This window comes from Vicingus serpentipes, assembly GCF_007993035.1.
In the GTDB taxonomy this organism is placed as follows: Bacteria; Bacteroidota; Bacteroidia; order Flavobacteriales_E; family Vicingaceae; genus Vicingus; species Vicingus serpentipes.
Genome location: NZ_VOOS01000001.1, coordinates 57,672 through 115,342, shown reverse-complemented (window position 1 = coordinate 115,342; position 57,671 = coordinate 57,672). Strand labels below are relative to the sequence as shown.

Here is a 57,671-nt window from a genome sequence, read left to right as displayed (position 1 = left end):
AACAGTAGAAAAGCTGGGCCAATTTTGAATACACAGACTGTATCAAACTCAGTAACTTTAAATGAAGAAAGAGCTCAAGAAATGATTAATTCTGCTGAAAGAACAGCTGATGGAAAAATCAGATGTTTTTCAACTGAATATAATCAATTATTAAAAGAAGCATATCCAGGTATTGCATCTACAGAAGAATTTGAAGCATGGATAGCTCCAAAGGTTGCTGAGTATCAGGCTCAAAAAGCTAACGGAACAGCTAAAAAGGCAGTAATAACAGTGCCTATAATTATGCATATTATTCATAATTCAACAGAAAGTGTTGGACAAGGGAGAAATATTTCCCAAGCTCAAGCTACATCTCAAATAACAATATTAAATGATGATTTTAGAAGATTAAATGCAGATGCTTCTAACACTCCTGCAGCTTTCTTGCCTGTTGCTGCAGATTTAGAAATCAATTTTGTACCTGCATTACGCTACGCTTCAAATCACCCATTGGCTGGACAAACTTTAGCAGAACCAGGTATTAATAGAGTTTCAACTGCAGATATAGCAGGAATTAACAACACTACTAATGGTTATGGAACAGCAACTATTGATGCGACTATTAAACCTGCAACTTATTGGGATAGAACTGAAGTTATGAATGTTTGGGTTTGTCAAATCCAAGGTGGTATATTAGGTTATGCTCAATTCCCTTCTTCTTCCGGATTAGGTGGTTTAAATACTAATGGTGGTAATGCTAATACAGATGGATTAGTTTTAGGGTACACTTATACTGGAACAGGAGGTGTAACTCAAGCTCCATTTAATAAAGGAAGAACTGCAACTCATGAATTAGGTCACTGGGCTGGATTACGTCATATTTGGGGAGATGGAGCATGTGGAACTGATGATTTTGTAGCTGATACTCCAGAGTCTGATGCAGCAAACTATGGTTGTACTTCAACACATTCTTCTTGTGGTTCTACAGATATGGTTCAAAATTATATGGATTATTCGGATGATGGTTGTATGAACTTATTTACAGAAGGACAAAAAGCTAGAGTTGTTCAGGTTTTTGCAAATTCTCCAGGTAGAGCAGAATTACCAACATCGACTTTAGGTGGTTCTTTAGTTGCTACGGCTAACTTTACTGGGGCTCCACTTGTAATTAACGAAGGTGCTTCGGTTACTTTTACTGATGCTTCAACAAGTCCTGATAATTTAAATTCTTGGACATGGTCATTTCCTGGTGGAACTCCTAGTTCATTTGTTGGACAAACTCCACCAGCAATTACATATGCTACTCAAGGTTTATATAGTGTAACATTAACTATAGGTGATGATAATGGTGGTGCTGATTCTGAAACTAAAACAGATTATATAACAGTTAATCCAGCAGGAACAGCAATATGCGATTCTACAGTTGCGGGTTGGGATTGGAATACTGAAAATTTTGGTGGGTCTTACTGGACTCAAGATGCAGCAGCATGTAATTTACCGTTAGAAGGTTATGTTGCAGGTAATAACTGTTATGATGATAATGGTTGGGCTTCTAAAATGTCTTCTCCTGGTGCTGGTAAGGAACTAGTTGAAGTTAGATATGTATTTATTCAATCTACAGGTACTGGAACAGGTAATTTAAAAATATGGGATGCTGATGGTGCCGGAGGTTCTCCAAATACAGTATTAGCTTCTGCTCCTATAACAACTGGTCAATTCTCTGCAAATTTAAATCAATTCATATCCTTACCAATTACGCCAGCTATCGATTTAGATTTAACTTCTCCTAGTTTCTTTATAGGTTACGATCATGATGTTACACCGCTTGATGGTGATACAATTGTAATGGGGCTTGCTGCAGGAACTACAGGTAACAATGTTTGGGCAAATGAAGTAGGAGGATGGTTAGATCTAGCTACTTATGGTACAGATAGTAAAGGTACTGTTGTTGCTATTGTTTGTGATAAAACAACTGGTGTTGAATCACACACTTCTGAATTAAGTTCAATTGTAGCTTATCCAAATCCAACAACAGGAATTGTTGAGGTTATGTTACCAGCTAACAATGCAAATGTTGCTGTTTTCAATATGATTGGCGAAGAAGTAGCAAATTCTTCTACAACATCTAATATGTTGAAAATAGATTTAAGTGCTCAACCAAATGGTGTTTACTTTATTAAAGTAACTTCTAATGGTGAGGTAACAACTAAAAAAATACTTTTATCTAAATAAGATAAATAGTTAATAAATAGTTTAAAGAGCCCTACAAAATGTAGGGCTCTTTTTTTATGGAATATCTTATCTTTACAAAAAAAAGTTTCAATGAAATTAGAAAGTATAAATGCATTAATCGAATCATCCATAAAAGATGTTAAGTTAGTTAAAATCTCTAAAAAAGTTTTAAGCAAACAAAGAATTAGTTCTGAAGAAGCGTTATATCTTTATAACAATGGGGAGCTTGGTTTTTTGGGAGTCTTAGCAAATACTATTAGGGAAGATAGGCATGGGGATAAAACTTACTTTAATAAAAATTTTCATGTAGAACCAACCAATATATGTGTATACGATTGTAAGTTTTGTTCTTACTCTAAAATGCTAAGAGAAAAGGATGATTATGAAGCATGGGAGTTATCCGAAGAAGATATATATAAGGCAGTTAAAGCATATAACGATTCAGATATAACAGAAGTTCATATTGTTGGAGGTGTGCATCCAAAAATGGGGTTAGAATATTTTAGAAACTTAATATCTAATATAAAAGCTATTCGTCCAAATTTACATGTAAAGGCTTTTACTGCTGTTGAACTGGAATATATGGCGAGAAAGGCTAAGGTAAGTTACAAGGAATGTCTGCAAATTTTAAAAGATGCTGGTCAAGGTTCTTTACCTGGAGGTGGAGCTGAAATTTTTGATGAAACAATAAGAGAGCAAATTTGTAAAGATAAATGCACATCTTCTCAATGGTTAGAGATGCATGAAGCTGCTCATAGTGTTGGAATGCCTTCAAATGCTACAATGCTCTATGGTCATATTGAAAGTTATGAGCATTTAATTGATCATATGAATAGATTGAGAGATTTACAAGATAGAACAGGAGGATTTAATGCATTTATTCCATTGAAATTCAGGAATAAAAACAATCAGATGTCAGATATTGAAGAAGTTAGTGTTATTGAGGATTTAAAGGTTTTTGCAATGGCTCGTATATTTTTAGATAACTTTAATCATATTAAAGCTTACTGGCCAATGATTGGAAGAAAAACGGCTCAATTACTTTTATCATTTGGTGTAAATGATATTGACGGTACAGTTGATGATTCAACAAAAATTTATTCTATGGCAGGAGCAGAAGAGCAAAAGCCTGTAATGACTTCAGAACAAATGATTAAATTAATTAAAGATGTAAATAGACAGCCTATTGAGCGAGATAGTATTTACAATGAATTAAATGATTATTCTAAAGTTGAATTAACTTAATAATGGGTAAACTTACTATAACTGGTCATAGAGGGGCTGGAGGCTTAGCTCCAGAAAACACTTTAGCTTCAATACAATTAGCTTTAGATTTAGGAGTAGATAGAATTGAAATAGATGTTCAGCAAACTAAAGACAATGTTATAATTGTTTTACATGATCGAACATTAAGAAGAACTACTAATGGGTTTGGTTTTGTAAAACTAATGGACTATAGCGAATTACAGAAGTTAAGTGCAGGGGTTAAGTTTAATCGTGTTTATATAGATGAAAAAATACCAACTTTAGCTGAAGTTATAGAATTAATAGATGGTAAAGCAGAATTAATTATAGAGACAAAATATAGTTATTTATACTACCCTAATATTGAGCGTCATATATTAAATGTAATAAAAAGTAAAAACGCTATCGATTGGTGCAAAATAATTTCATTTAATGATAGAGCTCTATTCAGAATTCATAAGTTAAATGAAAACATAAGAACAGGTAAATTGTTTGTTGGTAAACACGCAAGTTTACCCTTGTCTTTTGATAAAGGGATTAATTTCAAACCATTAAGAAGGTATCACTTTGTTGATGAAATAATTGTTCAGCATAAATATGCTACGCAAGCAATTATTGATAAAGTACATGAGTTTGGACAAGAATTACATGTATGGACAGTAAATGACCCTGAAACTATCGAATTATTAATTAAAAGAGGGGTTGATGGAATTATATCAGATTATCCAAACTTACTTTTAAAGTATAGGTAAATAAAAAAGCTTCCCAATTTGAGAAGCTTTTTTATTTAAATGGGGTGGAAGATGGGACTCGAACCCACGACCCCCGGCACCACAAACCAGTGCTCTAACCAGCTGAGCTACATCCACCATTTAAGTTTGGCAAATGTAATATCTTTTTTTTAAAAAAAAATTATTCTATACTTTTTTTAATAATGTTTTTTATGAAATTACTCAAGACTGAGCCCTCATTAATCGTAACTTTATGAAAATGAATAAAACAAAAAATATTACACTAAATGTTGAGGGGATGACCTGTTCTAATTGTGCTTTAGGAATAAAGAAGCAATTAGAGAAAAAAGGTTTAGATAATGTAAGTGTTAATTTTTCTACAGGAGAAGTTTCTTATAATAATACAATTGAATTAAACTTAAAAGAAGTTGCCGATAGTATTAATAGTTTGGGTTTTAAAGTTGTTGATGAAGGAGAAGTAACTAAAAATCAAGAAGGAATATCGACTATTGAAAAACAATTTTATTTCACTTTGTTTTTTACAATTCCACTTTTTCTTCATATGTTTTTTCCTCATGATTTCTTTTTGAATAATGTATGGGTTCAGTTAGGTTTATGTTTACCAGTTTTTTCAGTAGGAGTATGGCATTTTGGTAAAAGTGCAATAGGTTCTTTAAAAACTGGGGTTCCTAATATGGATGTTTTAATTATTGTTGGAATAACTTCGGCTTTTGGTTATAGTTTATATGGATCTTTAGCTTATTATGGTTTGCCCGAAGCACATAATTATCTCTTTTTTGAAACTGCAGCAACGATAACAACTCTGGTTTTGTTAGGTAATGTCTTGGAGTATCGTTCCGTTAAACAAACTACAACTGCAATCAAGGAATTAAATCAACTTCAAAAAACAGAAGCTAAACGAGTTTTGTCTGATGGAAAAATTGAGTTAGTTGAATATGATGATATTAAGGTCAATGATATTCTTCAATTTAACACTGGAGATAAAGTGGCTGTTGATGGTGAAGTGATTTGGGGTGATGCTATTATTAATGAGGCTATGATTTCAGGAGAGAGTGTTCCTTTATCCAAAGGGATTGGTTCAAAAGTAATAGGAGGAACAATTGTAGAAGGAGGAACAATAAAAATAAAAGCAGAGCAGGTTGGTGATAAAACAGTTTTGGCTAAAATTATTGAGTTAGTAAAAAATGCACAACAAGATGAACCTCAGATACAGCGTCTGGGAGATAAGGTTAGTGCTATTTTTGTTCCGGTAGTTATTGGACTTTCTTTAATAACATTTTCTTTAGCTTTTTTTGTATTTAATATTAGCCTTCAACAATCCGTTATGCAAGCTATAGCGGTATTAGTTATTTCTTGTCCATGTGCAATGGGGCTAGCTACACCAACTGCTGTAATGGTTGGGATTGGTAGGGCTGCTAAGAAAGGAATTTTAATAAAAGGAGGAAGTACATTCGAGCAATTTGCTAATGCAAAAAATATTGTATTTGATAAAACAGGTACGCTTACGACTGGAAATTTTGTTATTAAAAAAACAAAGCTTTATACTCAAATTGAAGAGCAAGAATTAAAAAATATTTTATTTAGCTTAGAACAAAACTCATCTCACCCTATAGCAAAATCTATAGCTAATTTTTTAATGGATGATGCAGTAATTCTAAACTTAGTTGACATAAAAGAAATAAAAGGATTTGGAATTGAAGCAAAAGATATTGAGGGTAATATTTACCAATTAGGTTCGTCTCGATTTCTTAATAAAGGAGTAGAATCGGAAACACATTCAATTTATTTAGTAAAGAATAATGAGTTAATAGCTGGTGTTGATATTGAAGATGAGTTAAAAGAGAATGTTGCTGAAACTATAGCGCTATTAAATAAACAAGGATTAAATACAATTTTATTAAGTGGAGATAGGAGAGAAGTGTGTGATGAGCTTGCAGCTAAAATTGGTATAAAAACTGTTTTTAGTCAACAATTACCCGAACAAAAATTAGCTAAAATAGATGAGCTTCAAAAAACAAATACTACAGTTATGGTTGGGGATGGTATTAATGATGCTCCTGCTCTAGCTAAAGCTAGTGTTAGTATTAGTATAAGTAATGCAACTCAAGTTGCTGTACAAACAGCTAAAATAGTGTTGCTAAATGATAAAGATTTAAGTCAGGTTTATGAGGCATTCTTAATAAGTAAGCATACGCTTAAAACGATTAAGCAGAATTTGTTTTGGGCATTCTTTTACAATGTAGTTGCAATACCAATTGCTGCTTTCGGTTTTTTAAATCCGATGGTTGCAGCTTTAACGATGGCTTTTTCTGATGTTATTGTAATTGGAAATTCAATTCGTTTAAAATCAAAAAAACTAAAATAAGTAGCAGTTTATTTTTTAGTGTTAAACAATCATTTAAAACTTGTTAATAACTGATTACTGAAAAATTAGAATACTAATACACAGCTTTATATATTTACAACCTTTAGATTATTAGATTTAAATGAACAAAACAAAAGCTCCTTCATTATTTCAGTCAATATTACCAATATTGGTATTGGTTGCTTTATTAGCAATCAATGTTTTATTGGTATATGGAGATAATGCTTTATCAGGAGCAAATCAATTTGCATTATTAATTTCAGGTGCTGTTGCAGCATTTGTAGCCCTATACAATGGATACAAATGGGAGGAAATTTTAGAGGGAATTACTAAAAGTATTAGTTCTGCTCTACCTGCAATTATTATTTTATTACTTATAGGTTCACTTGCAGGAACTTGGTTGTTGAGTGGGGTTGTTCCTGCTATGATTTATTATGGGTTAGATATTTTAAACCCTACTATATTTTTATTCGCATCATGTGTTATTAGCTCAATAGTTTCTTTAGCAACTGGTAGTTCATGGTCAACAGTAGCAACAGTTGGTATAGCATTGTTGGGTATAGGAAAAGCTTTAGGAATTGATGATGGAATTATTGCCGGAGCAATTATTTCGGGGGCTTATTTTGGGGATAAAATGTCTCCTCTTTCAGATACAACAAATTTAGCACCAGCAATGGCAGGAACAGATTTAATAACTCATATTAAATACATGACTTATACTACTATTCCATCTGTTAGTATTACTTTAATAATATTTTTAATTATAGGATTTTTTTATGATGCAGGAGAACAAGTTAGTCAAGTAGATTCTTTGCAAGTAGCAATATCATCTAAGTTTAATATAACACCTTGGCTTTTTTTAGTTCCTATAGCTGTAATTGTTTTAATTGTAAAAAAAATACCTGCAATACCAGCTTTACTTTTTGGTAGTGTTTTAGGTGGTGTTTTTGCTGTTATTTTTCAACCTGATATAATTGTTTCAATTGGAGGGGCTGATAGTCTAATTTTAAACTCTTATAAGGCAATTATTGATGCAATGACTACAGATGTAGCATTTGAGACAGAAAATGAATTGGTTAATGAATTGCTATCTTCGGGAGGTATGAGTGGAATGTTAAATACAATATGGTTAATTCTGTGTGCTATGATATTTGGAGGAGTAATGGATAGAACAGGAATGTTAAAAAGATTGACTCAAAGTATTATTGGGCTAGCTAAAACAGATGGTTCTTTAATTGCAACAACAGCAACCTCTTGTATGGTTTTTAATGTTACAGCTTCAGATCAATATTTGGCAATAGTTGTTCCTGGCAAAATGTTTGCAGAAGAATATAAAGAACGTGGGTTACACCCAAAAGTATTAAGCAGAACATTAGAAGATTCCGGAACAGTTACTTCAGCATTAATACCATGGAATACATGTGGGGCATATCATTCAGGAGTTCTAGGGATTGCAACAGGTGATTATTTTATGTACTGTTTTTTTAATTTAATTAGCCCGTTAATGACTGTTCTTTTTGGGTTTATGAATATTAAAATTGCAAGAATAAAAGATAAAAAAGAAAAGAATAATTAAATTTATCAATTATGAGATTTATATTTTTATTAACACTATTACTTTCATTTTCTGTATTGTTTGCTCAGAACGATTTAACAGATGTTAGTTTGTATCACAATACATATGAACCTTCAGAAGTAATTGATCCTACATATGGTATAAAAATGTATGAGCCCTTAAATATGATGTTGGGTAATGATTCTACCAGAAACGATAATAATGGGTACGCAGCTAATGGTTTTCTTGAAGATTATTATAAATCAGGAGAGTTATTGCATAAAGGCTTTTATGTTGAAGGACAATTAAAAATTTACAAAAATTACTATCCTAGCGGAAATATTGAACGTAATTTCAGAATGACTGACCTTAAGAAAAGTAAAATGACATTATATTACGATAAAGAAGATCTTATTAAGTCGGATGCTGTATATATTGAAAATGAAGCTTTAAAGTGGACTGATTATTATCAAAACGGAAATGTGGAATTTGAAGAAGAGTATCATAAATCTTTTCAATATTATATTAAAAAGGCAAACTATTATGAAAATGGCAAACCTGAAAATGTTCTTGAATTAATAGATAAGAAAAAATTAGTTTATACTCAGTCTTATTATTATGATAATGGAAACATGAAAGAACAAGGTTCTGTCAAATATAATAAAGCAATGTTTGACTATGAAAGAATAGGAGTTTGGAAACTTTTTGATAAAGATGGTAACCCTACCAAACAACAGAAATACATTAATGGTGTTGCTCAATAAATAAAAGTTCACTTTTTAATTTTATTTTATGAATATTCAATCTACAAAAACATTAGCAGATGTTTATTATTTTCAGTTAAATAACCATCCAAGAAAAGATGCTTTTACACAAAAAGAAAATAATAAATGGGTTTCTCTTTCATCGAAAGAATTTATAGAAAAATCAGTTAAATTAAGTCTTGGTTTAATAGATTTAGGAATTGTTAAAGGTGATAGAATTGCTGTTGTTTCTAATAACAGAATAGAATGGCATTTAACGGATTTAGCTATACAACAAATAGGAGCAGTTAATGTTCCAATTTATTCCAATATAAATCCTGAAGATTATACTTATATTTTAAATGATTGTGGTGCTCGAGTAATTTTTATATCTGACGAAGAAATCCTTAAAAAAATATTATCAGTTAAAAGTTCGTTAACTTCAGTAGAATACATTTTTACTTATAATCAAATTGAAGGGGCTAAAAATTACTCTGAATTATTGTCTAACAATGAGGATACAAGCGAGATTGAAGAGTTAAGAAAAACTGTGAGTGAAGATGATTTAGCAACTTTAATTTATACCTCCGGAACAACTGGTAATCCAAAAGGAGTAATGTTAACTCATAAAAATTTAATATCTAATGTTATTGCATCATCACATAGATTACCAATGGGAGATGATTTAAAAGCATTAAGCTTTTTACCACTTTGTCATGTTTTTGAGCGAATGCTTGATTACTTATATATATTAAAAAGTGTTTCTATTTATTATGCTGAGTCTATAGATACTATTGGAGATGATTTAAAAGATGTTAAGCCTCATTTTTTTGCTACAGTACCAAGGTTGTTAGAAAAAGTTTATGATAAAATTGTAGCTAAAGGAACAGATTTAACTGGTGTAAAAAAGAAACTATTTTTTTGGGCATTAGAATTAGGGTTGCAATTTGACCCAAATATTGATAAAGGTTTTTGGTATAATTTTCAATTAAATTTAGCGAATAAGATTATTTTTTCTAAATGGAGAGAAGCACTTGGTGGTAATATTATTGCCGTTGTTTCTGGTGGTGCTGCTCTTCAACCTCGTCTAGCAAGAGTTTTTTCATCTGCTAATATACCAGTTTTAGAAGGATATGGATTAACTGAAACTTCTCCTGTAATAGGTGTGAATAGTCTAAAACCAGGAGGAAGAATGATTGGTACAATTGGGAAACCATTAGAAAATTTAGATGTTAAAATTGCTGAAGATGGTGAAATTATAGTGAAAGGACCGAGTATAATGAAAGGATACTATAATTTACCAGACATAACTTTAGAAGCTATTGACAGTGAAGGTTATTTCCATACAGGAGATATTGGTGAGTTTGTTGGAGATGGTTTTTTAAAAATTACCGATCGTAAAAAAGAAATTTTTAAAACTTCTGGCGGAAAGTATATTGCTCCACAAGTAATGGAAAATCGCTTTAAAGAGTCTCGCTTTATAGAACAAATAATGGTAATTGGCGAAGGAGAAAAGCATGCAGCGGCTATAATTCAACCTGATTTTGTTTTTCTTGAGTCATGGTGTAATAGAAAACAAATACCTTTTGAAAATTCTGAAAAAATAATAGAAAATCAGACTGTTATTAATCGTATTCAAAGAGAAGTTGATGAATTAAATTCAAATTTTTCTAATTACGAACAAATCAAGAAATTTGAATTAGTACCTTTTCAATGGGCTGTGGATACAGGTGAATTAACCCCTACATTAAAATTGAAACGTAAATTTATCAAAACAAAATTTCAACAGTTATTTGATAAAATTTACAGAAATAGCTAAAAATCATTATTGGCTATTGAATTAGTTTGTTCGAATTACAACCTTTAAATCATTTAGTAATTAAGATAACTAATGCAAGATGATTATATTTGCTGAAAATTATTAATCAAATTTAAGATGAAAAAAATTGTATTATTTGTATCGGTATTAACATTTTTAATGTCTTGTGGAGGAAACGAAGGAGAAGGTAATCAAACTGAAATTACAACAGATTTAATTAATAATCCTAATACTGCATCAGGAAGTGAAGTTGACAAAGATGAGCAACCATTTTTTGAGTTTGTTGAGGAGGTAATTGATTTTGGAACGATAACACAAGGAGAAATAGTTTCTAAAACCTTTAAATTTAGAAATGTTGGAAAAACAAATTTGATAATTTCTTCGGCTCAAGGTAGTTGTGGTTGTACAGTGCCTGAATGGCCAAAAGAGCCAATTAAACCTGGGGAGGATGGTACAATTGAAGTTACTTTTAACTCAAATGGCAAACAAGGCCTACAAAATAAAACGATTACGTTAGTTGCGAACACTGTACCTAATACTAAAGTTTTAGCAATAAAAGGAGAAGTTTTAGTGCCAGAAGGAGCCGAAAATAATTTGCCCACAGAATAATTGAATATATAAATATATTAGAAAAATGAATAATTTAGGAATATTGTTAATGTCACCTGCTGAAGGAGCAGGAGATGGAGGAGGAATTCAAACATTGTTAATGTTTGGATTAATTTTTATTGTGTTTTATTTCTTTATGATAAGACCACAAGTGAAAAAACAAAAAGAACAAAAGAAGTTTAGAGAGGCATTAGGTAAAGGAGATAGAATTGTTACTATTGGTGGAATACATGGTAAAATAGCTGAACTTAAAGAAGATACTGTTGTTATTGAGGTTGAAGGTGGTAATCGTTTAAAAATTGAAAAATCAGCAATTGCTCAAGAATTTTCAAGTGAAGAAATGCCTCAGAAATAAATTATAGAATTGAAAAATAGCTTAAATAATTTTAAGACTCTAATTCGTAAAGCTTCTAATAAAAGGAAGCTTTACGTGTTTTTAAGCTGTTTGTGTTTAACAATTTTTTTTTGGTTGTTAAATGCATTAGGAAATAAATATACTACGACAATAAAATTAAATGTAGAGTATAAGAACAACCCTAAAGATTTTGTTATTATAAACGATTTACCAAATGTGCTTTTTGCTAAAGTGAAAGGTCTCGGGTTTGATTTGTTAGGGTATAAGTTGAAATTTGATAAAAGTCCTTTAATAATAGATTTACTAGAAGTGAGAGGGATAAATAATTTGAACAATAAATTTAATTCAATTGTTGATTTTAGTGTTTATAAATCCTTTATTTCAAATGAACTTGGAAATCAAATTGAAGTTGATCAACTTTCGCCTGAAAAAGTTGATGTATTGTTAGATAAGCAATCAACAAAACTTATTAAAATAGAACCTGTATTAACTATTAATTTTGAAAACCAATATCAATTAGATGGTGAAATTAAAATTAAACCTGCAGTTGTAAGTGTTACTGGTCCTAAATCTGTTTTAGATACGTTACAAAATGTTTATACTGAAGATGTTTCATTTAATGGCTTGGAGGAGAATACAACTTTGGAAGTATCTTTAAATGAAAACTATAGATCTCAGCGGTTAAGTTTTGATTTAAATAAAGTAATTGTATTTATTCCTGTCGAAAAATTTACAGAGTCAACAATCAATATACCTATAAATTATATTAATGTTCCAGATTCAATAGAGTTGAAAGCAATACCAAATGAAGTACAGTTAAAATTTATGACTCCTTTAAGCAAACTTTCCAACCTTACACAATCAAAATTTAACGTAAATGTTGATTATTCTAATGCTAATGAAAAGTATGGTAAATTAAAAGTAAGCTTAACCAAATATCCAGATTATTTGAAGTCAATTATAATTAAACCATCTAAAGTTGAATACATTCTTAAAAAGAAATAGTCCTTTACTTGTAGGTTTGACAGGGGGAATAGGAAGTGGTAAAACAACTGTTTCTAAAATTTTTAATGTATTTGGAGTTAAAGTGTTCAATTCAGATAATGTTGCTAAAAATTTATTGAATACAAACAATGAAATAAGAAAAGAAGTAATAGAATTGTTTGGAGATGTTTATGAAAATAATTTAATAAATGCTAAGAAATTAGCTTCAATAGTATTCAATAACTCAGAACTAATTAATAAGCTTAACCAAGTTATTCACCCAAGAGTAAATCTTGAATTTATTGAATGGGTTAAAAACAACAATCAAGAAAAGTTACTTTTAAAAGAATCTGCGATATTAATTGAGAGTGGAGGTCATAATAACTTAGACCAAGTTATTTTAGTTGTTTCAGATGAATGTAATCGAATATCAAGGGTTGTTAAAAGAGATAACTCAACTAAAAGTGCAGTTTTAGAAAGAATAAATAAGCAATTAACTGATGAAGAGAAAATAAAATTTAGTAATTATATTATCTATAATAATGATAAGGATTTATTAATCCCTCAAATAGAAGATTTCTTAAATAAGTTTAATTATTCATCATCATCTTCTTCGTCTTCGTCATCATCAGAATAGAATTTTCTCATCACTTTGTTTTCTTCTTTAGCTTTTTCTTTACGTGCAGCCATTTTTTGTTTATCTAACTCGTCTGGATCATACTTTTTAAATACATCAACTAATTTTTTAGCTTTATTAGCTTCTGTAGTTTTTCCTATTTGTGTTAAATATTCTTCGACAATAAGCATTCCATGAGCAAGAACTCCTGCAGTTACTTCTGAAGGTTCAAAATTTTCATCAATTTTTTCAAGAGCCTCTAAAATATTTTTATCTCCCTCAACTGAATTTTTAGATTTCACTTCACTTATGCCTTCCCAAAGTTGTAAAATGGGATCGTTAGTCACAGCTCGATAGGCATATTTATAGTTGCTAGCAGCTTTACGATAATCCTCATTTAAATAATAATGCTGACTTAATTTATTAGATGTGTCTGCTAACAAATCATAATATTCTTTATAATCATCGTAATACTGATTTTCTTTTTTATCTTTTTTTAAAAAAGTATAACAATATTTTTGAGCATATTTTAGTGGTTTTTGATATTCTTCTCCTTTTGCTATTTCAAATTTATCAGGTCTTCTGGACATTTGATAATACCCCATTGAAGCATATATGTATGGTAGTGGGTGTCTTTTATATTTATCGTTTTGACTAAGAGATAAAGCTTTATCAACTACTTTATCATATTTTTCATCTACATATAAAAAAACTAATTCATCAATTTTTTTATCATCAGATTGAGCTTGAAGTTTTATTCCATAAGCTAAAATTGATAGTATTAAGAGAAGTCTTGTTGTCATAGCTGTAATTTTTTATTAAAAATAATTATTTCAATGAATAGAAACAAAGATAATGCCTAATTAATCAAAGTATTCTAAATTTGTTGAATATTAAAATAAATAGATAATGAGAGATAGGATAAGTTATACAGAAACTAATGATGAACTAAAAATAAAAATTAAGGCTTTATTAGATGAGAAGAAACAACAATTACTTTTAATATGGATTGTTTTATTTTCTATTTGTGGAATATTATTATTCTCGCAAATTTTTGGAGATTATGAAAAAACTACACTCTTATTTTTTTGTGTTTATATGGCTTTTTGGTTGTTTTTCGAATTTAAAGTTATTTATGCATATCGTTGGAGAAAGTATGGAGTTGAGGAAATTATTTTAAATAAAGATCAGTTAATTTTGATTAAAGAGATAGGAAAGAGGGGGGTAACTCAACAATTTGAAATAGATAAAATAAAAAAAGTGGAGAAATTTGATGGTGGAGAAAACGCTTTTTTTAAATCAATGAATACTTCTTATTGGAATATTAATAAATATAGCTTGTCATTTAAAATAGAGGGTAATTTGATACCTTTTGCTATTGATTTAAATGATGAGGAATCTAAAAAAATATCAAAAAAAATACATCAGTTTTTGAAGAACAAGCCTAACTAATTTTAAAAATTACAGTTTTTACTCTTCTCGTTTTTATTCCATCAATTTCCTCTTCTAATATTAAGTCTTTAGAAGCATCATTTTCAAAAACTTCTTTCATATTATTTAAAGCTCCAACAGGTATATTTATTTCAATAAATTGTTCCATAAGTTCGGCTCTATTAAAGTTCTTAAAATAGGGTGTTAAATCATTATCAAGTTGGTTTCTATTTTTAACTCTTAGTTGATTTGATTTGTATAGCGGGTTTTCAATTAACTTTTTAGCTCCTATTATTTCTAATAATTTAATAAATTGATTATCGCTTCCGATAGCTAGAACAATTGTTTTGTTATCTTTTGTTGTAAATGTTTCTCCGTAAGGTGCAATATTGGGATGTAAAGATCCAATTGGTCTTGGTATATGTTTATTCATTAACCAATTGGTAGCTTGATTTTTTAATGATGCTAAAGCAGAATCGTATAATGAAACTTCGACTTTTGAACCTTTTCCAGTTTTTTCTTTTTGTAATAAGGCTAATAATAAGCCCTCTTTAAGTTGGTGTGCGGCTAATACGTCGATTAGAGCAATAGGCATCTTGATAGGACCGCTTTCTGGAGTACCATTCATCGACATAAAACCAGTTTCTGCTTGCAAAACAACATCATAAGCAGCTCTTTTGTTAGATTCTCCATAACCGTTTATTTCTCCAAATATTATTTTAGGGTTATAGGATTTTAACTTTTCATAGTTCATTCCTAATTTTTTGTCATCACCAGGTTTAAAATTTGCAATAACAATATCAGCTGTTTTCACAAGTTCATAAACTTGTTCTTGATCTTCTTTTAGAGAGAGGTTTAAAAATAGATATTCTTTATTCCAATTTACAGATGAGAAATAAGCAGAAACATTATTTTCGGTTGGCTCACTAGAAAGCTTCCAGTTTCGAGTAACATCACCTCCTGTTAGTTTATTTTCTATTTTAATAACTTTTGCTCCAAGTTCAGAAAAAAACATTCCAACATCTGGACCAGCTAAAACACTGGCTAATTCAATTACGATTAAATTTGATAGCATATTTTGTTAATTAAGGAATTCTACCTGCTGTAAAATAATATTTTTGATAATATTTTTCATTTAAGTTACTGATAGTAACTCCTTTGTGAACAGAAGAGTGGACAAAATAACCATCTTTTAGAAAAATACCAATGTGAGATATTTGCTTTTTATTTATTTTAAAGAAAAGCAAGTCACCTTCCTTTAGTTGATTTTGATCAGTTATTTCTTTTGTTTGAGCATATATATAGCTTGAACTTCCGTTTAGTTTTAGGTTGTAAATTTTGCTGTAAATATTTTTTATTAAACTAGAGCAATCTATTCCTTTTTTAGTATTTCCAGCATATTTATAAGGAGTATTCATCCAATTATAGGCCTCGTCATATAATAAGTGATAATTGCATGAATCAATCTCAATACCATTTTCACAATAAAAATTCTCTGGATCTTCTTCTAAAATGTAAGTTACTTGAGCTAACAGGTTAAAAAATGTTAAGCAAGTTAAGCTAATAGTAAGAGAATATTTAAATAGTTGTAACACTTATTTTTTTGACAGATTAATAAAAAGTTCTTTATCCATTCGAGGAGAAATTGAATTGTATGCAATATCCATTATATTTATATCAAAATATGGCGAAAAATATTTTAAATATTCATCTTTATTCCCTCCAAAAGGAGGTTTGTCGTCATTAAGTTTATCATTAAATAAAAGACCTACTAATTTGCCATTTTCATTTAGTAATTCAAACATATGCTTGGCATATTTACTTCTTAAATTTGGAGTAATTGCACAAAAAAATGTTTGTTCAATAATTAAATCATATTTGCTTATATGGTTGAAGAAATCGTCACAAATTAAATGGTCACTAGAAATTGAGGGTATTCTTTTTTTTAGATTATCTAAAGCAATATGAGAGAAGTCAATAACAGATAGATTATTAAACCCACTATTATAAAGATATTCAGCTTCATAAGCGTTACCACAACCAGGTATTAGAATTTTTAAGTTTTTGTTTTGAAGTTGATCAATATATTCTTTAAGAGGTGGCGAAATATATCCAATATCCCATCCTTGATCTTTTTTTTTGTATTTATTATTCCAATAATTTGCATTAAGATTTACCATTATTTTTTCTGTATTTTTTTATTTGAATTACAATCACCTTTAGAGTCTCCATGAGCTTGATGAGCAGGCCAAGCAGATTGAGGTATTTGAATAGTTTGAGGATTGTCAGGATTTCCAGGTGGAATGTGGCATATTGTTATTTTGTTAATTTCTTCCTCTTCAACTTCTTCACAATCACCTAATACATCTCCATGAGCTTGATGAGCAGGCCAAGCAGATTGAGGTATTTGAATAGCTTGAGGATTGTCAGGATTTCCAGGTGGAATGTGGCATATTGTTATTTTGTTACTTTCTTCCTCTTCAATTTCTAAACAATCACCTAATACATCTCCATGAGCTTGATGAGCAGGCCAAGCAGATTGAGATATTTGAATAGTTTGAGGATTGTCAGGGTTTCCAGGTGGAATGTGGCATATCGTTATTTTGTTACTTTCTTCCTCTTCAATTTCTTCACAATCACCTAATACATCACCGTGAGCTTGATGAGTAGGCCATTCAGGTTTAGGAATTGATAAATTTGATTTAAGACCAGTTTGAGGGTCTTTATGACAAATATCTATGTATTTAATTTCTCTTGGGCAAAGACCTTTTGTATCACCATGAGAGTAATGAGAAAGCCAGTCAGATTCGTTGATAAGAATGTTTGTTTTTAGACCTGAATCAGGATCTTTATGACAAATTTGAATTTGTTTATCATTAATAATAATAGGGCAATCACCTAATACATCACCGTGAGCTTGATGAGTAGGCCATTCAGGTTTAGGAATTGATAAATTTGATTTAAGACCAGTTTGAGGGTCTTTATGACAAATATCTATGTATTTAATTTCTCTTGGGCAAAGACCTTTTGTATCACCATGAGAGTAATGAGAAAGCCAGTCAGATTCGTTGATAAGAATGTTTGTTTTTAGACCTGAATCAGGATCTTTATGACAAATTTGAATTTGTTTATCATTAATAATAATAGGGCAATCACCTAATACATCACCGTGAGCTTGATGAGTAGGCCATTCAGGTTTAGGAATTGATAAATTTGATTTAAGACCAGTTTGAGGGTCTTTATGACAAATATCTATGTATTTAATTTCTCTTGGGCAAAGACCTTTTGTATCACCATGAGAGTAATGAGAAAGCCAGTCAGATTCGTTGATAAGAATGTTTGTTTTTAGACCTGAATCAGGATCTTTATGACAAATTTGAATTTGTTTATCATTAATAATAATAGGGCAATCACCTAATACATCACCGTGAGCTTGATGAGTAGGCCATTCAGGTTTAGGAATTGATAAATTTGATTTAAGACCAGTTTGAGGGTCTTTATGACAAATATCTATGTATTTAATTTCTCTTGGGCAAAGACCTTTTGTATCACCATGAGAGTAATGAGAAAGCCAGTCAGATTCGTTGATAAGAATGTTTGTTTTTAGACCTGAATCAGGATCTTTATGACAAATTTGAATTTGTTTATCATTAATAATAATAGGGCAATCACCTAATACATCACCGTGAGCTTGATGAGTAGGCCATTCAGGTTTAGGAATTGATAAATTTGATTTAAGACCAGTTTGAGGGTCTTTATGACAAATATTTATGTATTTAATTTCTCTTGGGCAAAGACCTTTGGTGTCACCATGAGAGTAATGAGAAAGCCAGTCAGATTCGTTGATAAGAATGTTTGTTTTTAGACCTGAATCAGGATCTTTATGACAAATTTGAATTTGTTTATCATTAATAATAATAGGACAATCACCTAATACATCACCATGAGCTTGATGAGTAGGCCATTCAGATTCTTTAATTTTAATGGAATTAGATGTGCCATCATTGCTTTTATGGCAAATAGAAATTTCTTTTTCGTTATTACAAGATAGTTGAATAAATTCTGTATCGCTTAAACCATCATTAATAGCTGTTATTTTAAAATTATTAATGCCTGGGTTTAAATTTAAAGTAGCATTTAGAGTATTGTTACTTGCTTGATAATAATATAAATATGATGGAACTTTTTGTTCGTTTTGTAAAAATTCGATATTATTTTCATTTAAGATGTTATCAATCATTACTTCAAACTGAACAGAACAATTTCCTATGAATGTTGTTTGTGTTGGATTGATAATATTTATTACAGGAGATTTTGGTATAGAGGGAGTTGGATTTTCAGTAGGGGCTTCTGTAATTGGTGTTGTAGGATATGGGGTAGTATATGTCGGAGGTGGAATGTAAGTTTCCGTTTCATAATGATTTCTTTTTATCAAATTAAAAATGAACCCAATAGAAGTATAATGATATATGTCTTTGATAAAAGCAGGATCTCTTGAAGGTTGATATACTTGGCCATCAAAATAATCTGTTTGCGGTAATGAAATTTTATGTTCGAATGCAATTGTAAAAAAAGGAGCAACTCTAACACCAATACCTAATCCAATTGTTGGTGTGAAAGCAAATGATTTTGAGTTTGGGTTACTAAAGTTTGACTCATAAGTGCCATCTCTTAAATTAGTAAGTTGATTTTTTATATCAGATTTAGTAGTTAATTCAATGGTAGAATAATCATAAAGGTTTCCAGTCTGATTAAGCTGATCTGTTTCAGTAATATAATCAGAAACTCCACCACCTAAAAATAAATAAAATAAAATTCCATGTTGGGAATAGAGTTTATTAAATTTAAGTATTGCTTCAAAAGCAAGTTCGTTAAAGGTTGTTCGATTGTTTAGGAATAAAGGTAAGTTTGAATAATCACTACTTATATTATTTATGCCATTTATAGTATTGTTTGAAATTGAACCACTATGAATTTGATATTCATCACCATATGTCCTGCCTCTTAAAAATTGCCCCCTCATCGAGACCCCAAAAAAGCTATATGAATTTTCAATTACAGCATATTCTATTGTTGCACCATATCCTAAGCCAAAAAGGTTTGTTGAAATATCTGTAGATTGAAAAGTTGTACCAATATTTAATCCAAATTTTACTCTCCCAGTTTCGTAGGTATTTTGTTGTGCGTAAAATATATTTATACAAAAAAGAAATATAAATGCAGTAATTAATTTTTTCATAGAAGTTTACTTATAATTCTCTAGCTAGAGCCCAATTAAAATTTAATAATGAATTTTAAATATATAAAAAAAAACACCTTGATTAATCAAGGTGTTCGTATCTATTTATTAAATTTTTTTTATAAATATGTTTGAAGATTATTTGTTCTTGACAATCTTCTCATTCTTCTAAGACCACGCTCTTTTATTTGTCTAATACGTTCTCTTGTTAATCCAAAATGATTTCCAATTTCCTCTAAAGTCATTTCTTTTCGTCCACTTAAGCCATAGAATAATCTTATAACTTCAGCTTCCATCCCTTTTAAATAAGATAAAGTACGCTCAATGTCAGTAGAAAGAGACTCATGAATTAAAGAATCATTAGGAGCAGGTGTTCCATCGCTTTCAATAACGCTAATTAAACTATTGTTATCGTCATCATTTGCCATAGGAGCATCTAAGGAAGCTTGTTTTTTAGACATTTTTCTAGAGTTTTGAACTTTCTCTAAATCCATATCTAATAATTCAGATAATTCCTCATCAGTAGGTTCACGTTCCATTGTTTGTTCAAATTCACTAGATGCTTTATTAATCTTTTGAATTTCACCTAAACGGTTATGAGGTAAACGAATTGTTCTAGAATTATCAGCAGCAGCTTTTAAGATACTTTGTCTAATCCACCATACAGCATAAGAAATAAATTTAAACCCCTTGGTATGATCATATCTTTTTGCAGCTTCAATTAAGCCTAAGTTACCTTCGTTAATTAAATCTTCTAAAGTAAGTCCCGTATTTTGGTATTGCTTAGCAACACTGATAACGAAACGTAAGTTAGCTCTAACCAATTTGTTTAAAGCATAATCGTCACCATCTTTAATTTTTTGTGCTAATTCTACCTCCTCATCAGCAGTAATCATCCCTTCTCTTGAAACCTCTTGAAGATATTTCTCCAAAGATTTACTCTCTCTCTTGGTGATTTGCTGTGTAATTTTTAGTTGTCTCATGTTTGTTGTTGTCTATAAAGTTTTGATACCTTTTAATTATCAAAAACCATGCAAAACTTTTTTTATTTGTAATTATTCTAAATTAGTTTCTTTATTAACGTAGATCTTTTAATAATGTTGCCTTTTTAACTCTTTTTTAATGTTAATTTTTTGTTAATGATTAAATTAATTCATCACTAAACTTAAAAAGGTTAGCTTATTTTTTTTATGACCGTTTTATCATCGGTAAATATTGTTTTCCAATTTTTGTCAAAAACTTTCGAGATATACCGTGAATAAAGCTTAAGACGCACATTTTTGTTTTTACTTTTTTCTTTTTCGCTTTGTTCACCGGTAAATTCAAATGAATTTACATTAGGGTGTTCGCTTTTATATAAACGAACAATTTCAACAATGGTTGCCATAACCTGGTAAACTTCACCTTTATTAGTAATGCTATATTCTTCACCCTCGTATTCTTCATTAGTAACACCAAAAACAATTGTTGCATTTAGTATATTGTCTTGTTTTCGTCCAAAACGAACTTCGTAGTTCACTTCATTGTCGGTTGTAAACGAATAGATAGTGCCGCTTTTTATTGTTGGGGGAATTATTTTGAATGTTTTGATAGCTGACATAATTGCAGCCGCGAAGATTTAAAATTTTTATTAATTAAAAAAATAAAATTTACATGAAATCAGTTTTATTACATTTGAGGTAAAAATCTTATTTAAATGGCAAAGTTTGGAAAATGGATAGGTAGTGGTTTAGGTTGGGCTTTTGGCGGCCCTATAGGAGCATTGGTTGGATTTGCGGTTGGTTCAGCAATAGATACTGCATTTATAAATGGAGATGAGCCGACAACTGCATATCAAAGGCATAAAAGAACGAAACCTGGAGATTTTGGAGTTAGTCTTTTAGTATTGATAGCTGCGGTAATGAAAGCTGATGGAAAGGTTGTAAAGTCTGAGCTTGATTATGTGAAAAAATACTTTCTTAAACAGTTTGGATCTGAACAAACTCAAGAACATTTATTGGCATTACGTGAAATTTTAAAGAAAGATATACCATTACAAGATGTCTGCCTACAAATAAAAGCTTACACAATGTATCCTGCTAGGCTTCAGTTATTACATCTTTTGTTTGGAGTAGCTTCTGTAGATGGAGAAATACATTCTACTGAGTTGAATATAATTAATCAAATTGCAAGTTATTTAGGTATAAGAGCAAATGATTATGTATCTATAAAAGCAATGTTCTTTAAAGAAGTTGATAGTGATTATAAAATTTTAGAAATAGATAAAAATTCTACTGATGAAGATGTTAAAAAGGCTTATCGAAGAATGGCAGTTAAATATCATCCTGATAAAGTAAGCCATTTAGGAGAAGAGTTTCAGAAAGGGGCAAAAGAAAAATTTCAAAAAGTTCAAGAAGCTTTTACAAATATTAAAAAGCAAAGAGGAATGAAGTAAAAAGATTAGTTAATTAATCTTTTTTTCTATTGTTAGGTAATGCAGAACTTTTAATACTTGTAGAATCAGTATTTGCAGTTTTTGTAGCATTTATTGAAAACATTTTAAATAAGTTATAGTCGTATTTTGTTTTTGTAATTTTTTTATCTTGAGTAGACTCATTTTCTCCATTAGCAGAAAAACCTTGTATAGTTAGTAAACTAAATAATAGGGTGATTAAAAAAGCTTGAGTCTTCATAAACAATTTAATTTTTTCAAAAATATAAAACTTTTCGTCTAAAATTATAATTGTTAATATAATTTAACATAATTATAACTGACATAATAACAATGGTATAGAAATAGCATATCTATAATTGATTTGAATAAACAAGAAAAAAATAAAATTTTAAACGCAATTTTTTTTCCATCACTTTTTGTCTTGGTTATTAGTGTTGTCCATGCATTGCAGTATTTTTTAAATTATAATTGGTTTCATTATGGCATATACCCTTTAAGGGTTGAAAATTTATCAGGTATCATTTTGTCAGTTTTTATTCATGGTGATTTTAACCATTTATTTAATAATGCTATCCCTTTATTAATATTAGGTACATCATTATTTTATTTTTATAAAGAAGTAGCTTTAAAAGTTATTGTGTGGATTATTTTAATGGGAGGAGTGTGGACTTGGATTTCCGCTCGAGAAGCCTATCATACAGGAGCAAGTGGATTGATTTATGGGTTATTTGCTTTTTTAATGATTAGCGGATTTATTAGAAGGAATACTCAATTAATATCTTTATCATTTTTTGTTGTGTTAGTATATGGAAGTATGGTTTGGGGAATTTTTCCAATAAAACTTAACATTTCTTTTGAGGCACATTTTTGGGGTTTTATTTCTGGAATTGTCCTAGCAGTTTATTATAGAAAGCAAGGGCCTCAAAAAGTAGTTTATGAATGGCCAGAAGAGGAAGGGGAGAACGAGGAAAACGCTTATTGGAAAATAAATCAACCACCAAAACAATCTAAAAGAGAAATAAACTACATTTTTAAGCCTAAAGAAGATGTTGAAGAGAAAAGTTAGATACTAATACACTCTTTGTTTAGCCAAGATTTTAAAAGTAATATCATTTCTCTTTGCAAGGTTTGACCTTTGTCTTTCGTGTACCAAATTTGAAATTGTTCTTTTAATTCACTCATTTCCATTGTGGGGTTAGCTTTTTCTTTGTGTAACCAATCTTGAAGAAATTTAGGGCGTGGTCCCCAAGTGCCTAGTTCGTTTAACTTTTCATCTAGGCAAATTAGTTTAGGAATTGATTTTCCTCCATTCGTTAAATATTGGTCCATTAATTCAGGATTTTCATCGCGTAAAACAATTTTTAATGAAATATTAGGGTTGGTTTCTGCAATTTTTGCTAATACTGGTAGATTTTGAGCAGCATCACCACACCAACTTTCAGATAAAACAATCCATGTTAATTTGTCGTTTAGACAATCAACTGTATTTAATACTTCAGAAGAAGGAATTGTTGTCTTAAAAACTCTCTTCATCCTGCTGTAATTCAATTTAGTGTAATCAATAAAAGCTTTACTTTTGTCATTACCAGTTGTTCCTCCTTCTTGTACCAATTTTTCAATCAGGTTAAAATATTCTTCGTAGGAAATACTTTTGTCTAAATCTGTTTGCGTAACCATAATCAATTATTTTTGTGTAAAATTATTTAATACTAATAACAATAGACATTATTATAGTAAAATCCTTACATGAAAATTGAGATTAAATTAACTGATGATAATTCGCATACACTATTTGTTCCAGATCTAAATGAAACTTATCATTCTAAGCATGGGGCAATTCAAGAATCAATGCATGTATTTGTAAATGCAGGATTAGGTTATTTTAATCAAGATAAATTAACTGTCTTGGAGGTCGGTTTTGGAACGGGGTTAAATGCTATATTGTCAAGCGTTTTTGCTTTGGAGAATGCTGTTTTAGTCGATTATACGGGTGTAGAAGCTTATCCAATAAATAATGAGATTACGCAACAATTAAACTATGCTAACTTAATAGAAGGTGTATCAGAAGAGCAGTTTTTAAACCTTCATTATTTAAGGTGGAATGAAAAAACTAAGATTTCAAATTATTTTAGCTTAACAAAGCTGAATAAATCTATTAAAGATTTCGAACTAGATAATAACTTTGATGTTGTTTTTTTTGATGCTTTTGGTCCAAATGTTCAACCTGAGATGTGGGATAAATCAATATTTGAAAATCTTTTCAATTCATTAAAAGAAAACGGCGTATTGGTAACCTATTGTGCAAAAGGAAGTGTGAAGAGAACTTTAAAGGAAGTTGGCTTTACGATAGAAAATTTACCTGGTCCTCCAGGTAAAAGAGAAATGACAAGAGCTATAAAATATTGATTTTATGAAAGAAGAATTAAGATCTAAATTAGAGAAAGGAGAGAGGAATAAAGCTGAAAATCAATTGGTATCTAAAAAGCTTAAGAAAAGTAAACCCAAAAGTTTAGATATTATCACCCATAATGCGCATGATGAAGTATTTGAAAAAATAAATTGTTTGGATTGTGCCAACTGCTGTAAAACTACAAGTCCAACATTTTATGAAAGAGATATTGATCGTTTAGCCAAGCATTTAAAAATAAAACCTTCCGCATTTATTGCTCAATACTTATTAAAAGATGATGTAGGAGATTATGTTTTGAAAGAAGCACCATGTCCTTTTTTAGATTATGAAAATTATTGTATGGTTTATGAGAGTAGGCCTACTGCATGTAGAGAGTACCCACATACAAACAGAAAAAGATTTTACCAAATACTAGATTTGTCGATAAAAAATACACAGATATGTCCAGCGGTTGTTGAAGTTTTTGAGAAAATAAAAGAGAATTATAAATAAGTATTATACTTATTCATCTTCTGTTAAAATATTTTTCACACGACCAACTGTGCCATCATCTAATTGAACCTTTATGCCATGTGGATGGTTGGGTGATTTAGTTAAAATTCGTTTAACAAAGCCAAAGGTTAATTCACCTGTTCGCTGATGGTGTTTTTGTACAACTTCAACTTCGATGCCTATTGATATATTTTTTCTACAAGTCCCTTCCATACTTTAGAATACACTTGGTATGTTTCTACGAGTAAGTTTTAAATCTTGTAAGATAGATGATTTCACTTTTATGGTAAAAGTATAGCTTTGTCTAAAACCAATCGGGACCCATTGCATACTCATTTCCCAACAATGTAAATCTCTGTAAATATTAATTGTTGTGTAAGTGTATTTATGATTTTGAAAATCATATCCAGAAGAGAAACCTACTTTCCATTTCTTAGTTAAACTAACATCTCCAGAGAAATTTAATGTTTGTATAACTCTTTTTGAATCCTCAAATTGAGGTTTACTGTAATTTACATTATAGCCGATATTTAATGTCCAGGGAATATCAAAATCGATATAATCATCTAAGTTTGAATTGATATAAGCTAATTCTTCTTCTGTAGCAAATTTGCTTTCCTTTTCTTTTTTATGACTTGTTTTACTTCTTAAAGAAAAACTAGCAGCAAGGTTTGCGTTAGTTAATCTACCCAAGCCACCTTCTTGACTGTAATGTGATTTATTTACTCTCGTTCCGTTTGTGTCTAAAGCGTAAGGATCTATTGTACTATTAAAGTTTAAGTTTATCTTTTTAAAGATAGAAGTTCTTGCTGTTAAAGAAATATTACTCCAATTAAATGAGTCGGCAAGCATGTTGTAGTTGGTTGTTAAGCCAAGATTGTCAATTAGAGTTATTTTGCTAATTGGGTTTATGGTATCTTTTCTGTTTCTAACTTTCATTTCAAAGTTTTGTAATAAACCAAAGTTTAATAATCCAGCTTCTACTGTATTAGAAGTACCATAAATACCATCTTGAAAAATAGAATAATCATAAGTTGTATTTGAAGAATCAGTATAGCTTCTTAGTCCACTATTGTTTTCTGGAACATAGCTTAATCCAACACTGGGAGTAATTACATGACGTAAAGCTTTTATGTTTTTACTTTTAAACGAGTACATACCAAATACCTTAGTAGTCAAGTTGGCAGACATATTATAGGAATTTCCTCTAGCAAACCCATTAATTGTATCAGTGTAAACACTATTACTTGTGTCGCTCCAGTTTTTATTTATTGTTTTTAAGTACCATATTTCAGAATAATTAAATGAAGGTGTTAAACTGAAATATTTAAAAACTTTTAATGAAGTGTTAATGGGAATATTGTGTCTCATTCCATTTTTGAATTTCTCAGTAAGGTATTGAGGCTCATTGATATTAAATAGAGAATCTAACGCAGTAACTTCATTTCTTGCGCTCATTGCATAACCAAATCCAATTTTCTCGTAAAATCGTTGGCTACCAACTGTGTTTTTTCGTTTAAGCGGATAGATACGTGCCATATTTAAAGCTATGTCTGGCAAACGAACTGTAATTAACTTTGTTAAATTGTTTTGACTATGTGAGGCATTTAAATTTAAAGTAAATGGGCTGTTACCAAATCGTTTAGTGTAAGAAATACTTGAATTTGCTGTTGATGATAAATAATCATTAGAAGTAGAGTTAAAGTTGTTTGTAAAGTTAGTTGTTGTACCAAAATTTACGTTTGCAGAGAATACACTGTTTGGTCTTGCTTTAGGATCTTGATTGTGTCTCCATCTAAAAAAGAAATCTTTACGTTCACTAAAGTCAGGAAATTCTTTTTCACTGTTTTTAAATACAGAATAGGATAAATTTACATTTCCATTAAAATGATATCTGTCTTTGTAATTGGAATTAAATTTAGCACCCCAGCTACCTTTGGAATAAAAGTCTCCAGTTAATTGAGCATCAAGATGTTCGTTTACATAAAGGTAATAACCACCATTTAACATGAAAAATCCATATTGTGCACTTTCTCCTGGTTCTGGAATTACAATTCCAGAACGTTGTTTGTTACTATTTGGAAAAAAGCCAAAAGGGATAGCAAAAGGAGTAGGGGCATTTTCAATAAATAAATCAGCTGGTCCTGTTATAATTTTATCGTTGGGAATTACTTTTAGTTTTGTTGCTCCAAAATGGTAGTGAGGCTCAGCAAGGTTACAGGTCGTGTATTTTCCATTTTTAATATATAAAATGTTGTCAGGATTTTTATAGATTTTATTTCCATGTATATAGCCACCACCTTCTTGGGTTTTTACATCGGTAATCAATCCTTTTTTAGTATTGAAATTGTATTTTATTTCGTGCGCATTAAATTCTTTTGTAGCTTGTTTAAAAATAGGTTCTCCAAAATATTTTCCGGTAGAATCTTGTTTTCCTCTTGCAGTAACAACATTTGAATCTAAATCAGACTCAATTTCTTCAGCTTTTAATTCGATGTCTTCATAATAGATCTCCGATTCGCCAAACAAGAAAACTTGTTGACTTTTCATATCAAATCTTATTGAATCTGTGGCTTTGTACTTTACTTTCGATTCTAATGCATCTTTTGAAATAAATGAATCAATAGTTAACACAACTAAACTGTCAGTTCGTGTAGTATCTGTTTGAGCTACCCCCAAAGAAGGTAGTACTATAAATAATAGTATAACTACTTTGAAAAACGTTTTTAAATTATTGGTATAAATGTTGTTTTTCATCTACGGCTAAATTCTTATCAATTAAGCAAATGCTTTGTATTAAGCGATAAGAATTATTAACATTAAAGTTGTGATAAAATAGTTTTATCAGTTAAAGGGCTCAAAATTAAAAAAATAAATTTGACGATATGTTGTTACCATACTTAAACATGAATAGTTTTCAAATAATGAAACGGTTTATTTTAGTTTTTCTTGTTTTCATTAGCTTTAAAAGCTTTTCTTATAACTTTAAATTAAAAAACGAAGATTTTTTTGGAGTTAAAACAGTAGTTATAGATGCTGGACATGGAGGTCATGATGGAGGTTGTCAAGGTGCACATTCTAGCGAAAAAAATGTTGCTCTTTCTATCGCATTAAAATTAGGAGCTTATATAGAACAAAATTTTCAAGACGTAAAAGTTATCTATACTAGAAAAACTGATGTTTTTTTAGAATTGACAGAAAGAGCTCGTATTGCAAATAAAGCCAATGCAGATTTGTTTATTTGTGTTCATGCTAATGCAAATGATAATAAAGGTGCATTTGGAACTGAAACTTTTGTTATGGGGTTGCATAAATCAGAAGCTAACTTAAAAGTTGCCCAACGAGAAAACTCTTCTATACTTTTAGAGGATGATTATAAATCGAAATATGAAAATTTCGATCCTAATTCACCAGAATCATATATTACAATGACATTGATGCAGAGTGCATATTTAGAGCAGAGTTTGTTGTTAGCCTCTAAAATTCAAACTCAATTTACAGAGCGTGTTGGAAGAAAAAACAGAGGAGTAAAGCAAGCAGGTTTTTTGGTTCTACATCAAACTTCAATGCCAAGTGTATTAATAGAAACAGGATTTTTAACAAATGTTGAAGAAGAAAAGTTTTTAAATTCTGAAATCGGTCAAGATTATATGGCTTCAGCTATATTTAGAGCTTTTAAGGATTATAAAAATGAATTAGAGATAAAAATAAAGCAACCTGAAGAAGAAAAGAAGGAAGAAGTAAAAGTTGAAGAACCTATCGTGAAAGAAGAAATTAAAAAAGATAAGAAAGACAAAAAGAAAGATGATGTTGAAGAAGGCGTTGTTTTTAAAGTTCAAATAGCAACATCATCAGTGAAAACTGAATTGAAACCAGAAAATTTTAAAGGTATAGAGGGGGTAGGATTGTATGAGGCAGGAGGTTTGTATCGATATACAGTTGGGAAAGAGAAAAATTTAAATCAAGCAAATGTTTTGCAATTACAATTAAGAGGTAAAGGTTTTGAAGATGCTTTCATTGTTGCTTTTAAAGATGGTAAAAGAATTCCAATTAGTGAAGCAATTAAATTACAAGAAAATTAACTTTTAATACAAAGCCATTTTTTTGTCAAATGAATTCGTTTACCGATATTTGCAAAAGTCTCGAAATTATATAAATGAAAATTTCTAAAGAAGTAAAAGTTGGGTTTGTAGCTATGTTATCTATAGCTCTACTTGTGTGGGGTTATAATTATTTAAAAGGAACGAATTTACTATTCAAAACTAAAACTGTATATACAGTTTATCCTTCTGTTGCAGGTTTAGCAAAATCATCACCAATACTTATAAATGGATTTCAAATAGGAGTAGTTGAATCTATTTATTTTCACCCAAATCAATCAGGCAGTGTTGTGGTAGAACTTTTAATCACAGAAAATGATTATATAATTCCAAATAATTCTTTTGCAAGTCTTATTAGTATGGATTTTCTAGGTTCTAAGGCAATTGCATTAAAAGTAGGCAACAGTAAGACAGAATTGTTAGATGGAGATACTTTACAAGCGGATATTGAAATGTCGATGTTAGATGATGTAAGTGAGCAAATTTTACCAATAAAACAAAAGGCTGAAAATTTAATGGACTCTCTTAATATAGCTGTTTCTGGTTTGTCTAAAACATTAAATAATCTAAATGAAGTTTTAAATGTTAAAAACAAAAGAAACTTAGAATTAGCTTTAGTGAAATTAAATACAACTGTAGAGAGTTACAATGTGCTAGCTTTAGAGTTAAACAACACTATTAAAACTGTTGTAAAACCGACCTTAAAAACTTATAAAAACTTAGGAGATTCTCTAGCATCTCTTGACTTAAAATCTACTATGGAATCAGCTCAAAAAACCTTTGAGAACATGACCGATATAATGACTAAAATTAATAATGGAGAAGGGACAATGGGACAGTTGATGAATAATGATAGTTTATACAATCATTTAGATTCTGTTTCTGTAAATCTAGATAGACTTTTAATTGATTTTAAAGAACATCCAAAAAGGTATGTTCATTTCTCTGTTTTTGGAAGAAAGGATAAAGACTAATAATTTAATTTTATGATATCATCAATTGTTTTTGTTGTTTTACTATTAGGAGCATCATTCTTGTTTGCTAAAAATGTTAAAACGATAATAAGAAACATTAAACTAGGAAAAGACCTAGATAGATCGGATAAAAAAAGCGAACGTTTTTCTTTAATGGCAAGAGTGGCACTTGGTCAATCTAAAATGGTTGTTCGTCCAGTTTCAGGTTTACTTCATATAGTGGTTTATGCTGGATTTTTAATAATCAATATTGAGGTTTTAGAAATTGTATTGGATGGTATTACTGGTAACCATAGGTTGTTTGCACCACTAGGTTCTCTTTATACTGGATTGATTTCAATATTTGAATTTTTAGCTTTAGCTGTTTTACTTGCGTGTGTTGTTTTCTTAATTAGAAGAAACGTGCTAAGAATTAAACGTTTTCACCTAAAAGAAATGACGTCATGGCCTAAGTCAGATGCGAACTTAATTTTGATTACTGAAATTTTATTGATGGGTGCATTTTTGTTGATGAATGCAGCAGATACTCAATTGCAAAATTTAGATGCTGATCATTATACACAGGTTGGAACTTTTCCAGTAAGTGGAGTATTTGTTAAAATGTTTAGTGCTGCATCTATAGAAAGTCTAGTGATGATAGAAAGAGGTTTATGGTGGTTTCACATCATTGGTATTTTTGCATTCTTAAACTATTTACCTTATTCTAAACATTTCCATATTTTATTAGCATTTCCAAATGTGTTTTATTCTAAACTAACACCTAAAGGTGAATTAGATAATATGGCAGCAGTAAAAAAAGAAGTAGAGTTAATGTTTGACCCAAATGCTGATCCATACGCTGCACCTGCTGAGCCTGTTGGAGAACCACAAAGATTTGGAGCAAAAGATGTTAAAGATTTAACTTGGAAGCAGCTAATGGATAGCTACACATGTACTGAGTGTGGTAGATGTAGTGATGTATGTCCAGCAAATACTACTGGTAAAGCATTGTCTCCTCGTAAAATAATGATGGATACAAGAGATCGTTTAACAGAGGTAGGAAAAGGTATTGATAAAAATGGAGCTGATTATGATGATGGAAAATCATTATTGAGAGATTACATTACAGAAGAAGAATTATTGGCTTGTACAAGTTGTAATGCTTGTACAGAAGCTTGTCCGGTAAACAACGACCCGCTTTCTGTTATCGTTGATTTACGTAGATATTTAATCATGGAAGAATCAAAAGCTCCAAGCGAATGGACTGGAGTATTTACAAATATTGAAAATAATGGTGCTCCTTGGCAATTTGCTCAAGCAGACCGATTGAATTGGAAAAATGAAGAATAAAAGTTTAGAAGACAAAATTGTTGATGGACAAAAGATTAGTCCTGTTTTACCAGAAGATGTAAAAAACTATTTAATTGATATAGATGGAACTATTTGTGATGATATTCCAAATGAAGAACCAGAGCGAATGGCAACTGCTAAAATTTACGAAGGTGCTTTAGAAACAATTAATAAATGGTATGAAGAAGGTCATATCATCACTTTTTTCACTTCTAGATTAGAAGATCATAGACAAGTAACAACAGAATGGTTGGATAGACATGGATTTAAATATCATGGAATGATGATGGGTAAACCTAGAGGAGGTAACTACCATTGGATAGATAATCATATTGTTAGAGCAACACGATACGAAGGTAAGTTTACAGATTTAGAGGTGAGAGATGCCAAAGTAGAAGTTTTTAAAAAATAAATTATGAGTGAATTAAAAGTGCCAACAATGGCAGAGTTGATGGCTTCTGGTCAGCAACCAGATGTTTTGTTTTGGGTAGGGTGTGCTGGAAGTTTTGATGATAGAGCAAAGAAAATTACTCGAGCATTTGTTAAAATTTTAAATCATGTAGGTGTTAATTTTGCGGTACTTGGTACTGAAGAAAGTTGTACAGGTGACCCTGCTAAACGTGCCGGAAATGAGTTTTTGTTTCAGATGCAAGCCATGGGGAATATTCAGGTGTTAAATGCTTATGAAATAAAAAAGATAGTTACCACTTGTCCGCATTGTTTTAATACACTTAAAAATGAATATCCTGAGTTAGGAGGAAACTATGAAGTTTTACACCACTCTGAATTTATTCAACAATTAATAAATGATGGAAAGCTTACCATTGAAGGAGGTTCGTTTAAAGGTAAAAAAATCACCTTTCATGACCCATGTTATTTAGGTAGAGCCAATGATGTGTATGAAGCACCAAGACAGTTGATTGAAAAATTAGATGCTGAATTGGTTGAAATGAAAAGATGCAAATCGAAAGGCTTTTGTTGCGGAGCTGGAGGAGCACAAATGTTTAAAGAAGCAGAGAAGGGAGATAAGGAAGTAAACATTGAGCGTACAGAAGAAGCATTAGGTATTAAGCCAGATATTATTGCGACGGGTTGTCCATTTTGTATGACAATGATGACTGATGGGGTGAAGTTAAAAGAAAAAGAACACGAAGTAAAAGTGTTTGATTTAGCTGAATTAATTGCAAAAGCAAACGATTTATAGAATGAACGAAGAATATAAAACATATCCTGATAATGCGAAAGTTTGGATTTACCAAGCAGCAACACATTTAGATAATGATGATATCGCATTTTTAAAAGTTGAGATTGATGACTTTATTAATTCTTGGGAGTCTCATGGAAGTATGTTGAAAGCTGATTTCGATATTTTGTACAATTTGTTTGTAGTGTTCTTTGTTGATGAAGAAGGAGCAACCATGTGTGGTAGAGCTCAAGATGCTTCTGTTAATTTAATGAAGAAGATGGAAGAGCAGTTAGAAACTGAATTCTTAAATCGTATGAATTTAGCTTACTTAAATAACGATAAAGCTATTCCAGTTAAAATGGAAGACTTTGGTAAGCTAATTGAAGAAGGGACAATTGCTGATAATACCTTAGTGTTTAATAATACCATTACCACAAAAAGAGAATTTGATACAATTTTTAAAGCTCCACTAAAAGATAGTTGGCAAGCTCGGTTGAAAGTTTAGACTTCAGGAAAAATTATAGTTAAACTAACGACTAAAAAGCTTAATTTATTTTAATGCTCGACCTTTTGGTCCATCGCCTTCTCGAAGTACTCTTTTAGAGTGTAAGAGTTTTACTGCTTCAGCTGAAGCTTTTACCTTTGAAGCACTACGAGATAACATCTCTGATTCGAATTCTGTTAATATACTTTTTCTTATTCCAGATTCTCTCCATTGAGATGAATGACTACATTTATTTGTGATTTCTCTTGCTAATGAAAGTGCATCTAGAAGAGCTTGATTTGCTCCCTGCCCTTTAAATGGACTCATAGGGTGAGCTGCATCGCCAATCAAGGTTATTGGACCTGCATTCTCTAATAATGATTTATCGAGTAATTCCCTGTCATATGCTGGATATCCAGTGATTTCAGTTGCCGGGCTCTTTTCTATAATTTGAGGAATAGGACTATGCCATTGCATCATTCTACTATAGGCTTCATTTTTAAGAGCTTTAGCTCCTTGCTCACTTAATGTCTTAGCTTTTTGTTCTGATATTGGAAAACTAAATTGCCACATAATCGAGTCAGAAGAAAAAGGCATTATATAAATTCGATCTGAACCATTAACTGTTTGAAATACAGTAGCAGAATCTAGCAAAGGGCTATTAAGATCTTTGAGATTATTTAAAGGGCAAATGCCTAAAATTACCATACAGCCTAAATAACGTAAGGGAGTGTTTTCTTCATCAATCAGTAACTTACGAACAGAACTACGAATACCATCGGCACCAACTACTAGGTCTGCTTTGGTTTTTTTTGTCTTTCCGTTTACTTGGAAAGTTAGTTCAACACTTTTATCTTCACATTCTTTAAAGTCTATTAACTGATGCCCCCAATGAACAGTATCTTGTACTACTAGTTGTTCGAGTAAAGCTAATCGTAATGACTGACGGGGAATATGAATATTTACTCGCTTCTGGGATGTTATTTTACCATTAGGGTTACTTATTCTTTTTCCCCACTCAACAAGTTCTTTTCCTTCGGTATTATGAACTACATGTCGTGTAGAAATAAGGCCTCCTTTTAACGAGAAAAGACCAAATCCTTTAATTGCTTTACTAGCTTGTTGTAAAGTAAGACCATAACCTTGAGATCGAGCATCGAAGCTATTATCACGCTCAAAAATTGTAAAAGGAATTTTGCGATGTAAGCAAGCCACAGCTAAAGCTACACCGCCAATTCCACCACCAATTATAGCAACTTGTGGATATGTTTCTTTATCAGCAATCGGGAAGCTATCAGAAGGATTTAATCCAGAGCCTGAACAGGTTGAACATGTAATTAGATGTTTATTAAGAGGGGGGCGGGTGTTTTTATTGTTATTTGTTTCTAATTCATTTGAAATGTTTTGTTTGTGAAGTTTCGAATTCTTTCGAAATCTTCTTGTTTTTGTCCCGTGTCCTTTACACTCTTCACATTCAGTCCAACTAACCTCTTTATTTTTCATTTCTTTTTTATGTTAAAAGAATAAATGGAGTTTTTATTTTAAAATATTAGTTAATTCACTTTTATATTCATTCCAATTCCCAACACCGTGGTGAGTTTTACCTTCAACTATAATTAAGGTGTCGTTAGCTGGTTTTAAAATGGCTTGTAATTTATAAGCATTTTCAACGGGGATAATCTTATCATCAGTACCATGGAAAATAGTAATAGGTGCTTTTACTTCTTTTACATATTCGTTAGTTCTTAATTTGTATTTCACCATAAAACCGGGAACAAAAGAGTAGTAGTGATGAACTAAATCTAGCATACTGTAATATGGTGCTTTTAAAACTAAATGTTTTGGGTTGTTTTTTGCCGCAACATAAGCTGCAGGGCATGTGCCAATAGAATAACCAATTACAATAATATTTTCTTCAAGATAATCAGTTTTTAAGCTGTCGTAAACTAATTGTACATCATTTAAAAATTGGCCTTCGTTTTCAATTCTTCCTTCACTTTTACCAAATCCACGATAATCTAAAATAAAAACATCATAATTATTTTGGGTGTAGAAGTCAGCAATTTCGCCCCAAGTATCAAGTGCCCCAGCATTGCCGTGTAAGTAAAAAACCAATCCTTTAGGCTGTTCAGCTTTAAATAACAATCCGTTTAAAGTTATTTTGTCTTCTACCGGTATTTTATACTCAATAAAGTTATTGCTAAATTTAAACTCGTAATCAGCAGTCAGTGAAGTAGGGTGGAAAAACATTTTTTCTTGGCGGCAATTAGCTAAGCCTATTGCGATAAACAACAAAATAATACCTGCTATTTTTGTTTTTAGGTTTTTCATTTAATGAGTTTCATTCGCATTTTTATAAGCTTTTATTGAAGCTTCTAAAATCTCATCAGCTCTTTCTTTTTCTGCAACTGTTTGAATTTCCATTTTGCCTGGGCCTTTGTAATTTGAAAACCAAGTAGTAACTATATCTAAAGCACCATTAAAACTTTGCTTCAACTCATCTATAGAGTTAACCAAATAGAAAGGGGTATCTTTCATAACGGCAATTAACTTGTCGTCTTGTTCGCCTCTATCTAATAATTCTATAACACCAATAATTTTACATTCTATAATACTTCCTCTTTTTACGGCAGGACCTAAAACAATTACATCTAAAGGGTCGCCATCTCCACCTAAATCTTTAGGTAAATAAGTTTTGGGTATCATTCCATAATTACCAGGGTAACCCAAGTAGTTAACTTTACGGGGACCATCTTCTAGTATTTGCCATTTCAAACTACCATCAGTTTTGTCCACTTCCCATTTGTCCACACTGCCGGTAGGTATTTCTACAACAACATTTATATTGCCTTCTGCTGTTTTTGCTTCATAACCATTTAGGAAATGGTGTTCGCCAATAATGGTGTATGGATCTATTATAATTTCTTTAATAGAATCGGGTTGATTTGATGTAATTAATTCCTTTTGTTCATTTTTACAGCTGAACAAAGATATTAATAGGATGAGTGGAAAGCTTAGATTTAATGTATTCATTCTATTCAGAATAACTCTCTATCAATATTTCTACAATTTCTATCGCTGCTTTACTTATTTTAGTTCCAGGTCCAAAAACACCAACCGCACCAGCATTAAAAAGGTATTCATAATCTTGTTGAGGAATAACTCCACCAACAATAACCATAATATCTTCTCTATCTAATTTTTTTAATTCTTCAATAACTTGAGGAACTAATGTTTTGTGCCCAGCAGCTAAAGATGATACACCTAATATGTGAACATCATTTTCTACTGCTTGTTTTGCTGCTTCTTCTGGAGTTTGGAATAAAGGGCCTATATCAACATCAAAACCGATGTCAGCAAAAGAAGTAGAAATTACTTTTGCGCCTCTATCATGACCATCTTGTCCCATTTTAGCAACCATAATTCTAGGTCTTCTACCTTCTAATTCAGCAAACTTATTGGTTAATTCACGTGCTTTAATAAAATCTTTATCCTCCATAGCTTCTGAACTATAAACACCACTAACCGAACGAATTTGAGCTTGGTATCTCCCGTAAACTTCTTCCAAAGCGTCAGAAATTTCACCAAGCGTAGCTCTTTCTTTAGCTGCTTCAACAGCAGCTTCTAGTAAGTTGCCATTTTTTGTTTTTGCAACTTCGGTTAAATGTTGTAGTGTCTGTTTAACTTTTTCGTTATTTCTAGTGGCTTTAATTTTTTCTAATCTTTCAATTTGTCCTTTTCTTACTAAGTTGTTATCAACATCTAAAATTTCTAATTCTTCTTCTTTCTCAATTTTATATTCATTGACGCCAACAATAATTTCTTTTCCAGAATCAATTTTAGCTTGCTTTCGAGCAGCTGCTTCTTCAATTCTTAGTTTGGGTACACCTTTTTCAATTGCCTTAGCCATACCACCTAATTCTTCTACTTCTTCAATTAGTTTCCATGCTTTTTCAGCAATTTCGTTGGTCAGCCATTCTACATAATAAGAACCTCCCCAAGGGTCAACTGTTCTACAAATTTCAGTTTCTTTTTGAATGTATATTTGAGTGTTTCTTGCAATTCTTGCAGAGAAATCAGTAGGCAAAGCAATTGCTTCATCTAGTGCATTTGTGTGTAATGATTGTGTGCCTCCTAAAGCTGCCGCCATAGCTTCTATGCATGTTCGAGCTACATTATTAAAAGGATCTTGTTCAGTTAAACTCCAACCACTAGTTTGACAATGCGTTCTTAGTGCTAATGATTTATCATTTTTAGGATTAAACTGTTTTACAATTTTTGCCCATAACATACGAGCAGCTCGCATTTTAGCAATTTCCATAAAATGATTCATGCCAATTGCCCAAAAGAAAGAAAGACGAGGAGCAAAAGTATCGATGTCCATTCCTGAGTTTACTCCAGTTCTTAAATACTCTAAACCATCGGCTAAAGTATATGCTAACTCAATATCAGCAGTAGCACCAGCTTCTTGCATATGGTACCCCGATATGCTTATTGAGTTAAATTTTGGCATATTTTGAGAAGTGTATTTAAAAATATCAGCAATAATTTGCATTGATGGAAGAGGTGGGTAGATGTATGTATTTCTAACCATAAACTCTTTTAAAATGTCGTTTTGAATTGTACCTGCTAATAGTTTTTTGTCTACACCTTGCTCTTGAGCTGCAACAATGTAGAATGCTAATATCGGTAATACAGCACCATTCATGGTCATAGATACAGACATTTCATCCAATGGAATCTGATCAAACAACACTTTCATGTCTTCAACCGAATCAATTGCAACACCAGCTTTTCCTACATCTCCAACAACTCGGGGATGATCTGAATCATAACCTCGATGTGTAGCTAAATCGAAAGCAACAGAAAGTCCTTTTTGACCAGCAGCTAGGTTTCTGCGGTAAAATGCATTTGATTCTTCTGCAGTACTAAAACCAGCATATTGGCGAATAGTCCAAGGCCGCATTACATACATTGTAGAGTATGGGCCTCTTAAATTTGGAGCAATACCTGCAGCATAATTTAAATGTGTTAAATTCTTAATGTCTTCTTTAGTGAAGCTTTGTTTTATGTCGATTTGCTCTGATGTTAACCAAGATTCTCCATTTAATTGAGTTGGTTTTGAATCAATTTTTGGAGCTGTATAAGTTAATTTTGAAAAATCAGGTTTCATATTTTTAGTGTTTATTCTATGATTTTAGCCAATTAATAGCTTCTTGCTTTGTTTTAAACATTTTTACCGGAATAGATGGCCTAGATAATTGCATGAAAGTATGCGTTATAAACCTTGTTATTGCAGAATTCTCTGTCATAGCAAATTTGCTAGCAAACCGGTGAATATGTTTTGTGATATACAATCTTTCTTCTGTATCTATGCTTTTTAAATTTGTATTGTTTGAAAAGTATGGTTTTGGAGTACCGTTAGATAAATCAAGTAAAATATCGAGCATTAACTCTAATTGAGGCATTGTAAATGAGGTAACTCCTTCTTTTGGTTCGTAAGTTATTACTTCATCACTTCTTAACTCAATGGTGCCGTATTCAAAAGGAACTGATTTTATAATTTTTATTTCGTTAGGCATGAGAAGTTCCTTGTTGAGCAATTAGTTGTGGAATATTTATTTGTTTAAGGTGTTTAATGCTACCGTTACTATTATGATCTTGATTTATAATAGCTTTAGGTGAGTTTTCCATATTATTTATATGAATATTAACGCCAAGTAAAGATTGAGTTCCATCTTTATATTCAGTTTCCTTTTTTAAGTTAACTTCCTCAATACTATTTTGAATTGTATCGTTTTTTATATTAGCTAAAAAGCCACCATTATTTTCAACTTCTTTAAATAAGTCTAATGATTTAGTAACTAATTCATCAGTTAAATTTTCAATGTAATAAGCTCCTTTAGAAGCATCTTTTACTTTGTTTAAATAAGCTTCTTCTTTTAATATAATTTGAATATTACGAGCAACTCTTAAAGTAAAATCACTTGGCGCTTCATAAGAAGAGTTGAATGGAGTAATACTTAAGCTATTACATCCACCTAAAACGGCTGACATACCCTCTGTGGTCGTTCGTAAAATATTTGTTTGAGCATCTTGAGCTGCTATGTTGTAATTTGATGTCTGAGCGTGAATATTTGCTTCAACACCTTCAATACCATAAGTTTTGGTAATTAATTGCCACAAAATTTTAAAAGCTCTAATTTTTGCAATTTCAAAAAAATAATTTGAATTGATTCCAAGGTTGAAAGAGATATTATTAATAGCTCTTTCGGCAGATATTCCTCTTTCTGTTAATTGGTCAATGTATTCAATAGTTTGATTTAATGTGTATGCTATTTCTTGAGTAATTGTAGCTCCTGCATTAGCATAATAATCTCCTCGAATAGTTATTGTTTTTAATGAGGTTTTGTTTTGAATATTAAACAAGTCGTTGAAATCCGTTTTTTCATCTTTGCTCCAATTTCCTGAAATTAACAATTCTCCTAAATAATCATAAGTGATAGAGCCTTTTAAAAGCGCTTTATCAATATTATTATTTTCAATAAAAGTATTAAAGAAGTTAAGGGTTTGGTCAGGGGTTGAAGTGTAAAAGTGAATATGAATGATATCAAGCATTATATCTGCTAATAATTCATTCATTTCATTCTGATTTTCAATATTGCCATTAAATTGAATGCTGTTGGCACCACCTTTTAATGCATTTAAAGCAAGTTGGTTCGCTTCTTTAATTGTTTTAATTTCAACTTGTTCCCTTATTTCCCAATCATTATTGCAATTGGTTAAATCGAAATTTTGAGAAACATTGTCATTTAATGTTTCAGCATCGTAAAAGGGTTGAACATTAATTCCTTCATCTGTTTTCCAGATTAAAGTTTCTGAAAAATCTTTTCCTTTTAAGTCTTGCGTTATTTTCTCTAACCAATCTTGGTGAGATATTGATTTGAAATCGTTAAATAAGCTCATGTAAAATACTTTGTAAACACAACAAAGATAGTTAAAACAATGAAACTGATAGAACTGAAAAGTAAGGCTTTATTCTTTTTCAAGCTCAAAGACAAAAATCTCTTCATTGTCTTTTTTCATCAGGTATTTTTCGCGAGCAAATTTCTCGAGAGTAACAGGATTGGTGGTTAATTCTTCGAGTTCAATTTTTGTTTTTTTTATTTCTTCTAAATAAAATCTTTTATCCTGATTAAGGCTTCTCAGTTCTTTTTTAAAATCGTACTGAACAAGAAAATTATTTTGATCAAAAAAAGATAACCAAACAATGAATATTACTATTGTAATAGCATATTTGTTTTTTAACCAATTTGGAATTTTTGACCACATAAAGCAAAATTAAAGAACAAACGTAGAATTGATGTGTGTTAGATTTTATTTAATAAACAATTAATTGTTTAAATAGCATCACTATCTTTACAAAAAAAAATATATTATGATACAGAGAATTCAATCATTGTTGTTAGTTATTGTTGTTTTATTGAGTATAGTGTTTTCTTATATACCGCTATTTGAGTTTACAGGAGGAGATGCTACTTATCTTATGAGTGCATATAAAACTTTTTTAAGTGAAAACGCAGATGAAGTAATTGCTAAAAATATGGGAGTGGGTGTTTTACAAGGTTTAATAATGTTAGTTTCTATTATTGTTATATTTCTTTATAAGAAACGTCAGCTACAGATTAAGTTATTAAAGCTAAATATTTTATTAATTACATTACAAGTTGTAGCTATTGTTATGTATTCGGATGTTGCTAAATCAATCATAAGTTTAAACCCTAGTGATGTAATGGTTGGATTGAAGTTTGGAGCCGCTATACCAGTTTTATGTTTAATACTTGTGTATGTTTCTCTTAGATTTATTAAAAAAGATGATGAATTGGTTAGGGCAGCAGATAGATTAAGATAGTTTGTGTTTAAAATATAAAAGAAAAGCTTAGCAATTGCGAGGCTTTTTTTTGTGATTTAGTTTTTAAAAGTTGGAGTAGGGAGGATGTTTTTTTTATTAAAATTCTTTTACTTTAATCAATTTCAAATAATTCTTTTTAGTAACTAACATACTTAATATTTGGTGTAATTATCTAAAAAATAAAGATGATTAGTTTTAGTCTTTAGGTGATGTTTTGTGTATTAAAATAGTCTAAAATACCACGGAGTTAAGCATGACAATCTGTCAAATTCAAATTTTAAATATTTGTTTTCCAGATTATTGAGATGTTTTACTTTAAGTTTTACTTTTTTCATTTTTTAAAAAGGTAAAATCTAATTTATTTTTGGAATTCCTTTGCGTGTAAATAAGAATTTAAGGCGTTTTATGCTGGTGTTTTCTTGTAAATAAAAAAGCCACTAATAATTATTAGTGGCTCTATATTATACTTTTTTAAATTATTAAGCTTTACGGGCAATAGCTCTTTCGGCAGCTTTTATAATGCTCTCAGCATTTAATCCATATTTTTCCATTAATTCACTTGGAGTACCACTTTCTCCAAAGCTATCATCTACAGCAACATATTCAATTGGCATTGGATTATTTCTAGAAATTAATTGAGCAATACTATCGCCTAAACCTCCATTCATCATGTGCTCTTCAGCGGTAACAATACATTTAGTTTTATTTGCTGATTCTAAAATTGCTTTTTCGTCTAAAGGTTTAATTGTGTGAATATTTATTATTTCGGCACTAATTCCTTTAGCTTCCAGTTCTTCACATGCTAATATTGCTTCCCATACTAAATGGCCAGTAGCAAAAATACTTACATCAGTACCTTCATTTAGAGTTATTGCTTTACCAATAATAAATGGTTCGTTCATAAAAACAGGGACAGATGGACGACCAAATCTTAAGTAAACTGGTCCATCAAGGTCTGCTATAGCTTTGGTAGCAGCTTTTGTTTGATTGTAATCACAAGGGTTAATTACAGTCATTCCTGGTAGCATTTTCATCAATCCTATATCTTCTAATATTTGATGTGTTGCTCCATCTTCACCTAAAGTAAGCCCAGCGTGTGAAGCACATATTTTTACATTTTTACCAGAGTAAGCAACAGCTTGACGAATTTGATCATAAACTCTACCAGTTGAGAAGTTTGCAAACGTCCCTGTGAAAGGAATTTTACCGCCAATAGTCATCCCTGCTGCAATACCAATCATGTTTGCTTCTGCAATACCAATTTGAAAAAATCGGTCAGGATTTTCTTTTTCAAATTGGTTCATTTTTAACGAGCCAGTTAAATCGGCACAAAGAGCAACTACATTAGGGTTTTCTCTTCCTAATTCAGTTAGTCCGTCTCCAAATCCTGAACGTGTATCTTTTTTTTCGGTGTAGGTGTACTTTTTCATTTTAAAATTTAATTTGAACTGATGTTCCTGATGATATAGTAAATGATTTTTCTTGTGTGTAAATTACTTTGTTACTGTTTAAGCCTCTATTAACAACCCTGTATTTTCCTGGTTGTAATACAATGGTTTCTCTAGTTGTGTTTTGATCAATATTGTATATCCATTTTAATTGGTTGTTTTCTTCTGTGAAAATTGAGGTGATACCTCTCGCTGGTAAAAATATGGTGGCTATACCTGGATCTGGAATAAAAACTTTTGTAGTGTGGCTTTGAGCTATATTTACATTTTTGATGATAGTGCGGGGAAGGGTTAGTATTTCTAAGTCATAATTACCAACGATGTATTTTGTTGTTTCGTCAAAGTTCTGAACATGAAATACGTTTAAATCGCCCTGTTTTTTTACTAAACACTTTAAATCATCATATTCGTTTAACCCGCTCATCTCAAGTTTTAACATTCCTTGAGGAGCATCTAATGCTATGATATTGTGTTTTCCTGCAATAATTTTAATATTTTCTTTTTTTACCTCTGGTAAGGTGTGAACGGTTAAGTCATAATTTAAAGCAGGATTAATAGGAACAGTGTCAGGAACTCCGTAGCTATTAAAAGTATGAATAAAGTTATATTCAATAGACTTGGAGTGATTATCATAAAAAGTCATGTTTACATTAGTTTCTGTTGGTTCACCGTTAGTATCAATTAAATTTACTTGAACAGTTGTGTTGTTCATTACTTGTGAAATAACAATTTGTAATACATTTTTAAAAGATTCTTGGTCTTTTGCTTCGAAAAAGCTACCAACACATCTAAATGCTTCAATTGTTTCTAGGTCTAATCCCATTCCAATTACAAATGGTTTTAAGGTAACTCCATTTTTTTGGAGAGCTAAAGCAACTGCGCAAGGATCTCCATCACATTCTTCAATTCCGTCAGTAATTAAAATGATGATGTTTTTACAGTTATTACATGATGGGAAGTCATCCTTTGTTTGCTCTAGTGAATAAGCAATAGGAGTGGTTCCTTGAGGGCGAATATCTAATAGTTTACTTTTTATTTTACCAAAGCTATTACTAGAGAATGGTACTTCTAGTTTTGTGTCTTCGCAACTTCTATTTCCTGCAGCTACAGAGTATTGGTGGCCATAAACTCTTAAAGCCACTTCTACATTTCCCATAGATTGCATACTGTCCATCAGGTTGCTTAACAAACGAGTAGCTACTTTCATCTTTTGCTCGTCTCCCCATCTTCCAAGCATACTTTGAGATCCATCTAATACAAAAAGTATTCTTGTTTTTTGCTTAGTTTGGGCAAAAGAATGAAAGGCAATTAGCAGGCTAAGAGCAAGTAAGGTGTGCTTTATATGTTTTTTTATTTCTTTCAAATTTTAGTAGTCGCCTAAAGTTTCTTCTAATTGTGCTAATGCTAAAGCTAATTGTTCGTCGTTAGGAGCAGAGCCATGCCATTTGTGTGTATGCATCATATAGTCAACTCCTTGTCCCATTTCAGTTTTCATTATTATCATAACGGGTTTTCCTTTGCCTAAGTGTGTTTTAGCTTCGTTTAATGTATCTAACAGGTTTTGCATGTTGTTTCCATCCATTTCCATAACATCCCATCCAAAAGCTTGCCATTTTGCTTTTATATCTCCTAACCCTAGAACTTCATCAAGACTTCCGTCAATTTGTTTTTGGTTATAATCTATTGTTGCAATGTAATTATCAACCTTATTGTGTGCGGCATACATTGCAGCTTCCCATATTTGTCCTTCTTGAATTTCGCCATCACCATGAAGTGAGTAAACAATTCCTTTGTCATTATTTAGCTTTTTTGTTAAAGCAGCTCCAATTGCGTTAGACATACCTTGACCTAAAGAGCCACTAGCAATTCTAATTCCAGGCAATCCTTCGTGAGTTGTTGGGTGTCCTTGTAAGCGAGAGTTTAATTTTCTAAATGTTTTTAATTCTTCTACTGGGAAATAACCAGAGCGAGCTAAAACGCTATAAAAAACAGGTGAAATATGACCATTTGATAAGAAGAAGATATCCTCGTTAGTCCCATCCATATTAAACTTCGCATTATGATTCATAATATCAAAATATAAAGCAACTAAATAGTCGGTACAACCTAAAGAGCCACCAGGGTGACCTGAGCTTACGGCGTGAACCATTCTTACAATATCTCTACGTACTTGAGAAGCAATTTTTTCTAATTCAATAATAGATGGCATTTTATTTGCGTTTTTATGTTAAAAAATTTGATGTCAAAAGTAGTTCAATTTGCGTTCAAACCAAGGGGCTTGTTGAAAACTTTAATAACTAATTTTTAACTATACAGATATAAATAATTGGTTGTTGATAATCCCTTTTGAACACTTATAAATAGCTCTCTTTTAAAGTTAATTTTAGAGCATTATTAAAATTTTAAGAATGAATAAAATAGGTGGAATTGTATTGCTTTTTGTGTTTTTTATTTCTAGTGCTTTTATCTCTCCATTATTGGATAAGGGTTTAGGGAAAAAAGAAAATGATCCACCATTTTTTAAAACTCCATCAAATTGGGCTGATTCTGTTTTACAAACAATGACAATTGATGAAAAAATTGCACAAATGTTAATGGTTGCAGCTTATTCAAACAAAGATGAGAAGCACGAGTTGGCCATAGAGAAATTAATTACTGAAAACAAAATTGGTGGTTTGATTTTTATGCAAGGAGGTCCAGAGCGACAAGCACGTTTATATAACCGTTACCAAAAAATATCAAAGATTCCTTTAATGATTTCTATTGATGGCGAATGGGGATTAGCTATGCGTTTGGATAGTACGGTTAAGTATCCATATCAAATGACTTTAGGAGCGATTCAAGATGAAAAATTGATTTATGAAATGGGGGTTGATATTGGAGAACAGTGTCAACGATTAGGGATTCAAGTTAATTTTGCCCCTGTTGTAGATGTGAATGTAAATCCGAAGAACCCTATTATTAATGCGCGTTCTTTTGGAGAAAATAAATACAATGTAGCTCAAAAGGGAGTTGCGTATATGAAAGGTATGCAATCAGTAAATGTGTTGGCAAATGCCAAACATTTCCCTGGTCATGGTGATACAGATATGGATTCTCATAAATCTTTGCCAATTATAAATCATGATGTGAATAGAATGGATTCTGTAGAGCTTTATCCATTTAAACAATTGATTGAAAATGAGTTGGCGAGTATGATGGTTGCTCATTTGTATATTCCAGCTTATGAGAATACACCCAATACAGCAACTACATTGTCTAAAAACGTAGTAACAAACTTGTTACAAGATAGTCTTGGTTTTAAAGGCTTGATTTTTACAGATGCTTTAAATATGAAAGGAGTAAGTTCTTTTTATAAACCAGGAATAGTTGATGTAAAAGCATTATTAGCAGGAAATGATGTGTTATTGTTTTCTGAAGATGTACCTACAGCAATTACTGAAATTAAAAATGCGATAGCTAATGCAGATATTTCCGTTGAGGAGATTGATAGAAGATGTTTGAAAATATTAGTAGCTAAAGAATGGGCTGGTTTAAATACTAATAATCAAGTTAAGCTAAAAAACTTAACTGCAGATTTAAATAAAAAGGAATATGAATTGTTGAACAAGAAGTTGTTTCAGAAAGCATTGACTGTGTTGAAAAATGAAAATGATTTAATTCCTTTTAAGCGATTAGACACATTGAATATTGCTTCTATAGCAATAGGTGATGGTGAATTTGAAGATTTTCAAAGTTCTTTAGGGTTGTATAGTAGTGTTGCCAATTTTAATGCTCAAGATATTACAGATGATAATTTGATTAGTTGGATAGAGGATTTAAAGAAGTTTAATACTGTTATTGTTTCGTTTCATAATTCAGATAAAAATCCTTGGAAAAAGTATAAAATATCGACAAATGCAAAAAGGTTAGTTGAAAAATTAAATGTAACCGATTGTAATGTTGTTTTGGTGGATTTTATGAACCCATATAGTTTGATAGGTTTTGACGCTTTAGAAGATGTCTCTTCGTTGATCTCTGCTTATCAAAACAATAAATATACAAACCATGCTGTTGCTGAATTGTTGTTTGGTGCTATAGGAGCAACTGGTAAATTGCCTGTAAGCGTATCTGAAAAGTATAAAGTAGGTGCTGGAATTGATATTGAACCTTTAGGTCGTTTTAGTTATGTTGTTTCGGAAGAGATTGGTATTCCTGAAAATGATTTATACAAAATTGATAGTATAGCGCTCAGTGGAGTTATGGAGGGAGCTTACCCTGGTTGTCAAGTTTTTGTTGCAAAAGATGGAAATGTAATCTATAATAAATCATTTGGCTACCATACTTATGATAGTTTAATTCAGGTTAAGAATTCAGATATTTATGATTTAGCATCGATAACTAAAGTGGCCTCGACATTACTTACAGTGATGCAGTTGCAAGACCAAGAAAAGTTTAGCTTAGATTTGAATTTATGTGATTATTTGAGTGATTTAATTCCGGATACTTCTGATTATGGCAACTTAAATTTAAGAGAAATATTAGCTCATCAATCAGGATTGCAAGCATGGGTTCCTTTTTATTTAAAAACTATAAGGAATAAAGAGTTAGACCCTGTTATTTATAGTAGTGATTCATCTAATTTTTATCCTTACAGAGTTGCAAAAAATATTTATATCAATCAACATTATCCTGATATTATTTATCAACGCATATTAAAAGGTCCTTTAAAAGAAAAGGAATATAAGTACAGTGATTTAGGGTATTACTTTTTATTAAAAATAGCGGAGAAGCAAACTGGAGAAAAACTCAATGATTATGTTGGTAACATCTATAGCCAAATGGGGATGTCAACATCTGGTTATTTACCAAGAAATCGATTTTCTTTAGATAGAATTCCTCCAACAGAGGATGATAAAATATTTAGAAAACAAATTATACATGGAGATGTTCATGATCCAGGAGCAGCAATGTTAGGTGGTGTTGGTGGGCATGCTGGTCTTTTTTCAAATGCAAATGATTTAGGTAAACTTATGCAGATGTACGTAAATAAAGGTGAGTATGGGGGAGAGCGATATATCAAGGACACTACACTAAATGAGTTTATTAAATGCCAGTTTTGTGTAGATGGAAATAGAAGAGGAGCAGGATTTGATAAACCAGTAACAGATGGTGAAGGTGGGCCAACATGCAGTTGTGTTTCCTATTTGAGTTTTGGTCACTCTGGTTTTACAGGAACAATTGCTTGGGCTGACCCAGTAGAAAATATTGTTTACGTGTTTTTATCGAATAGAACGTTTCCGGATGCTGAAAATAAAAAGCTATTGAGAATGAATATTAGAACAGATATTCAACAAGTTATTTACGATGCTGTAAATAAAAACAAAGCAATCAGTTCAAACTAGCCGACATCAGATAAGTCGTTATTATTTTCTATGCCTTCAATTAGATTATTGATGTGTTTAATTATATCTAAGCTAAAACTAGAAAAATAATGGTTTGCTTGTTTATCTTTTAGAAAGTGTAAGTTATGTTCAGAAAACTCGGGTGACAAGAAATAGATTTGCTCATCTTTAAAGTTTGTTATTAAACTTTCTATAAGTTCTTTCCATGAACTTTCTGTAAAATACAAATCCACTACAATAGCTGCTGGCTTTTTAACGCTCAATTTTTTTATATCAAAGTTTGCAAAGCTAATGTCGTAGCTTTCGTAGTAAATATCAGTATCAATATATTCTGAAAGATAACTGTTGCCGGAATTACTTATGAAGTAAATTGTGAAAGGAGTTTTTTTGCTGTTGTTTATCATGGCCGTCAGTTTAAGGGGTTTCTGTATATATAAACGATTAAACTTGCAGTTTGGATGTTTTGAAATGAGTTTTTTTTTATGCAATTTTATTAACGGTATAAAAACATGTAAAAATGAAACGTATTGTGATTTGTTCGGATGGAACTTGGAATAAGCCAGAAGAAAACTTAAATGAAGATTTTCCAACTAATGTTTTAAAGTTCTCAAGAGCAGTAAAACCAGTTGATGATAAAGGTGTTGCACAAATTGTCTTTTATGATTGGGGAATAGGTTCATACCACAACAGTTTAAAAGGTGGTGCTTTTGGTGCTGGTTTAGATAAGAATATTATGGACGCATATCGTTTTATAGTGCATAATTATGATGAAGGGGATGAAATCTTTTTATTTGGATTTAGTAGGGGTGCATATACCGTTAGAAGTTTGGCTGGCTTAATGAATAACTGTAGTATATTAAAAAAAGAAAATGCCAATAGAATTAATGAAGCTTACGAATTGTATAAAAATCCTAATGAAAAGCCTAGTGGTGAGTTCTCTGTAAATTATAGAAAGCTTTTTTCAGTTGCAGATAAAGTGCCAATTCATTTTGTTGGTGTTTGGGATACAGTAGGTTCTATGGGGTTGCCAACTAGTATTTTTGGATTTATTAAAGAGAAACATTTATTTTATGATCAAAAAATAGGTTCAATAATTAAAACAGCTAGACATGCATTATCTATTGATGAACTAAGAAAAGATTTTGCACCGACTATGTGGGAACAAGATTTTGAAAAGAAGGTAGACTTAAAGCAAGTATGGTTTTCTGGTGTTCATTCAGATGTTGGAGGTAGTTATGCTCCTGATAAAAACGGATTTACCTTAAGTGATATTCCAATGATTTGGATGAAAGAACAAGCTGAAAAGCAAAAGTTGCAATTTCAGCCTCATATAGACACTGTAGCATTAAATCCTTTAGCAGAGCAAAATAATGAGTTTAAAAAGCATTACAAGTGGCTTGGAAGACATTCCAGAAAGATATTACCAGATACACCATTGCACGTAAGTGTAATGCATCGCTATAAAGACAATCCCAAAGGCATGCCAAGTAATTTAGCTAAATATGTAGAAGAGTATGGTTGGAATGTTTATAAAGACTAATCTAGGGTTATATCCATTAAGTAAACCATTGTTGACATAGCAGCAGCACCCAATTCTAATTCACGTTTATTAACAACCTCAAAAACATCAGCTTCAGAATGGTGATAATTGAAATATTCTTGTGAATTTATAGCCATACCTAATTGCATCATTTCTGGATAATATTCCTTTAAAGGTCCGATATCAACACCACCATGCCCATTTTTAAACTTTAATAAGTCGTAATCGAAGAGCAAGTTTTCATATTGCTTAACTAATTCTAGATGATTCGTATTTTCAACAACATCAAAACCAATAGGTAAAAAGCCACCTCTATCGCTTTCAATAGCACAAATATGTTCTTCATTTGCTTCTTTAGCTAGTTTCGCATAAGATTTACCTCCAAAATTTCCGTTTTCCTCATTCATAAATAAAACACAACGAATAGTATGGTTAGGTTTGTAGTTTAATGTTTTAAGAATTCTTAAAGCCTCAATGCTGTGAACAATTCCGGCTCCATCGTCATGAGCACCTTCACCAACATCCCAAGAGTCAAGGTGTCCACCAAGTGTAATAATTTTTTTGTCCTTACCCGTAATTTCTGCAATTACATTATATGAGGTGACATCAGGAAAAACTTTACAATCCATTTCCATTTTTAAAGTGACTTTACCTTGTTTTATCCATTTGCTAACCATGTCTGCATTTTGAGTGCTCATTGCTGCTGCAGGTATTTTATTTACATCTTTATCAAAATGAGTTACTCCTGTGTGAGGATGGTTATCGGTAGGAGTAGCTAACGAACGAATAACTACAGCTTTAGCACCTAGTTTTGATGCTTCGTTAGCACCATCTCCACGTAAAGGGTAACAATAGCCATAAGCAGAAAATGTATTGATGTGCTTTTGATTAAAAGCTTCGCTTAAAAACACAATTTTATCTTTTATTTCGTTTGGATTTAAGAGTTTTAGAGCATCTACATTTTTAACTTCTATTACTTCACCACTAATTAATCCATTTGTGCCAATAGAGCCTCCTAAAGCTAATATGTTTAGTTTTAAAATATCTCCTTTTTCATTTTCTATCCATGCAGCTTCAGTTGTTCCTCTTTCCCAATGAGGAACTTGTATTTCTTGTAAATAAACTTTGTCGAAATTATAAGACTTTAATAGTTTTTCACCCCATTTTACCGCCATTTCTGCTTCAGCAGAACCAGTAACTCTTGCTCCAATATCTTTACAAAGTGAACGAAGGTTTTCATAAGCTTCGCCATTTTCTAGTGCAAGGTCGTAGATATATCGAATAAAAGTTGAATCTGCTTGTGCCTTTATGTTTGAGAAACTCAAAAGGAGAAATATTGGTAGTAAAAATTTCATAAATCTATATTTTGTGTAAATGTACATACATCTATTATATTTGAAAAAAGAATAAGTATTGAAAATTGGGAAGCTGAAAAACTTAATATTTTTCGTTAATCAGGGGTAAACTCAATTTTTTTATAACAGCAACAGTTCTAATACTAATAATAATAGCTCCAGATATAATTGTATTTATTATATCATTCACTCCAAAGTAGTTTAGAGATACGTAGGTAATTGCACCAACAAAACAGGCTGTAGCATAAATTTCTTTTCTGAATATTAAAGGAATTTCAGTACATAAAATATCTCTAATTACACCGCCAAAAGTAGCCGTCATAACTCCAAACATTACAGCTACTTCTACCGGAGCGTTGAGTAATAATGCCTTTTGAACACCTAAAATGGTAAATAAACCAATTCCTATGGTATCGAATAGGAAAATGGTTTTACTCATTTTTTGTGTTACTTTTTTGAATAGCAAAGCAAAGAAAGCTCCAGCCAAGACAATATAGATGTATTTTGTTTCTATTATCCAGCCAATTTCTACGTTTAACAGCAGGTCTCTTAATGTTCCTCCACCAAGAGCTGTAACAAAAGCAATAATAAAACCGCCAAATAAATCTAACTTTTTGTTTGAGGCTGTAAGTATTCCACTCATAGCAAAAACAAAAACACCAATGTAATCGAGAATAGAAAGTATATTCATTTACTTTTCATTATAAAAAGGGTAATCTGTATAGCCTTCTGATGTATTTCCATACCATTTTTCGTTGTCTCTTTCCGCCAAAGGGTAGTTGTGTTTTAGTCGCTCCACAAAATCAGGATTAGCAATAAAGTCTCTACCAAAAGCAATAAGATCAGCTTCATTATTATCTAATGCTTGCTGTGCAGTTTCTTTGGTAAAATCACCACAAAGAATAAGTGTTCCCGAATAAAGTTTTCTTATTTCTTTCCAAAGATTAAACTTTAAAGGATTTCTTTCTCCCATATGGCTGAGGTGAACATAAGCGATATTTAACTTATCCAATTCACTTGCTAAATATTTATAAGTTGCTATTACTGTTTCTGGGTTTTCGTTTTCATCTGCATAACTAAAAGGGGAAAGACGTATTCCTACTTTTTCTTTTCCGATGTGTTTTATTGTTTGTTTAACAATGTCTAAAGTAAATCTACATCGGTTTTCAATACTTCCTCCATATTCATCAGTTCGAGAATTACTTGCTTCGTTAATAAACTGATTAGGTAAATAACCATGTGAAGCATGAACTTCAATGCCATCGAACCCAGCCTGTACTGCTAGCGATGAAGAATTAATAAATTCCTTAATGCAATGTTGGATATCTTCAATTGTCATTTCTTTTGGAAGCGTATAGGGTAGATGTCCGTTGAGGTAAGTTTTTACTGTGCCGGGTTGAGCAATAGCTGAGGCACTAACAACTTCTGCTCCCTTAGGTAAGTTCTCGATGTGACTAACTCTACCTGTATGCATTAATTGAATAAAAATTTTACCACCTTTATCATGAACAGCTTGAGTTGATTTTTTCCATTCATTGGCTTGTTTTTCATTAAATAAGCCAGGGATATTGGTGTAGCCTAATCCGTTAGGAGAAGGAGCAGTTCCTTCGGCAATAATTAACCCTGCACCAGCTCTTTGTCCATAATATTCCGCCATTAAAGCGTTTGGTGTGTTTCCATCAATTGCTCGGCAACGGGTTAGTGGTGCCATTACAATTCGTGATGATAAGTTTATACCTGCTAAATTATAATTGTCAAATAAGCTTTTATTCATGTTTGTTTTCGTCTTTTAGTGAGCTTCTTTTGCAATCCACTCATCAATTTGTTCTTCAAAAATTTCTAATGGAACTCCGCCAGAACGTAAAAAGATATCGTGAAACTGACGGATATCGAATTTATCTCCTAAAGCGGTTTTTGCTTTTTCTCTCATTTTTAAAATGTGTAACATTCCTACTTTATATGCAGTTGCTTGTCCAGGCATTACAATGTAACGCTCAATAGCTTTTGTACAAGAGTTTTCAGAGTTTGGCGTGTTTTCCATTAAAAAGGCAATAGCTTCTTCTCTTGTCCAACGTTTTTGATGGATACCAGCATCTACAACTAAACGGCAAGCTCTCCATAATTCCATTGCTAATCTTCCAAAATCAGAATAAGGATCTTGGTAAAAGCCCATTTCTTTTGGTAATAATTCACAATATAAGCCCCAACCTTCACTATAAGAAGTGTAGCCACTGTATTTTCTAAACTCTGGTAAGTCTGTTAATTCTTGAGCAATACTTCCTTGCATGTGATGTCCAGGAATACCTTCATGGTAAGCCAACGCTTCCATTTCGTAAGTAGGCATGTCAGCCATTTTGTATAGGTTGGCATAAAATGTTCCTTTACGAGTTCCGTCAGGTGTTCCTCTTTGGTAAAATGCTTTTCCAGCCGATTTTTCTCTCCATTCTTCAACAGCTTTTACTTCCATGCGTGCTTTAGGTTTAGTGTAAAACACTTCATCTAAATGCGCTTCCATACTATCTACAATGTCTTGATAGCCTGCTAACATTTTTGCTTTACCTTCAGCTCCATCTGCATAGTAAAATTGTTGATCTTCTTTCATAAATTTAAAAAAGTCTTGTAATGAGCCTTCAAAATTAACTTGCTTCATAATGGCTTTCATTTCATTATGAATACGTTCTACTTCAGCTTTTCCAGTATTAAAAATTTCATCACTAGTTAGGTTGGTAGTTGTAATTTCTTCTAAACGGTAGTTGTAAAAGTTTTCGCCATCTTCAAATTTCCATACGCCATCATCCGTTGTTGCTAGTTGTTCTAAGTCTTTTAGATAAGCCACTAAGTTTTGGTAAGCTATAAATACCGATTCTGTTACCGCTTTTTCTGCTGAAGTAATAATTTCTTTTTTGTCTTCCTCAGTCAATTCGGTTTTAGCAAGTTTATCAGTAAGGTCAACAATGAAAAGATTCTCGTTTACTTTTTTAGTATCTCCAATAATATTATTGCAATCGTTGTATAGGTGGCCAAATACAAATTTTGGAACGATAATACCTTTGTCAGCTCTAATTTTTAAGTTTTCGATTAATTGGTCGAATAAAGGTTTGATTGCATTTAAACGACTTACATAAGCCAATGCATCCTCTTTATTTTCGATTTGATGCATGTTTAACATAAATGAAGGCAATTCTGATTGAATTCCGTGCATTTGGTTTACTGGGTAAGAGTAGTGGTCGTATTTAGCATACTTAATTTCACGCTCTAATCTTCGTTTATATAAACGGAACGATAATTTAGTTTGCTCATCAAGTTTGTTGGGATCGAATTTTAAAAGTTCGGCTAAATCACTTTTAGCTTCCTCTATGTCTTTTAATCTTCGTGCTTCCGAAATATCGTTTAATTCGCCTTGTCTGTCTTTTCTGCCTAAACGCGTTAAAAACTGAGGGTAATCCATTAAGTTACGTTCAAAAACATCCGCAAACCATTGGTTTAAACGAGCAACTTCTGTGCTGTCAACTTGAGTAGTTGTTTCTGCTGTTTTTGTTGAGGTGTTACTGTCGCAACTGTAAAATAGAGGGATTGTGATTAATGTTAATGCTAGGCTTTTAATATTCATAGTTGAGGTATTAAACTTTTAAAATATCGTTTATTATGTTAATGTGATGTTGTGTGTGCATTCCAATAAAAGTGATGCTTTTGTCTCGTTTCAGCATTCCAAAAATTGGATGCTCGAAATTACTTTTTTTAGGTAAGTTTTTGAGGTTGATAACCAATTCTTTTGCTTCAGCTAATTGCTCTTGAATTTCTGTTGTGGTAATTATTTCTTTTGGTGTTACTCTTTTTGGGGCTTTAGCTTTGCCACGTGGAAACGAACCTTTAATAAATATAATAAATCGCCATTTATTAAATTTCCATTTATAATCTTCGGGGTTAGATGCAATTAATGCTTTACTAGTATAGATAATTACTTTTAAACTATGGTCGATGTGCCAATCTACCCTTTTGTCTGAAACACTTAGATTTATTTTGTTTGCACTTGGAATTACTTTTTCTAAAAATTCTATTTGTTGGAGTAATGGCATATTTTTTATTATTGATCGAAGTCAAAAGAGTGACTATAATTCTTAATTATAACATTCTTGTTTGCTTTTTTTACTTCTTCTCTAAAAGAGAAAAAGTTTTGATACCATATTCTAGGAAGAATTCTTATGTTTTTAGTTGTATTTGATTCATTTAGGTATGTTATTTTCCAAAAAATAGAATGATTTAAAGTTGTCATAGTCATTTTAATTTTGAGTATGTTTTTTAGAGGAATTACTTCAGTCTTATCCTCCTTAAGAATATACATGTTGTTATTATCATATTCGACTACTTTATTAATACTAAAAAAAAGAAAGAAAACGATAAAAAACAATAAAACAATAGCGGTTCCAGTTATTAAATTATAAGCGCCAAGTAAGTAAAAAGCAAGAAGAGTCATTAGTGTTGAAATAATGCAAAACAATATAGTGTACTTATGAAAACTTAAATCACGTGAAATTCTCTTTCTTTTCATCTACTATCAAATATAACACTTAAAACTGGAAATAAATAAAGGCTTGCATACCAGAGCTCATGGCTTGATAAATACCAAAGAAAGTTAGCGTAGTCAATAAAATTTTAACAACTAAAGGTAAGTTAATAAAGGTTTCTTGGTACCAATTTTTGGTTTTGGTTGGTAACCAGTGTATAGCATAACCAATTGCCATAACAATAAATACATTGCTGTACGAAACTAATATAGCAGGTATTAAGGCAAAACTAAAATTGTTTCCAATTTGGTGTATAATTTGCCAAGTCGTTCCCATGCTTTCGGCTCTAAACCAAATACGGGTAAAGGTTATAAAATTTAAGGTGATAAATACTTTAAAAGCAATGGCTAAAAAGTTATTGTACTTTTCGTAAGGGCTTATTTTTTTCCAAAGTTTATAAACCATCAATCCTAAGCCGTTTAGTCCGCCCCAAATTACAAATTGCCAACTTGCACCATGCCATAAACCACCCAAAAGCATGGTTATTAGCAAGTTAATGTTGGTGGTTAGCCATTCTCTAAATCGTTTTATCCAAATGGCTAAGAATACTAAACAGATTAATACCCAAATAAAAATGTACAACACCAACATTTTACCCGACAGTAAAACGATAAACAAGCCTATAAACAAAGCACTTATCCATGTTCCCCAGCTTCCGCCTCGGTTACCCCCCAAAGGGATGTATAAATAATCTCTCAGCCAACCTGAAAGGCTAATGTGCCAACGTTTCCAAAATTCGCCAACGTTTTTAGCCTTGTAAGGCGAGTTAAAGTTGGTTGGCAGCGAGAAGCCCATTAAGAGAGCAATACCAATGGCTATATCGGTATAACCAGAAAAATCGGCATACACTTGCAGTGAATAACCATATAGTGCCATTAGGTTTTCGAAACCAGTATACATAGTTGGAGCATCAAAAATTCGGTCGATAAAGTTTACGGCAATGTAATCGCCAATCACTACTTTTTTAATCAATCCTTTTAAAATCCAAAACAATGATAAGCCAAAGTTGTATTTGGTTAACTGATATGGTAAGTAGAGTTGAGGAATAAAATCAGCAGCCCTAACTATAGGTCCTGCAACCAATTGAGGAAAGAAGGAAACATAGAAACCAAAATCTAAAATACTCTTTACAGGTTTAATTTGTTCACGATAAATATCTACCGAATAGCTAATGGTTTGGAAAGTGTAGAATGAAATTCCAACAGGTAATAAAATGCTATCCACATCAAAATGAGAACCAATAGTATTGTTGGTAAACTGAGCAAAGTGATTAAATACATGGTAATCGGTTTGGAAAAAGGCGTTGTAAGCATCAGTAAAGAAGTATGCGTATTTAAAATAGCACAACACAAATAGGTTGATAATGACACTTGTGGCTAAAAATATTTTTTTAACTAATTGTTTTTTTGAGCTGTGAATTAGCATGCCGATAATGTAATCGGACATGGTTGAAAATAACAGTATGCTTATAAAAAGCCCACTAGTTTTGTAGTAAAAGAATAAACTTACAAGAAACAAATAAGCATTACGTAAGCCTCTTTTTTTGTGTAAAATAGAGTAGAATAGGAGTACAACTGCAAAAAATGCCCAGAAGAAAAATTGCGTAAAAATTAATGGTGCATCGTTATTATAGGTGAAAATGCTTTTTAGATTTTCTACACTAAAAAACCATGATAACCATCCTGATATGTTGCTAGCACTATCCAATGTTTAAATCTTTAATTTGTGTTAAGCTTGTTATATTAAAATCGGCTATATTAAAGTTTGGATTGTTTTGGTTCTCTTTTTCAGGAACAACAATCGTTTTCATTAAAGCAGCTTTTGCAGCCAATAAACCATTAAATGAATCTTCTATAACTAAACAGTTGGTTGGTTTAACCCCTAAATCGTTTGCTGTATTTATAAATATCATTGGATGTGGTTTTCCGTAAGGTAAATTCTCAGCGGAGTTTACTACATCAAAATAATTGTTTAACTCTAATTTGTTAAGCACTGTTTTTATTAAACTACTTGCTGAAGAAGAAGCTAAAGCTAGCTTCAAACCTCTTTCTTTAAAAGAATTAAGTGATTGATAAACACCATTAATAGCGTCTGCTTTTTGAAGTATTAATTCAGATACAGTTGCTAGCAATTC

At 31.3% G+C, this 57,671-nt stretch carries 55 protein-coding genes and 1 tRNA gene (2 of these 56 cut by a window edge); 25 read left to right on the top strand and 31 right to left on the bottom strand.

The genetic code is table 11. The features are described 5' to 3' along the window. The 3 genes from FRY74_RS00500 to FRY74_RS00490 form a co-directional block, all read left to right on the top strand. Window positions 1-2,211: the 3' portion of a M43 family zinc metalloprotease gene (locus FRY74_RS00500; protein ID WP_147097567.1), read on the top strand. Its footprint begins 63 nt before the window's first position; the window shows 2,211 of its 2,274 coding nt (coding positions 64-2,274); its start codon lies off the left edge, out of view; its stop codon occupies window positions 2,209-2,211. 90 nt (window positions 2,212-2,301) lie between these two features. Continuing rightward, complete coding sequence (gene mqnE / locus FRY74_RS00495) at window positions 2,302-3,456, top strand: aminofutalosine synthase MqnE (RefSeq protein WP_147097564.1); 1,155 nt, start codon at window positions 2,302-2,304, stop codon at window positions 3,454-3,456. 2 nt (window positions 3,457-3,458) lie between these two features. Beyond that, the gene (locus FRY74_RS00490) at window positions 3,459-4,208 is read left to right on the top strand and encodes a glycerophosphodiester phosphodiesterase (protein WP_147097562.1); all 750 of its coding nucleotides are present in this window, start codon (window positions 3,459-3,461) and stop codon (window positions 4,206-4,208) included. 40 nt (window positions 4,209-4,248) lie between these two features. Here FRY74_RS00490 and FRY74_RS00485 read toward each other — a convergent pair. Further along, window positions 4,249-4,325, bottom strand: a tRNA-His gene (locus FRY74_RS00485). A gap of 121 nt (window positions 4,326-4,446) precedes the next feature. On the opposite strand from FRY74_RS00485, the gene FRY74_RS00480 reads away from it, so the two are divergent. From FRY74_RS00480 to coaE, 8 genes are all read left to right on the top strand, one after another. Further along, window positions 4,447-6,573 carry a heavy metal translocating P-type ATPase gene (locus tag FRY74_RS00480; RefSeq protein WP_147097561.1) on the top strand — a complete coding sequence of 709 codons (2,127 nt, stop codon included), beginning with the start codon at window positions 4,447-4,449 and terminating at the stop codon, window positions 6,571-6,573. 121 nt (window positions 6,574-6,694) lie between these two features. Beyond that, the gene (gene nhaC, locus FRY74_RS00475) at window positions 6,695-8,149 is read left to right on the top strand and encodes a Na+/H+ antiporter NhaC (protein WP_147097559.1); all 1,455 of its coding nucleotides are present in this window, start codon (window positions 6,695-6,697) and stop codon (window positions 8,147-8,149) included. A gap of 11 nt (window positions 8,150-8,160) precedes the next feature. Then, a complete protein-coding gene (locus FRY74_RS00470) occupies window positions 8,161-8,892 on the top strand; it encodes a toxin-antitoxin system YwqK family antitoxin (RefSeq protein ID WP_147097557.1) in 732 nt (243 codons plus the stop codon). A gap of 28 nt (window positions 8,893-8,920) precedes the next feature. Beyond that, complete coding sequence (locus tag FRY74_RS00465; protein WP_147097555.1) at window positions 8,921-10,690, top strand: AMP-dependent synthetase/ligase; 1,770 nt, start codon at window positions 8,921-8,923, stop codon at window positions 10,688-10,690. 117 nt (window positions 10,691-10,807) lie between these two features. Beyond that, window positions 10,808-11,299, top strand: a complete 492-nt coding sequence (locus FRY74_RS00460; protein WP_147097554.1) for a DUF1573 domain-containing protein — start codon at window positions 10,808-10,810, stop codon at window positions 11,297-11,299. A 25-nt stretch (window positions 11,300-11,324) separates the two neighbouring features. Next, complete coding sequence (yajC, locus tag FRY74_RS00455; RefSeq protein WP_147097552.1) at window positions 11,325-11,654, top strand: preprotein translocase subunit YajC; 330 nt, start codon at window positions 11,325-11,327, stop codon at window positions 11,652-11,654. A 114-nt stretch (window positions 11,655-11,768) separates the two neighbouring features. After that, entirely contained in the window at window positions 11,769-12,659 is an 891-nt protein-coding gene (locus FRY74_RS00450; RefSeq protein WP_170227909.1) for a CdaR family protein, read from the top strand. Next, window positions 12,634-13,275 carry a dephospho-CoA kinase gene (coaE, locus tag FRY74_RS00445; RefSeq protein WP_147097549.1) on the top strand — a complete coding sequence of 214 codons (642 nt, stop codon included), beginning with the start codon at window positions 12,634-12,636 and terminating at the stop codon, window positions 13,273-13,275. The genes FRY74_RS00450 and coaE overlap by 26 nt, the downstream gene beginning before the upstream one ends. On the opposite strand, the gene FRY74_RS00440 is transcribed toward coaE, so the two are convergent. Beyond that, window positions 13,233-14,057, bottom strand: coding sequence for a hypothetical protein (locus tag FRY74_RS00440; protein ID WP_147097547.1), 825 nt, complete (start codon window positions 14,055-14,057; stop codon window positions 13,233-13,235). The genes coaE and FRY74_RS00440 overlap by 43 nt on opposite strands. Before the next feature lie 106 nt (window positions 14,058-14,163). Between FRY74_RS00440 and FRY74_RS00435 the strand changes: the two genes are divergently transcribed. Then, the gene (locus FRY74_RS00435; RefSeq protein WP_147097546.1) at window positions 14,164-14,706 is read left to right on the top strand and encodes a hypothetical protein; all 543 of its coding nucleotides are present in this window, start codon (window positions 14,164-14,166) and stop codon (window positions 14,704-14,706) included. Here the strand turns inward: FRY74_RS00435 and FRY74_RS00430 are convergent. The 6 genes from FRY74_RS00430 to FRY74_RS00405 form a co-directional block, all read right to left on the bottom strand. Continuing rightward, window positions 14,699-15,760 (bottom strand): CaiB/BaiF CoA transferase family protein, encoded by a 1,062-nt coding sequence (locus FRY74_RS00430; RefSeq protein WP_147097544.1) that lies wholly within the window; start codon window positions 15,758-15,760, stop codon window positions 14,699-14,701. The two genes, FRY74_RS00435 and FRY74_RS00430, sit on opposite strands and share 8 nt — an antisense overlap. A gap of 10 nt (window positions 15,761-15,770) precedes the next feature. Then, the gene (locus FRY74_RS00425) at window positions 15,771-16,280 is read right to left on the bottom strand and encodes a C40 family peptidase (RefSeq protein WP_147097542.1); all 510 of its coding nucleotides are present in this window, start codon (window positions 16,278-16,280) and stop codon (window positions 15,771-15,773) included. After that, window positions 16,281-16,865: a class I SAM-dependent methyltransferase gene (locus FRY74_RS00420; protein WP_147097541.1), complete on the bottom strand. Its 585-nt coding sequence runs from the start codon at window positions 16,863-16,865 to the stop codon at window positions 16,281-16,283. It lies immediately after the preceding gene. After that, window positions 16,865-19,924, bottom strand: coding sequence for a hypothetical protein (locus FRY74_RS00415; protein WP_147097539.1), 3,060 nt, complete (start codon window positions 19,922-19,924; stop codon window positions 16,865-16,867). The genes FRY74_RS00420 and FRY74_RS00415 overlap by 1 nt, the downstream gene beginning before the upstream one ends. Window positions 19,925-20,043: 119 nt before the next feature. Next, a complete protein-coding gene (locus tag FRY74_RS00410; RefSeq protein WP_147097537.1) occupies window positions 20,044-20,907 on the bottom strand; it encodes a sigma-70 family RNA polymerase sigma factor in 864 nt (287 codons plus the stop codon). 191 nt (window positions 20,908-21,098) lie between these two features. Further along, complete coding sequence (locus tag FRY74_RS00405; RefSeq protein WP_147097535.1) at window positions 21,099-21,524, bottom strand: hypothetical protein; 426 nt, start codon at window positions 21,522-21,524, stop codon at window positions 21,099-21,101. Between the two features lie 96 nt (window positions 21,525-21,620). Between FRY74_RS00405 and FRY74_RS00400 the strand changes: the two genes are divergently transcribed. Beyond that, window positions 21,621-22,358: a TerB family tellurite resistance protein gene (locus tag FRY74_RS00400; protein WP_147097534.1), complete on the top strand. Its 738-nt coding sequence runs from the start codon at window positions 21,621-21,623 to the stop codon at window positions 22,356-22,358. 13 nt (window positions 22,359-22,371) lie between these two features. On the opposite strand, the gene FRY74_RS00395 is transcribed toward FRY74_RS00400, so the two are convergent. Continuing rightward, window positions 22,372-22,596: a hypothetical protein gene (locus FRY74_RS00395; RefSeq protein WP_147097532.1), complete on the bottom strand. Its 225-nt coding sequence runs from the start codon at window positions 22,594-22,596 to the stop codon at window positions 22,372-22,374. Window positions 22,597-22,719: 123 nt separating this feature from the next. On the opposite strand from FRY74_RS00395, the gene FRY74_RS00390 reads away from it, so the two are divergent. Further along, window positions 22,720-23,424 (top strand): rhomboid family intramembrane serine protease, encoded by a 705-nt coding sequence (locus tag FRY74_RS00390; protein ID WP_170227908.1) that lies wholly within the window; start codon window positions 22,720-22,722, stop codon window positions 23,422-23,424. Here the strand turns inward: FRY74_RS00390 and FRY74_RS00385 are convergent. Further along, a complete protein-coding gene (locus FRY74_RS00385) occupies window positions 23,421-24,035 on the bottom strand; it encodes a thioredoxin family protein (protein ID WP_147097528.1) in 615 nt (204 codons plus the stop codon). The genes FRY74_RS00390 and FRY74_RS00385 overlap by 4 nt on opposite strands. A gap of 69 nt (window positions 24,036-24,104) precedes the next feature. Between FRY74_RS00385 and mnmD the strand changes: the two genes are divergently transcribed. Continuing rightward, complete coding sequence (mnmD, locus tag FRY74_RS00380) at window positions 24,105-24,764, top strand: tRNA (5-methylaminomethyl-2-thiouridine)(34)-methyltransferase MnmD (RefSeq protein WP_147097526.1); 660 nt, start codon at window positions 24,105-24,107, stop codon at window positions 24,762-24,764. A gap of 4 nt (window positions 24,765-24,768) precedes the next feature. Continuing rightward, window positions 24,769-25,260: a YkgJ family cysteine cluster protein gene (locus tag FRY74_RS00375; protein WP_147097524.1), complete on the top strand. Its 492-nt coding sequence runs from the start codon at window positions 24,769-24,771 to the stop codon at window positions 25,258-25,260. 9 nt (window positions 25,261-25,269) lie between these two features. Here FRY74_RS00375 and FRY74_RS00370 read toward each other — a convergent pair whose 3' ends face one another. Together FRY74_RS00370 and FRY74_RS00365 are read right to left on the bottom strand one after the other, a co-directional pair. Beyond that, on the bottom strand, window positions 25,270-25,473 hold the full coding sequence (locus tag FRY74_RS00370) for a YwbE family protein (protein WP_147097522.1): 204 nt from the start codon (window positions 25,471-25,473) through the stop codon (window positions 25,270-25,272). Window positions 25,474-25,476: 3 nt separating this feature from the next. Next, window positions 25,477-28,017 carry a putative LPS assembly protein LptD gene (locus FRY74_RS00365; protein WP_147097520.1) on the bottom strand — a complete coding sequence of 847 codons (2,541 nt, stop codon included), beginning with the start codon at window positions 28,015-28,017 and terminating at the stop codon, window positions 25,477-25,479. 167 nt (window positions 28,018-28,184) lie between these two features. Between FRY74_RS00365 and FRY74_RS00360 the strand changes: the two genes are divergently transcribed. From FRY74_RS00360 to FRY74_RS00335, 6 genes are all read left to right on the top strand, one after another. After that, window positions 28,185-29,342, top strand: coding sequence for an N-acetylmuramoyl-L-alanine amidase family protein (locus FRY74_RS00360; RefSeq protein WP_170227907.1), 1,158 nt, complete (start codon window positions 28,185-28,187; stop codon window positions 29,340-29,342). Window positions 29,343-29,416: 74 nt separating this feature from the next. Continuing rightward, window positions 29,417-30,334, top strand: coding sequence for an MlaD family protein (locus FRY74_RS00355; RefSeq protein ID WP_147097516.1), 918 nt, complete (start codon window positions 29,417-29,419; stop codon window positions 30,332-30,334). A 12-nt stretch (window positions 30,335-30,346) separates the two neighbouring features. Further along, entirely contained in the window at window positions 30,347-31,663 is a 1,317-nt protein-coding gene (locus tag FRY74_RS00350; RefSeq protein WP_147097514.1) for a (Fe-S)-binding protein, read from the top strand. After that, window positions 31,653-32,075, top strand: a complete 423-nt coding sequence (locus tag FRY74_RS00345; RefSeq protein WP_147097512.1) for an LNS2 domain-containing protein — start codon at window positions 31,653-31,655, stop codon at window positions 32,073-32,075. The genes FRY74_RS00350 and FRY74_RS00345 overlap by 11 nt, the downstream gene beginning before the upstream one ends. Before the next feature lie 3 nt (window positions 32,076-32,078). Further along, complete coding sequence (locus FRY74_RS00340) at window positions 32,079-32,867, top strand: (Fe-S)-binding protein (RefSeq protein WP_147097510.1); 789 nt, start codon at window positions 32,079-32,081, stop codon at window positions 32,865-32,867. A 1-nt stretch (window position 32,868) separates the two neighbouring features. Further along, window positions 32,869-33,354 carry an ABC transporter ATPase gene (locus tag FRY74_RS00335; RefSeq protein WP_147097508.1) on the top strand — a complete coding sequence of 162 codons (486 nt, stop codon included), beginning with the start codon at window positions 32,869-32,871 and terminating at the stop codon, window positions 33,352-33,354. Between the two features lie 45 nt (window positions 33,355-33,399). On the opposite strand, the gene FRY74_RS00330 is transcribed toward FRY74_RS00335, so the two are convergent. The 7 genes from FRY74_RS00330 to FRY74_RS00300 form a co-directional block, all read right to left on the bottom strand. Further along, window positions 33,400-34,836 carry an FAD-dependent oxidoreductase gene (locus tag FRY74_RS00330; protein ID WP_147097506.1) on the bottom strand — a complete coding sequence of 479 codons (1,437 nt, stop codon included), beginning with the start codon at window positions 34,834-34,836 and terminating at the stop codon, window positions 33,400-33,402. A gap of 33 nt (window positions 34,837-34,869) precedes the next feature. Then, window positions 34,870-35,664: an alpha/beta hydrolase gene (locus FRY74_RS00325; RefSeq protein WP_147097504.1), complete on the bottom strand. Its 795-nt coding sequence runs from the start codon at window positions 35,662-35,664 to the stop codon at window positions 34,870-34,872. Beyond that, window positions 35,665-36,366: an inorganic diphosphatase gene (locus FRY74_RS00320; protein ID WP_147097502.1), complete on the bottom strand. Its 702-nt coding sequence runs from the start codon at window positions 36,364-36,366 to the stop codon at window positions 35,665-35,667. A gap of 1 nt (window position 36,367) precedes the next feature. Then, a complete protein-coding gene (gene scpA / locus FRY74_RS00315; protein ID WP_147097499.1) occupies window positions 36,368-38,506 on the bottom strand; it encodes a methylmalonyl-CoA mutase in 2,139 nt (712 codons plus the stop codon). A gap of 16 nt (window positions 38,507-38,522) precedes the next feature. Beyond that, window positions 38,523-38,915: a DUF7793 family protein gene (locus FRY74_RS00310; protein ID WP_147097498.1), complete on the bottom strand. Its 393-nt coding sequence runs from the start codon at window positions 38,913-38,915 to the stop codon at window positions 38,523-38,525. Continuing rightward, complete coding sequence (locus tag FRY74_RS00305) at window positions 38,908-40,299, bottom strand: methylmalonyl-CoA mutase family protein (RefSeq protein ID WP_147097496.1); 1,392 nt, start codon at window positions 40,297-40,299, stop codon at window positions 38,908-38,910. The genes FRY74_RS00310 and FRY74_RS00305 overlap by 8 nt, the downstream gene beginning before the upstream one ends. 69 nt (window positions 40,300-40,368) lie before the next feature. Then, entirely contained in the window at window positions 40,369-40,665 is a 297-nt protein-coding gene (locus FRY74_RS00300) for an FtsB family cell division protein (RefSeq protein ID WP_147097494.1), read from the bottom strand. Window positions 40,666-40,771: 106 nt separating this feature from the next. On the opposite strand from FRY74_RS00300, the gene FRY74_RS00295 reads away from it, so the two are divergent. After that, entirely contained in the window at window positions 40,772-41,245 is a 474-nt protein-coding gene (locus FRY74_RS00295; RefSeq protein WP_147097492.1) for a DUF4293 family protein, read from the top strand. Between the two features lie 479 nt (window positions 41,246-41,724). Here FRY74_RS00295 and FRY74_RS00290 read toward each other — a convergent pair whose 3' ends face one another. The 3 genes from FRY74_RS00290 to FRY74_RS00280 are packed head-to-tail and all read right to left on the bottom strand — an operon-like array spanning window position 41,725 to window position 44,902. Then, complete coding sequence (locus tag FRY74_RS00290) at window positions 41,725-42,675, bottom strand: transketolase family protein (RefSeq protein WP_147097490.1); 951 nt, start codon at window positions 42,673-42,675, stop codon at window positions 41,725-41,727. 1 nt (window position 42,676) lies between these two features. Then, window positions 42,677-44,056, bottom strand: a complete 1,380-nt coding sequence (locus tag FRY74_RS00285; protein WP_147097489.1) for a vWA domain-containing protein — start codon at window positions 44,054-44,056, stop codon at window positions 42,677-42,679. Window positions 44,057-44,059: 3 nt separating this feature from the next. Further along, entirely contained in the window at window positions 44,060-44,902 is an 843-nt protein-coding gene (locus FRY74_RS00280) for a transketolase (RefSeq protein WP_147097487.1), read from the bottom strand. 199 nt (window positions 44,903-45,101) lie between these two features. Between FRY74_RS00280 and FRY74_RS00275 the strand changes: the two genes are divergently transcribed. Beyond that, complete coding sequence (locus tag FRY74_RS00275; protein WP_147097486.1) at window positions 45,102-48,077, top strand: glycoside hydrolase family 3 N-terminal domain-containing protein; 2,976 nt, start codon at window positions 45,102-45,104, stop codon at window positions 48,075-48,077. Here FRY74_RS00275 and FRY74_RS00270 read toward each other — a convergent pair. Continuing rightward, window positions 48,074-48,481 (bottom strand): hypothetical protein, encoded by a 408-nt coding sequence (locus tag FRY74_RS00270; protein WP_147097484.1) that lies wholly within the window; start codon window positions 48,479-48,481, stop codon window positions 48,074-48,076. The genes FRY74_RS00275 and FRY74_RS00270 overlap by 4 nt on opposite strands. A 113-nt stretch (window positions 48,482-48,594) precedes the next feature. Here FRY74_RS00270 and FRY74_RS00265 point away from each other — a divergent pair, with 113 nt between their 5' ends. Then, window positions 48,595-49,617 carry a DUF2235 domain-containing protein gene (locus tag FRY74_RS00265; RefSeq protein WP_147097482.1) on the top strand — a complete coding sequence of 341 codons (1,023 nt, stop codon included), beginning with the start codon at window positions 48,595-48,597 and terminating at the stop codon, window positions 49,615-49,617. Here FRY74_RS00265 and FRY74_RS00260 read toward each other — a convergent pair. From FRY74_RS00260 to hxpB, 8 genes are all read right to left on the bottom strand, one after another. Beyond that, entirely contained in the window at window positions 49,614-50,972 is a 1,359-nt protein-coding gene (locus tag FRY74_RS00260; RefSeq protein ID WP_223265791.1) for a M20/M25/M40 family metallo-hydrolase, read from the bottom strand. The two genes, FRY74_RS00265 and FRY74_RS00260, sit on opposite strands and share 4 nt — an antisense overlap. A gap of 82 nt (window positions 50,973-51,054) precedes the next feature. Further along, window positions 51,055-51,663, bottom strand: coding sequence for a trimeric intracellular cation channel family protein (locus FRY74_RS00255; RefSeq protein WP_147097477.1), 609 nt, complete (start codon window positions 51,661-51,663; stop codon window positions 51,055-51,057). Continuing rightward, entirely contained in the window at window positions 51,664-52,746 is a 1,083-nt protein-coding gene (locus FRY74_RS00250; protein ID WP_147097475.1) for an alkene reductase, read from the bottom strand. 15 nt (window positions 52,747-52,761) lie between these two features. Beyond that, window positions 52,762-54,582, bottom strand: coding sequence for a DUF885 domain-containing protein (locus FRY74_RS00245; protein ID WP_223265790.1), 1,821 nt, complete (start codon window positions 54,580-54,582; stop codon window positions 52,762-52,764). Window positions 54,583-54,592: 10 nt separating this feature from the next. Beyond that, window positions 54,593-55,048, bottom strand: coding sequence for a hypothetical protein (locus FRY74_RS00240; protein WP_147097473.1), 456 nt, complete (start codon window positions 55,046-55,048; stop codon window positions 54,593-54,595). Window positions 55,049-55,056: 8 nt separating this feature from the next. Beyond that, window positions 55,057-55,521, bottom strand: a complete 465-nt coding sequence (locus tag FRY74_RS00235) for a hypothetical protein (RefSeq protein ID WP_147097471.1) — start codon at window positions 55,519-55,521, stop codon at window positions 55,057-55,059. A 19-nt stretch (window positions 55,522-55,540) separates the two neighbouring features. Beyond that, the gene (locus FRY74_RS00230; RefSeq protein ID WP_223265789.1) at window positions 55,541-56,983 is read right to left on the bottom strand and encodes an MBOAT family O-acyltransferase; all 1,443 of its coding nucleotides are present in this window, start codon (window positions 56,981-56,983) and stop codon (window positions 55,541-55,543) included. A 253-nt stretch (window positions 56,984-57,236) separates the two neighbouring features. Then, on the bottom strand, window positions 57,237-57,671 hold the 3' portion of the coding sequence (hxpB, locus tag FRY74_RS00225) for a hexitol phosphatase HxpB (protein ID WP_147097469.1). It continues 216 nt past the right edge of the window; only the last 435 of its 651 coding nucleotides appear in the window; its start codon lies off the right edge, out of view; the stop codon is at window positions 57,237-57,239.

Excerpts from the sequence above, each read along its gene's own strand:
- FRY74_RS00250 (WP_147097475.1), bottom strand. The coding sequence starts at position 52,746 with ATGAATAAAAGCTTATTTGACAATTATAATTTAGCAGGTATAAACTTA.
- FRY74_RS00305 (WP_147097496.1), bottom strand. The coding sequence starts at position 40,299 with ATGAGCTTATTTAACGATTTCAAATCAATATCTCACCAAGATTGGTTA.
- mqnE (WP_147097564.1), top strand. The coding sequence starts at position 2,302 with ATGAAATTAGAAAGTATAAATGCATTAATCGAATCATCCATAAAAGAT.
- FRY74_RS00365 (WP_147097520.1), bottom strand. The coding sequence starts at position 28,017 with ATGAAAAACAACATTTATACCAATAATTTAAAAACGTTTTTCAAAGTA.
- FRY74_RS00235 (WP_147097471.1), bottom strand. The coding sequence starts at position 55,521 with ATGAAAAGAAAGAGAATTTCACGTGATTTAAGTTTTCATAAGTACACT.
- FRY74_RS00405 (WP_147097535.1), bottom strand. The coding sequence starts at position 21,524 with ATGTCAGCTATCAAAACATTCAAAATAATTCCCCCAACAATAAAAAGC.
- FRY74_RS00460 (WP_147097554.1), top strand. The coding sequence starts at position 10,808 with ATGAAAAAAATTGTATTATTTGTATCGGTATTAACATTTTTAATGTCT.
- FRY74_RS00270 (WP_147097484.1), bottom strand. The coding sequence starts at position 48,481 with ATGATAAACAACAGCAAAAAAACTCCTTTCACAATTTACTTCATAAGT.
- FRY74_RS00265 (WP_147097482.1), top strand. The coding sequence starts at position 48,595 with ATGAAACGTATTGTGATTTGTTCGGATGGAACTTGGAATAAGCCAGAA.
- FRY74_RS00395 (WP_147097532.1), bottom strand. The coding sequence starts at position 22,596 with ATGAAGACTCAAGCTTTTTTAATCACCCTATTATTTAGTTTACTAACT.
- FRY74_RS00260 (WP_223265791.1), bottom strand. The coding sequence starts at position 50,972 with ATGAAATTTTTACTACCAATATTTCTCCTTTTGAGTTTCTCAAACATA.
- FRY74_RS00490 (WP_147097562.1), top strand. The coding sequence starts at position 3,459 with ATGGGTAAACTTACTATAACTGGTCATAGAGGGGCTGGAGGCTTAGCT.
- FRY74_RS00430 (WP_147097544.1), bottom strand. The coding sequence starts at position 15,760 with ATGCTATCAAATTTAATCGTAATTGAATTAGCCAGTGTTTTAGCTGGT.
- FRY74_RS00230 (WP_223265789.1), bottom strand. The coding sequence starts at position 56,983 with ATGTCCGATTACATTATCGGCATGCTAATTCACAGCTCAAAAAAACAA.
- FRY74_RS00350 (WP_147097514.1), top strand. The coding sequence starts at position 30,347 with ATGATATCATCAATTGTTTTTGTTGTTTTACTATTAGGAGCATCATTC.
- FRY74_RS00470 (WP_147097557.1), top strand. The coding sequence starts at position 8,161 with ATGAGATTTATATTTTTATTAACACTATTACTTTCATTTTCTGTATTG.
- FRY74_RS00340 (WP_147097510.1), top strand. The coding sequence starts at position 32,079 with ATGAGTGAATTAAAAGTGCCAACAATGGCAGAGTTGATGGCTTCTGGT.
- FRY74_RS00435 (WP_147097546.1), top strand. The coding sequence starts at position 14,164 with ATGAGAGATAGGATAAGTTATACAGAAACTAATGATGAACTAAAAATA.
- FRY74_RS00415 (WP_147097539.1), bottom strand. The coding sequence starts at position 19,924 with ATGAAAAAATTAATTACTGCATTTATATTTCTTTTTTGTATAAATATA.
- FRY74_RS00325 (WP_147097504.1), bottom strand. The coding sequence starts at position 35,664 with ATGAAAAACCTAAAAACAAAAATAGCAGGTATTATTTTGTTGTTTATC.
- FRY74_RS00255 (WP_147097477.1), bottom strand. The coding sequence starts at position 51,663 with ATGAATATACTTTCTATTCTCGATTACATTGGTGTTTTTGTTTTTGCT.
- scpA (WP_147097499.1), bottom strand. The coding sequence starts at position 38,506 with ATGAAACCTGATTTTTCAAAATTAACTTATACAGCTCCAAAAATTGAT.
- FRY74_RS00240 (WP_147097473.1), bottom strand. The coding sequence starts at position 55,048 with ATGCCATTACTCCAACAAATAGAATTTTTAGAAAAAGTAATTCCAAGT.
- FRY74_RS00275 (WP_147097486.1), top strand. The coding sequence starts at position 45,102 with ATGAATAAAATAGGTGGAATTGTATTGCTTTTTGTGTTTTTTATTTCT.
- FRY74_RS00290 (WP_147097490.1), bottom strand. The coding sequence starts at position 42,675 with ATGAAAAAGTACACCTACACCGAAAAAAAAGATACACGTTCAGGATTT.
- mnmD (WP_147097526.1), top strand. The coding sequence starts at position 24,105 with ATGAAAATTGAGATTAAATTAACTGATGATAATTCGCATACACTATTT.
- FRY74_RS00330 (WP_147097506.1), bottom strand. The coding sequence starts at position 34,836 with ATGAAAAATAAAGAGGTTAGTTGGACTGAATGTGAAGAGTGTAAAGGA.
- FRY74_RS00480 (WP_147097561.1), top strand. The coding sequence starts at position 4,447 with ATGAATAAAACAAAAAATATTACACTAAATGTTGAGGGGATGACCTGT.
- FRY74_RS00355 (WP_147097516.1), top strand. The coding sequence starts at position 29,417 with ATGAAAATTTCTAAAGAAGTAAAAGTTGGGTTTGTAGCTATGTTATCT.
- FRY74_RS00320 (WP_147097502.1), bottom strand. The coding sequence starts at position 36,366 with ATGAATACATTAAATCTAAGCTTTCCACTCATCCTATTAATATCTTTG.
- FRY74_RS00345 (WP_147097512.1), top strand. The coding sequence starts at position 31,653 with ATGAAGAATAAAAGTTTAGAAGACAAAATTGTTGATGGACAAAAGATT.
- FRY74_RS00300 (WP_147097494.1), bottom strand. The coding sequence starts at position 40,665 with ATGTGGTCAAAAATTCCAAATTGGTTAAAAAACAAATATGCTATTACA.
- yajC (WP_147097552.1), top strand. The coding sequence starts at position 11,325 with ATGAATAATTTAGGAATATTGTTAATGTCACCTGCTGAAGGAGCAGGA.
- FRY74_RS00360 (WP_170227907.1), top strand. The coding sequence starts at position 28,185 with ATGAAACGGTTTATTTTAGTTTTTCTTGTTTTCATTAGCTTTAAAAGC.
- FRY74_RS00400 (WP_147097534.1), top strand. The coding sequence starts at position 21,621 with ATGGCAAAGTTTGGAAAATGGATAGGTAGTGGTTTAGGTTGGGCTTTT.
- FRY74_RS00410 (WP_147097537.1), bottom strand. The coding sequence starts at position 20,907 with ATGAGACAACTAAAAATTACACAGCAAATCACCAAGAGAGAGAGTAAA.
- FRY74_RS00385 (WP_147097528.1), bottom strand. The coding sequence starts at position 24,035 with ATGGTTACGCAAACAGATTTAGACAAAAGTATTTCCTACGAAGAATAT.
- FRY74_RS00375 (WP_147097524.1), top strand. The coding sequence starts at position 24,769 with ATGAAAGAAGAATTAAGATCTAAATTAGAGAAAGGAGAGAGGAATAAA.
- FRY74_RS00245 (WP_223265790.1), bottom strand. The coding sequence starts at position 54,582 with ATGAATATTAAAAGCCTAGCATTAACATTAATCACAATCCCTCTATTT.
- FRY74_RS00335 (WP_147097508.1), top strand. The coding sequence starts at position 32,869 with ATGAACGAAGAATATAAAACATATCCTGATAATGCGAAAGTTTGGATT.
- nhaC (WP_147097559.1), top strand. The coding sequence starts at position 6,695 with ATGAACAAAACAAAAGCTCCTTCATTATTTCAGTCAATATTACCAATA.
- FRY74_RS00465 (WP_147097555.1), top strand. The coding sequence starts at position 8,921 with ATGAATATTCAATCTACAAAAACATTAGCAGATGTTTATTATTTTCAG.
- FRY74_RS00295 (WP_147097492.1), top strand. The coding sequence starts at position 40,772 with ATGATACAGAGAATTCAATCATTGTTGTTAGTTATTGTTGTTTTATTG.
- FRY74_RS00310 (WP_147097498.1), bottom strand. The coding sequence starts at position 38,915 with ATGCCTAACGAAATAAAAATTATAAAATCAGTTCCTTTTGAATACGGC.
- FRY74_RS00280 (WP_147097487.1), bottom strand. The coding sequence starts at position 44,902 with ATGCCATCTATTATTGAATTAGAAAAAATTGCTTCTCAAGTACGTAGA.
- FRY74_RS00440 (WP_147097547.1), bottom strand. The coding sequence starts at position 14,057 with ATGACAACAAGACTTCTCTTAATACTATCAATTTTAGCTTATGGAATA.
- FRY74_RS00370 (WP_147097522.1), bottom strand. The coding sequence starts at position 25,473 with ATGGAAGGGACTTGTAGAAAAAATATATCAATAGGCATCGAAGTTGAA.
- FRY74_RS00420 (WP_147097541.1), bottom strand. The coding sequence starts at position 16,865 with ATGGTAAATCTTAATGCAAATTATTGGAATAATAAATACAAAAAAAAA.